General features: G+C 69.4%; 42 protein-coding genes and 2 pseudogenes. 21 read left to right on the top strand and 23 right to left on the bottom strand.

Annotation, left to right across the window (positions count from 1 at the left end; all coding sequences use genetic code 11):
- Nucleotides 1-358 precede the first annotated feature (358 nt).
- The 3 genes from tyrS to NS2_RS19115 all read right to left on the bottom strand — a co-directional run bounded on the left by tyrS (nucleotide 359) and on the right by NS2_RS19115 (nucleotide 3,041).
- The gene (gene tyrS, locus NS2_RS19125) at nucleotides 359-1,642 is read right to left on the bottom strand and encodes a tyrosine--tRNA ligase (RefSeq protein WP_033088806.1); all 1,284 of its coding nucleotides are present in this window, start codon (nucleotides 1,640-1,642) and stop codon (nucleotides 359-361) included.
- A gap of 187 nt (nucleotides 1,643-1,829) precedes the next feature.
- Nucleotides 1,830-2,261, bottom strand: coding sequence for a DoxX family protein (locus NS2_RS19120; protein WP_033088807.1), 432 nt, complete (start codon nucleotides 2,259-2,261; stop codon nucleotides 1,830-1,832).
- A 105-nt stretch (nucleotides 2,262-2,366) separates the two neighbouring features.
- Complete coding sequence (locus NS2_RS19115; RefSeq protein ID WP_033088808.1) at nucleotides 2,367-3,041, bottom strand: FadR/GntR family transcriptional regulator; 675 nt, start codon at nucleotides 3,039-3,041, stop codon at nucleotides 2,367-2,369.
- A 216-nt stretch (nucleotides 3,042-3,257) separates the two neighbouring features.
- Here NS2_RS19115 and NS2_RS19110 point away from each other — a divergent pair, with 216 nt between their 5' ends.
- Nucleotides 3,258-4,862 carry a 2-isopropylmalate synthase gene (locus tag NS2_RS19110; protein ID WP_033088809.1) on the top strand — a complete coding sequence of 535 codons (1,605 nt, stop codon included), beginning with the start codon at nucleotides 3,258-3,260 and terminating at the stop codon, nucleotides 4,860-4,862.
- A gap of 103 nt (nucleotides 4,863-4,965) precedes the next feature.
- Here the strand turns inward: NS2_RS19110 and NS2_RS19105 are convergent, their stop codons facing one another.
- From NS2_RS19105 to NS2_RS19090, 4 genes are all read right to left on the bottom strand, one after another.
- Entirely contained in the window at nucleotides 4,966-5,538 is a 573-nt protein-coding gene (locus NS2_RS19105) for a Clp protease N-terminal domain-containing protein (protein WP_033088810.1), read from the bottom strand.
- A gap of 141 nt (nucleotides 5,539-5,679) precedes the next feature.
- A complete protein-coding gene (locus NS2_RS19100; RefSeq protein ID WP_033088811.1) occupies nucleotides 5,680-6,303 on the bottom strand; it encodes a DNA-3-methyladenine glycosylase in 624 nt (207 codons plus the stop codon).
- A gap of 115 nt (nucleotides 6,304-6,418) precedes the next feature.
- Nucleotides 6,419-7,294 (bottom strand): RNA polymerase sigma-70 factor, encoded by an 876-nt coding sequence (locus NS2_RS19095; protein ID WP_033088812.1) that lies wholly within the window; start codon nucleotides 7,292-7,294, stop codon nucleotides 6,419-6,421.
- An 84-nt stretch (nucleotides 7,295-7,378) separates the two neighbouring features.
- Nucleotides 7,379-8,563, bottom strand: a complete 1,185-nt coding sequence (locus NS2_RS19090) for an NAD(P)/FAD-dependent oxidoreductase (RefSeq protein ID WP_033088813.1) — start codon at nucleotides 8,561-8,563, stop codon at nucleotides 7,379-7,381.
- 176 nt (nucleotides 8,564-8,739) lie between these two features.
- Between NS2_RS19090 and NS2_RS19085 the strand changes: the two genes are divergently transcribed.
- Nucleotides 8,740-9,465: a DsbA family oxidoreductase gene (locus NS2_RS19085; protein WP_033088814.1), complete on the top strand. Its 726-nt coding sequence runs from the start codon at nucleotides 8,740-8,742 to the stop codon at nucleotides 9,463-9,465.
- Between the two features lie 45 nt (nucleotides 9,466-9,510).
- Here NS2_RS19085 and NS2_RS19080 read toward each other — a convergent pair whose 3' ends face one another.
- Complete coding sequence (locus NS2_RS19080; protein ID WP_228102746.1) at nucleotides 9,511-10,719, bottom strand: low temperature requirement protein A; 1,209 nt, start codon at nucleotides 10,717-10,719, stop codon at nucleotides 9,511-9,513.
- A gap of 132 nt (nucleotides 10,720-10,851) precedes the next feature.
- A complete protein-coding gene (locus NS2_RS19075; protein ID WP_228102745.1) occupies nucleotides 10,852-11,655 on the bottom strand; it encodes a methyltransferase domain-containing protein in 804 nt (267 codons plus the stop codon).
- A 123-nt stretch (nucleotides 11,656-11,778) separates the two neighbouring features.
- On the opposite strand from NS2_RS19075, the gene NS2_RS19070 reads away from it, so the two are divergent.
- The gene (locus NS2_RS19070; RefSeq protein ID WP_033088815.1) at nucleotides 11,779-12,474 is read left to right on the top strand and encodes a response regulator transcription factor; all 696 of its coding nucleotides are present in this window, start codon (nucleotides 11,779-11,781) and stop codon (nucleotides 12,472-12,474) included.
- Nucleotides 12,464-13,498, top strand: a complete 1,035-nt coding sequence (locus tag NS2_RS19065; protein ID WP_033088816.1) for a sensor histidine kinase — start codon at nucleotides 12,464-12,466, stop codon at nucleotides 13,496-13,498. The genes NS2_RS19070 and NS2_RS19065 overlap by 11 nt, the downstream gene beginning before the upstream one ends.
- Here the strand turns inward: NS2_RS19065 and NS2_RS19060 are convergent.
- From NS2_RS19060 to NS2_RS19045, 4 genes are read right to left on the bottom strand one after another with little or no spacing between them, the layout of a single operon-like run.
- On the bottom strand, nucleotides 13,422-13,880 hold the full coding sequence (locus tag NS2_RS19060; RefSeq protein WP_052086625.1) for a hypothetical protein: 459 nt from the start codon (nucleotides 13,878-13,880) through the stop codon (nucleotides 13,422-13,424). The genes NS2_RS19065 and NS2_RS19060 overlap by 77 nt on opposite strands.
- Nucleotides 13,877-15,154: a molybdopterin-dependent oxidoreductase gene (locus NS2_RS19055; protein WP_306455140.1), complete on the bottom strand. Its 1,278-nt coding sequence runs from the start codon at nucleotides 15,152-15,154 to the stop codon at nucleotides 13,877-13,879. The genes NS2_RS19060 and NS2_RS19055 overlap by 4 nt, the downstream gene beginning before the upstream one ends.
- Nucleotides 15,155-15,179: 25 nt before the next feature.
- Nucleotides 15,180-15,929: a TIGR04282 family arsenosugar biosynthesis glycosyltransferase gene (locus NS2_RS19050; protein ID WP_081986028.1), complete on the bottom strand. Its 750-nt coding sequence runs from the start codon at nucleotides 15,927-15,929 to the stop codon at nucleotides 15,180-15,182.
- Nucleotides 15,926-16,588: a glycosyltransferase family 2 protein gene (locus NS2_RS19045; RefSeq protein WP_033088817.1), complete on the bottom strand. Its 663-nt coding sequence runs from the start codon at nucleotides 16,586-16,588 to the stop codon at nucleotides 15,926-15,928. The genes NS2_RS19050 and NS2_RS19045 overlap by 4 nt, the downstream gene beginning before the upstream one ends.
- Nucleotides 16,589-16,713: 125 nt before the next feature.
- On the opposite strand from NS2_RS19045, the gene NS2_RS19040 reads away from it, so the two are divergent.
- Nucleotides 16,714-18,099, top strand: a complete 1,386-nt coding sequence (locus tag NS2_RS19040) for a hypothetical protein (RefSeq protein WP_228102744.1) — start codon at nucleotides 16,714-16,716, stop codon at nucleotides 18,097-18,099.
- Nucleotides 18,100-18,114: 15 nt separating this feature from the next.
- Here NS2_RS19040 and NS2_RS19035 read toward each other — a convergent pair whose 3' ends face one another.
- Nucleotides 18,115-19,173, bottom strand: coding sequence for an NAD-dependent epimerase/dehydratase family protein (locus NS2_RS19035; RefSeq protein ID WP_033088818.1), 1,059 nt, complete (start codon nucleotides 19,171-19,173; stop codon nucleotides 18,115-18,117).
- Between the two features lie 231 nt (nucleotides 19,174-19,404).
- Here NS2_RS19035 and NS2_RS19030 point away from each other — a divergent pair, with 231 nt between their 5' ends.
- The 3 genes from NS2_RS19030 to NS2_RS19020 are packed head-to-tail and all read left to right on the top strand — an operon-like array spanning nucleotide 19,405 to nucleotide 21,541.
- Nucleotides 19,405-20,139, top strand: coding sequence for an ABC transporter ATP-binding protein (locus NS2_RS19030; protein ID WP_033088837.1), 735 nt, complete (start codon nucleotides 19,405-19,407; stop codon nucleotides 20,137-20,139).
- Nucleotides 20,136-20,933, top strand: coding sequence for an ABC transporter permease (locus NS2_RS19025; protein WP_370737302.1), 798 nt, complete (start codon nucleotides 20,136-20,138; stop codon nucleotides 20,931-20,933). Before NS2_RS19030 ends, NS2_RS19025 begins: the two co-directional genes overlap by 4 nt.
- Complete coding sequence (locus NS2_RS19020) at nucleotides 20,930-21,541, top strand: TetR/AcrR family transcriptional regulator (protein ID WP_033088819.1); 612 nt, start codon at nucleotides 20,930-20,932, stop codon at nucleotides 21,539-21,541. Before NS2_RS19025 ends, NS2_RS19020 begins: the two co-directional genes overlap by 4 nt.
- Here the strand turns inward: NS2_RS19020 and NS2_RS19015 are convergent.
- The 5 genes from NS2_RS19015 to NS2_RS18995 form a co-directional block, all read right to left on the bottom strand.
- Complete coding sequence (locus NS2_RS19015; protein ID WP_033088820.1) at nucleotides 21,513-21,866, bottom strand: hypothetical protein; 354 nt, start codon at nucleotides 21,864-21,866, stop codon at nucleotides 21,513-21,515. The genes NS2_RS19020 and NS2_RS19015 overlap by 29 nt on opposite strands.
- A 66-nt stretch (nucleotides 21,867-21,932) precedes the next feature.
- Nucleotides 21,933-22,271 (bottom strand): hypothetical protein, encoded by a 339-nt coding sequence (locus NS2_RS19010; protein ID WP_143161364.1) that lies wholly within the window; start codon nucleotides 22,269-22,271, stop codon nucleotides 21,933-21,935.
- 168 nt (nucleotides 22,272-22,439) lie between these two features.
- On the bottom strand, nucleotides 22,440-22,661 hold the full coding sequence (locus NS2_RS19005; RefSeq protein WP_033088822.1) for a Trm112 family protein: 222 nt from the start codon (nucleotides 22,659-22,661) through the stop codon (nucleotides 22,440-22,442).
- A 10-nt stretch (nucleotides 22,662-22,671) separates the two neighbouring features.
- Nucleotides 22,672-23,175: a GtrA family protein gene (locus NS2_RS19000; protein ID WP_045438200.1), complete on the bottom strand. Its 504-nt coding sequence runs from the start codon at nucleotides 23,173-23,175 to the stop codon at nucleotides 22,672-22,674.
- Nucleotides 23,172-25,403 (bottom strand): hypothetical protein, encoded by a 2,232-nt coding sequence (locus NS2_RS18995; RefSeq protein ID WP_173850118.1) that lies wholly within the window; start codon nucleotides 25,401-25,403, stop codon nucleotides 23,172-23,174. The genes NS2_RS19000 and NS2_RS18995 overlap by 4 nt, the downstream gene beginning before the upstream one ends.
- Nucleotides 25,404-25,826: 423 nt before the next feature.
- Here NS2_RS18995 and NS2_RS18990 point away from each other — a divergent pair, with 423 nt between their 5' ends.
- Entirely contained in the window at nucleotides 25,827-26,858 is a 1,032-nt protein-coding gene (locus NS2_RS18990; RefSeq protein WP_045438205.1) for a glycosyltransferase, read from the top strand.
- Entirely contained in the window at nucleotides 26,848-27,987 is a 1,140-nt protein-coding gene (gene rffA, locus NS2_RS18985; RefSeq protein WP_033088823.1) for a dTDP-4-amino-4,6-dideoxygalactose transaminase, read from the top strand. Before NS2_RS18990 ends, rffA begins: the two co-directional genes overlap by 11 nt.
- Before the next feature lie 50 nt (nucleotides 27,988-28,037).
- Here rffA and NS2_RS18980 read toward each other — a convergent pair.
- Nucleotides 28,038-28,802 (bottom strand): annotated as a pseudogene (locus tag NS2_RS18980) (aquaporin).
- Between the two features lie 314 nt (nucleotides 28,803-29,116).
- On the opposite strand from NS2_RS18980, the gene NS2_RS18975 reads away from it, so the two are divergent.
- Nucleotides 29,117-29,719 carry a DUF4126 domain-containing protein gene (locus tag NS2_RS18975; protein WP_033088824.1) on the top strand — a complete coding sequence of 201 codons (603 nt, stop codon included), beginning with the start codon at nucleotides 29,117-29,119 and terminating at the stop codon, nucleotides 29,717-29,719.
- Between the two features lie 110 nt (nucleotides 29,720-29,829).
- Nucleotides 29,830-30,078 carry a hypothetical protein gene (locus tag NS2_RS18970; protein ID WP_143837503.1) on the top strand — a complete coding sequence of 83 codons (249 nt, stop codon included), beginning with the start codon at nucleotides 29,830-29,832 and terminating at the stop codon, nucleotides 30,076-30,078.
- Nucleotides 30,079-30,129: 51 nt separating this feature from the next.
- On the opposite strand, the gene NS2_RS36135 is transcribed toward NS2_RS18970, so the two are convergent.
- On the bottom strand, nucleotides 30,130-30,297 hold the full coding sequence (locus tag NS2_RS36135; RefSeq protein WP_162836615.1) for a hypothetical protein: 168 nt from the start codon (nucleotides 30,295-30,297) through the stop codon (nucleotides 30,130-30,132).
- An 18-nt stretch (nucleotides 30,298-30,315) separates the two neighbouring features.
- On the opposite strand from NS2_RS36135, the gene NS2_RS18965 reads away from it, so the two are divergent.
- Entirely contained in the window at nucleotides 30,316-30,969 is a 654-nt protein-coding gene (locus NS2_RS18965) for a hypothetical protein (RefSeq protein WP_197707915.1), read from the top strand.
- A 189-nt stretch (nucleotides 30,970-31,158) separates the two neighbouring features.
- On the opposite strand, the gene NS2_RS18960 is transcribed toward NS2_RS18965, so the two are convergent.
- Complete coding sequence (locus NS2_RS18960) at nucleotides 31,159-32,331, bottom strand: alanine--tRNA ligase-related protein (protein WP_147207234.1); 1,173 nt, start codon at nucleotides 32,329-32,331, stop codon at nucleotides 31,159-31,161.
- Nucleotides 32,332-32,603: 272 nt separating this feature from the next.
- On the opposite strand from NS2_RS18960, the gene NS2_RS18955 reads away from it, so the two are divergent.
- Complete coding sequence (locus NS2_RS18955; RefSeq protein ID WP_033088843.1) at nucleotides 32,604-33,218, top strand: class I SAM-dependent methyltransferase; 615 nt, start codon at nucleotides 32,604-32,606, stop codon at nucleotides 33,216-33,218.
- 17 nt (nucleotides 33,219-33,235) lie between these two features.
- On the opposite strand, the gene NS2_RS18950 is transcribed toward NS2_RS18955, so the two are convergent.
- Entirely contained in the window at nucleotides 33,236-36,181 is a 2,946-nt protein-coding gene (locus NS2_RS18950) for an AMP-binding protein (protein ID WP_033088827.1), read from the bottom strand.
- A gap of 360 nt (nucleotides 36,182-36,541) precedes the next feature.
- Between NS2_RS18950 and NS2_RS18945 the strand changes: the two genes are divergently transcribed.
- The 7 genes and pseudogenes from NS2_RS18945 to NS2_RS18920 all read left to right on the top strand — a co-directional run bounded on the left by NS2_RS18945 (nucleotide 36,542) and on the right by NS2_RS18920 (nucleotide 41,684).
- Nucleotides 36,542-37,948, top strand: coding sequence for a family 2B encapsulin nanocompartment shell protein (locus NS2_RS18945; RefSeq protein ID WP_033088828.1), 1,407 nt, complete (start codon nucleotides 36,542-36,544; stop codon nucleotides 37,946-37,948).
- Nucleotides 37,949-37,963: 15 nt separating this feature from the next.
- Nucleotides 37,964-38,236: a hypothetical protein gene (locus NS2_RS18940; protein ID WP_062614345.1), complete on the top strand. Its 273-nt coding sequence runs from the start codon at nucleotides 37,964-37,966 to the stop codon at nucleotides 38,234-38,236.
- A 53-nt stretch (nucleotides 38,237-38,289) separates the two neighbouring features.
- Nucleotides 38,290-39,144, top strand: a pseudogene (locus NS2_RS38245) (hypothetical protein); the annotation flags it as partial.
- A gap of 79 nt (nucleotides 39,145-39,223) precedes the next feature.
- Nucleotides 39,224-39,610 carry a terpene synthase family protein gene (locus NS2_RS37630; protein ID WP_230464849.1) on the top strand — a complete coding sequence of 129 codons (387 nt, stop codon included), beginning with the start codon at nucleotides 39,224-39,226 and terminating at the stop codon, nucleotides 39,608-39,610.
- A gap of 83 nt (nucleotides 39,611-39,693) precedes the next feature.
- Complete coding sequence (locus NS2_RS18930) at nucleotides 39,694-40,566, top strand: geranyl diphosphate 2-C-methyltransferase (RefSeq protein WP_147207233.1); 873 nt, start codon at nucleotides 39,694-39,696, stop codon at nucleotides 40,564-40,566.
- A complete protein-coding gene (idi, locus tag NS2_RS18925; RefSeq protein ID WP_228102743.1) occupies nucleotides 40,563-41,153 on the top strand; it encodes an isopentenyl-diphosphate Delta-isomerase in 591 nt (196 codons plus the stop codon). The genes NS2_RS18930 and idi overlap by 4 nt, the downstream gene beginning before the upstream one ends.
- Before the next feature lie 63 nt (nucleotides 41,154-41,216).
- Nucleotides 41,217-41,684 (top strand): DUF8821 family protein, encoded by a 468-nt coding sequence (locus NS2_RS18920; RefSeq protein ID WP_033088830.1) that lies wholly within the window; start codon nucleotides 41,217-41,219, stop codon nucleotides 41,682-41,684.
- The last annotated feature ends 29 nt before the right edge of the window (nucleotides 41,685-41,713 follow it).

Here is a 41,713-nt window from a genome sequence, read left to right as displayed (position 1 = left end):
ACACCATCGATCCGAGTTGATCGAATGTCCAGTGAGGCAACTTTTCCAGCCTAGCCGCAGGACTCCGCAGAGTCAAGGACCAATTTTTTTGACTGGGTGTTCATGTCCGGCGCCTTCGTCCAACCTCGTTTCCGCTTCCGATTTCCAGCCTCTGAGCTGGGCGTTTCGGTCCCGGTCGGTGTCCGTGTCGCTCTGACCTGGACTAAGTTACGCGGCGGATAACGCAAGGTCAAATCCGCTGGTCGCCAATATGTTTGCGCTGGTCAGCGCGTTGCAAACTGGGCGGTTCGGCGACCTGGGACCCCCCATTGTGACCCAGGTCATTTCGATCTTGTTTCCGAATCAGTTGCGCGGCAGGTCAGTTGGCCGCGCGGCGGATACCGGCGAAGTTCTTCTTGCCGCGGCGCAGCACCAGCCAACTGCCGTGCAGGAAGTCCGCCTCCGAGGGAGTCCACTCGAGGTCGGACACCTTCTCGTTGTTCACCGACGCGCCGCCCTCATTGACCGCACGCCGTGCCGCACCGCGGCTTTCGCACAGTCCGGACTCCACCAGCATGTCCACGATGGTCGAGGCGGTGGTCGCCTCGGCGACCTTGCCGTCGACCGCGGCCTCGGTCAGCGCCGCGGCCAGCGTCGACTCGTTCAGCTCGCGGAGTTCGCCGCGACCGAAGAGAGCCTGGCTGGCCAGCTGGACCGAGCGGGTGTGCTCTTCACCGTGCACAAGGGTCGTCATCTCCGCTGCCAGGCGGCGCTGGGCCTCGCGGGCGTGCGGGCGCTCGGCGGTGGCCTTCTCCAGTTCGTCGAGTTCCTCGCGGGAGAGGAAGGTGAACCAGCGCAGGTAGCGGACCACGTCGGCGTCGGCGGTGTTCACGAAGTACTGGTACCAGGCGTAGGGGCTGGTCATCTCGGGGTCCAGCCAGAGGCTGCCGCCGCCGGTGGACTTGCCGAACTTCTTGCCGTCGGCCGAGGTCACCAGGGGGACGGTAAGGGCGTGCACGTGCTCGCCGTCCACCCGGCGATTGAGCTCGACGCCGGCGATGATGTTGCCCCACTGGTCCGAGCCGCCGACCTGCAGCGTGCAGCCGTATTCGCGGCGCAACTGCAGGAAGTCGTTGGCCTGCAACAGCATGTAGCTGAACTCGGTGTAGGACATGCCGTCGGACTCCAGGCGGCGCTTGACCGTGTCGCGGGCCAGCATGACGTTGACCGAGAAGTGCTTGCCGATGTCGCGCAGGAAGGAGACCGTGCTCAGCGGGCCGGTCCAGTCCATGTTGTTGGCGATGATCGCCGCGTTGGGGGCATCGCCGAGATCGACGAAACGCTCCAGCTGCGAGCGAATGCGCCCGGCCCATTCGGCCACGGTGTCGGTGGAGTTCATGGTGCGCTCGCCGACATCGCGGGGGTCACCGACGAGCCCGGTCGCGCCACCCGCGAGCACGACGGGACGGTGGCCCGCGCGCTGGAAGCGCTTCAGCGCCAGCAGTGGAACGAGGTGCCCGGCGTGCAGGGAGGCCGCGGTCGGGTCGAACCCGGCATACAGGGTGATCGGTCCCTTGGCCGCGGACGCGCGCAACGCGTCCAGGTCGGTGGACTGCGCGATCAGTCCGCGCCAGGTCAGTTCATCGATGATGTCGCCGCTCACGCCTACCTATCTTTCCGCACGTGAATGAGGAGGTTGCACAGGCCCGGGTAGTGGCGAAACGGTTCCGGCCCGCCGATCGAGGATCGGCGGGCCGGTAAGCGAATTCGAGTGGATGACCACCGGACGCCCCGAAGCCCGCCGCCGAGTGTGATCGGCGACGGGCCCGGGGTCTAGCGGATTTTCACGCTCACTTCACCAGGTTGATGAAGGTGGAGAACGAGGCGCGGCGCTCGTAGGCGATCCAGGCGAAGACACCGACCAGGACCAGCGGGAAGGGGGCCAGGGCCGGGGCGTGCAGCAGGAAGGCCTGGGTGGCGGCGGCGAGGACCATGGTGATGGACAACCCTGCGGCGGCCGGGCCGGTCAGGCGGCGGACCATGAGCCCGATCCCGCCGGACACCTCGACCAGGCCGGTGAAGTACATGAACCAGTCACCCCAGCCGATCTGGTGGAAGACGCGAACCGCGTCGGCCTGACCGACGAACTTGGGCAGGCCCGAGGCGAAGATGAAGAACAGGCCGAGCACGTTCTGCAGGGTCCACAGCACGCGGTTGCGAATCTTGCCGGGGGTGGCGGAGGTGGTGGTGGCGATGGTCGGGGTGGCGGCCATGGTGGTCATGTCGGATGTCCTTCTCGGGCTTGTCGGTTCGGTATCGAACTCGCTTGCCCATAAGGACGGGGAGCGTCGCGCGAACTCATCGGCGCCCGGGAGATTCTTTTCCGGCTAGCTGTCGAAGGCCGTTTTGAGGGCGGTGAGGTGGATGCGGCTGGCGGTGGCGGCGGCCTCGGGGTTGCGGGCTCGGATGGCGTCGTAGATGTTCTCGTGGGCGTCGTGGTCGGTGGTGGGGCTGCGCATGGGGCGGATGCGGAGCATGTCGATCATGGCGTGGCGGGAGCGGGGGACGAAGGCGTTGAACAGTTCGAGGAGGATGTCGTTGTGGGCGGCGGCCACGATGGTGCGGTGCAGGGCGGTGTCGGCGTCGACCAATTGCTCTATGGTGTCGCCGCTTTCGGCGCGGGCGGCCAGGGCGCGGAGGATGGCGCGCAGGTCGGCGGGGGTGCGGCGGAGCGCGGCCAGGGCGGCGCCCTCGGCCTCGATGGCGATGCGGGCCTCGATGACGGTGACGATGTCGCTGCGGCGCAGCACGGTGTCCCAGTCCTCGGTGGCGTCCAGGGAGGTGACGAAAACGCCTGCGCCCTGGCGGCTTTCGAGGACGTCCTTGCCCGCGAGTTCGCGGATGGCCTCGCGCAGGGTGGAGCGGCCGATGCCGAGCTGGGCGGCGAGGGTGGTTTCGCCGGGGAGGCGGTGGCCCAGTTCCCACTCCCCCGCGCGAATCCGGGTCAGCAGGACCTCGGCGGCCTGGGCGGCGAGAGGATACCTCTGTACCTGCGCCACGATTGCTCTACCTCTCTACTTGTCTGAGGAGTGAAGGTCCTCTAGTCTAGTCCACATGCTTACGGGGGCGCTGCTTCTCCTTCGCCGCCGCGGCGGGGTCTGACCGGACCGGCACCCCGCTAGCGGGCTCACTGTGCTGCGCCGGTCACCTTTCTCCGACGCGAAAGCGAAACTGCCGTGAGCACTTCCCCGATCTGGAATCGTCAGCAGCCGTCCGTCATGCCGTCACATCGGTATCGCGATGTGTACCAAAAGGTTTCGGTGCCGCTGACCGAACGTGAATGGCCCGCCAACCGGATCACCACCGCACCGCTGTGGGTGCCCGTCGATCTGCGCGACGGCAATCAGGCGCTGGCCGAGCCGATGGACCCCGAACGCAAGCGCCGGTTCTTCGAAATGCTGGTGGCCATGGGCTACAAGGAGATCGAGGTCGGCTATCCCAGCGCCTCGCAGACCGACTTCGACTTCGTGCGGCTGATCGGGTCGGCGGGGTTGGCTCCCGCCGATGTCACCATCGTCGTATTCACCCCCGCGCGGCGGGATCTGATCGAGCGGACTGTGGAATCGATTCGCGGCATTCCCAATGACGTCGTCATCCACATGTACACCGCGACCGCGCCAATCTGGCGGGACGTGGTGCTGGGCAGGTCCCGCGACGAGCTGGCGGAACTGATCACCGCCGGCGGGCGCGACGTGCTGGAACTGGCCGGGGACATGCCGAATGTGCGATTCCAGTTCTCGCCCGAGGTTTTCATGCTGACCGAGCCGGACTACGTGCTGGACATCTGCGATCGGATGACCACGCTGTGGGACGCCACCCCGGAACGGCCGGTGATCCTGAACCTGCCCGCGACCGTCGAGGTGGCGACGCCGAACGTGTACGCGGATCAGATCGAGTACATGCACCGGAACCTGGCGCGGCGCGACAGCGTCATCCTGTCGGTGCATCCGCACAATGACCGCGGCACCGGAGTCGCCTGCGCGGAGTTGGCCGTGCTGGCGGGTGCGCAGCGGGTGGAGGGCTGTGTCTTCGGCAATGGCGAGCGCACCGGCAATGTGGATCTGGCGACGCTGGCCTTGAATCTGCATGCGCAGGGCGTGGATCCGATGATCGACTTCTCCGATATCGACGAGGTGCGGCGCACGGTGGAGTACTGCACGCGGCTGCCGATCCACGACCGTCCCCCGTACGCGGGCGATCTGGTCTACACCGCCTATTCGGGCACCCATCAGGACGCGATCAAGAAGGGCTTCGCCGAGCATCGCGATCGCGCCGCCCGCCTGAGCCTGCCCGAACGTGAAATCCCTTGGGAGGTACCGTATCTGCCGATCGACCCCGCCGATGTCGGCCGCTCCTACGATGCCGTCATCCGGGTGAATTCCCAGTCCGGCAAGGGCGGCATCGCCTACCTGCTGCAGTCGGAGTACGGCCTGGACCTGCCGCGCCGCTTGCAGATCGACTTCGCCCGCCACGTGCAGCGCCACACCGATGACACGGGTACGGAGGTGTCGGCCGAGACCCTGCGGGAGCTGTGCATCGCCGCCTACGCCGGAACGATCCCGCTGCCCGAAGCCGGTATTCCCGCCGACGCGGCGGTCGAGGAGGCGATCGATGCGCTGGCCGCGCACGGCTATCCGATCGAAGTGCTGTCGATGACTTCGCACGGCGTGGACCGATCCGGTCCGGGCGCGGCGGCCTACCTGGAATACCGCACCGGCGACGGGGTGGCCTGGGCGTTCGGCGAGGGTGAGACCGCCTCTCGCGCAACGATTGCCGCGGTACTGGCCGCGGCGGCCCGAGCGGGACGGGCGGTGCCCGCCTAGCTCGGCGCGGGTTGCGGGGCCCGGCCGGGCTCGACCACGCGAGGCGAGATCCCGGCCGTCGGCCTGCCGCGGTGCCGGTCGAAACCCGTACCCGGCCGCGGTTTCAGGCGCCGACGTCACCGGCCTCGGTCCCGGATTCGGGGCCGAGGCGGCGTTCCAGTTCGGCGACCCGGGCTTCCAGCGCCGAGAGGCGTTGGTACAGGTCTGATTCGGATGGTGAGGACGCGCCCGTGGCCGGGTTGGCTCCGATGGCGGCGATGACGCGGGTGCGCACGTCCTCCGGGGTGGCACCGAGGCTCAGCAGGACCTGGGGTGCCACGCCCGAGCCCTCCTCGACCAGGGCGAGCAGGATGTGTTCTGGTCCGATGTGGTTGTGCTGCAGGCGCATTGCCTCGCGCAGGGACATCTCGAGGATCTTCTTCGAGCGCGGGGTGAACGGGATGTGCCCGGCCGGGGGGCGATGCTCGCCGATGCCGACGGCCTGTTCGACGCGGTCGCGGGTGCCCGACAGGTCGAGTCCGAGGCCCGCCAGGGTCCGGCCCGCGATCGGGTCGCCGACGCGCAGGATGCCGAGCAGCAGGTGTTCGGTGCCGATCCAGTCGTGGCCGAGCCCGCGGGCTTCTTCCTGGGACGCCACGATGACGTGGCGGGCGGTGTCGGTGAACCGTTCGAACATGGGCTTCCACCTCGGGGCGAGCTGTCGATCCACCCACCGTAGACCGCTGGGCCGCGCGGGGATACGGGGACCGGGCCCGGTATCGCGGTGGTGGGGATTCCCCCGGGGACCGCGCGGTTCGGGTGCGGGGCGCCGCCCGGGTCAGGCGGGGCGTTCCAGCCGGGGTGCGCGCGGGCTGCGGCGGTAGGCAGAGACCGCGGGCGAGTCCGGCAGCCACAATCGCCACGGCCGGTCGGCGGCCAGGCTCACCCCGACCCGCGGTCCACTGGAAACGATTGCGGTTTCGGCGATTTCGGGGCCGAGTTCGAGGCGGACGGGCGCGGACGGTTCGAACAGCCGAGTTCCGTAGTCGGCCAGGGTGATTCCCAGCGCGCTGCCGACATTGCCGGGTCCGCGCGCGAGGTCGGCGTCGGTTTTGGCGGCGGGACGGCGGGTGCGGGCGAGGTCGAGGCCCGCGGTGATCTCCCCGGCCCGGATGAGCACGGCGCTCGCCAGGCCGTCGGGACCGCTGGTGACGTTCACGCAGGTGTGCATGCCGTAGCTGAAGTACACGTACAGCACGCCGGGCGGCCCGAACATGACGCCGTTGCGCGGGGTGCGGCCGCGATGGGAGTGGGCGGCCGGGTCGGGCCAGGGTCCGGCCGGATCGCCGCCGTAGGCCTCGACCTCCACGATGCGCAGGCCGACCGGGCCGGATCGGAGGGTGCCGCCGAGCAGTCGCCGGGCGGCGCGCAGCGGTTCCACGGCAAGTTCTTCGGCGCCCACGGCGGTCCATTGTTCCCGAACACCCTCCCGGCGGCATCGGCGGGAGGGCGCCTCGGCTCACGAACACAGCCGGGGTCGGGTCCGGGGCGGAGCTATCGGGGCCCGATTCAGCGGCCTATTCGGCAACCGCCTGAATTCCGGCGACCTTGTCGGGATTGACCTGGAAGCGCACGTTCTCGATGTACCCGTCGCGAATGTCGTAGGTGAACGCCCCCACCCGGTAATCACCGATGATGGCGACCACGCTGAGTTCACCGTTGACATAAGCGGATTCGAGGCGGATACCCGCGCTGATCGGCTTCGCCATGACGCCCAGCAGCCAGCGCGCCACGTGATCGGGCCCGTGCAGCGGGCGGCGCGCGGCGGTGACCTTGCCGCCACCGTCGTTCCACAGCGTCACCTCGGGCGCGAGCAATTCCATGAGCGCGTTGACATCTCCGCCCTGGGCGGCGGCCATGAACTTCTCGGTGATCTCCGAGCGGGTGGCCGGATCGGTGTCGAAACGCGGCCGCCGCGCCTGCACGTGCGAGCGGGCGCGATGCGAGATCTGGCGGACGGTCGCCTCGGGGCGGTCCAGGAATCCGGCGATCTCGGCGTGCGAGTAGCCGAAGACCTCGCGCAGCACGAAGACCGCGCGTTCGATCGGGGTCAGGGTTTCCAGGACGACCAGCATGGCGGTCGACACGGTGTCGGCCATCTCGGTCTCCTCGGCGGCGCCGGTCGCGGTGGTGAGCAGGGGTTCGGGCAGCCACGGCCCGACGTAGGTCTCGCGGGTGGCGCGCGCGGAGGCGAGGCGGTTGAGCGCCAGGTTGGTCACGGTGCGGACCAGGTACGCCTTGGGGTGGGTGACCGAATCCCGGTCCACCTCATGCCATTTGATCCAGGCGTCCTGCAGGATGTCCTCGGCGTCGGTGACGGTGCCGAGCATCTGGTACGCGGTGCCGAAGAGCAAGCGGCGGTGCGCGACGAAGGGGTCGATCGAATCCTGCACGGACTCATACCTACCGGTTGTTTCGGTTCGGTTCCAATGGAACACCGGGATACCCGTTCGGTGTCCCGGTATCCGATGCGCACATCATGCGGTCTCGCGGGTGGCGCGGCCGCCGTTCGACAGCTGCGCCTGCACGGTCATGTGTTTGCTCATCTTGAAGCTCGGGACCGGGCTGCCGCTCACCATGGCCTTGTAGGCGACCGCGGCCTTGCCCTTCAGGTACCAGCGGTTCGGGGTGTCGTCGGCCTTGGTGAACTGGATGACGGCATCCTGGCGGCCCAGGCTGACCGGCTGGTGGAAGTAGCCGAAGCGGAAGGGCCGCAGGGTCTTTCCGCGCAGCACCCGGGCCAGGGTGTCGGCGGTGTAGGTGCCGGTGGGGATGCCGCTCTGGCAGGTGCCGTGGATCTGGCCCCAGGCCATGCGGACCGCGGCGGCGTCGCCGATGGCGTGGATCTCCGGGTGCGAGACCGAGCGCAGGGTGGGGTCGGTGACGATGAGCCCGCGCGCGTCCACCGCGATTCCGGCCTCGGCGGCCAGCGGCGAGACCTTCACGCCGGTGGTCCACAGGGTCAGGTCCGAGGCGACGAATTCGCCGGTGTCCAGGCGCACCGCGTCGGGCAGCACCTTGGTGACCTTCACGCCGATCTTGCGGACGATGCCCAGCCGGTCGAGGGCGCGCTCCAGGTGAGCGCGGGCCCGCTCGCCCATCATGTCGCCGGGCTGCCGCGCGCTGACCAGGGTGACGGTCAGCTCCGGGTGCGCTTCGGCGATCTCGGTGGCCGCCTCGATGCCGGTCAAGCCGCCGCCGACCACCGTCACAGTGCCCGCGGCCGCGGCGATCTCGGTGAGCCGCCGCGAGAATCGGCGGGCCAGGCGGGGGTCGTTGAGGGTCCAGGCGTGCTGGTCGGCGCCGGGGACGAGCGAGGTGTCGGTGCTGCTGCCCAGCGCGTAGATCAGGTTGTCGTAGTGCAGTTCGGTGGCGTCGTCGAGGGTGACGATGCGGCCCGCGGTGTCGATGGCGAGAGCGGCGGCGCGGTGGAAGACCACGCCCGAGCCGTCGAGGATGGCGGGGATGCGGTGGTCGGCCAGTTCCTGTCCGGCGGCGATCTGGTGCACGCGCAGCCGCTCGGTGAAGCGGTCCGAGGGGTTCACCAGGGTGATGCGGACGTTCATCTTGCGGGTGCGGCGGGCCAGCCGGACGGCGGCGATCATGCCCGTGTAGCCCGCGCCGAGGACGACGATCTCGTGGACGGTGGCGTTGGCGTTCATCTTTGGCTCCGAAGGTGTGTTCCTTGGTGGGTCGGGCATGGGACAGGACAGCCCGCCGGAACGTGACAATCGGCGATTGTGACCTGCACCACAGCGGAACATTCGGGCCCGGTTACCGGTTGGCATCAGGGTGGCCGGGCCCCCGGCCTGCGGAAACAGCGTCGGAGTGAGGTGTGATGGCCGTACAGGTCGAGATCTGGACCGATATCAATTGCCCGTTCTGCTATTTGGGCAAGCGGCGTTTCGAGGAGGCGCTCACGGACTTCGCGCATCGCGACGCCGTGACGGTGGTGCACCGGTCCTTCGAGCTGGCCCCGACGCTGCCGCACGATCACAGTGACGCGGTGGTGCCGCACATCGCCGAGAAGTACGGGATCAGCGAGGCGCAGGCCGCCGCCAATGAGCGCGGCATCGGTGCACAGGCCGAGGCGATGGGGCTGCCGTATCTGACCCAGGGTCGCGACTTCGGCAACAGTTTCGACATGCACCGGCTGCTGCATTTCGCGCTGGCGCAGGGCAAGCAGGAGCAGCTGCTGGACGCCTTGTACGCGGCCAACTTCGCGCAGGAGCAGCCGCTGTTCGGTGATGTCGACCGGTTGGTTCAGGTGGCGGTGGCGGCCGGATTCGACGCGGCCGCCGTGCGCGAGGTGCTCGACGATCCGGACGCCTACGCCGACGCGGTGCGCGCCGACGAGGCCGAGGCCGCGCGGCTGGGCGCGCGGGGCGTGCCGTTCTTCGTGCTGGATCGCAAGTACGGGGTGTCGGGCGCGCAGCCGCCGGAGGTGTTCGCGCAGGCGCTGGAACGGACCTGGAGCGATCACGCGCCGGAGCTGGAGTTCGTCGCGGACGCGGACGCCGAGGCGTGCGGTCCCGACGGATGCGCGCTGCCGCAACGGAATTGACAAACGAACCCGCCGCCCGCCGTTCGTGGCGGCGGGAATTCGGTTCTATTGCTGCTGATTCCGGGTCATCAACCGTCCGACCGCCGAGATTTCCGGGCGCACGTAAGCGCTGTCCTCACCGGCGCGGATGGACATCAGGTCGTCGGCGATGACGAAACCGTAGGCGACCAGGATCAGCACGCCGAGCTGTCCCCATGCCACCCAGGCGAATCCGATGGGTGTCGTAGCCAGCACGCAGACCGCGGCCAGCAGCCGCCACCACGGCCGCGGCAGGCGCAGCGTCAGCCGGAATGCGCACTGCCCGAGGAAGAACAGGGCCACGCCGCCCGAAAGGGCCAGTGCCGCCGCCTTGCTCGCGGGCTGGTTGCCGTGCGCGATGGTCATGGCGATGCCCGCGGCGGTCAGGATGATGCCGATCAGCACGATGTACAGCGAATACCCGTACGCCAGCACGGCGGGCCGGGTCCGCACCGCGGCGGGCAGCGCGTGCAGGGCGTGTTCGCCACGCTCGTCGTCGAAGCCGAAGTAGGCCCACCACAGCACATATCCGAGGGTGAGGCCGAGCGCGACGCTGGCGATCAAGCCGACCGTCAGATCCTGATCGCCCAGGTTCGCGCCGATGGCCACCACGGATTCGCCCAGCGCGACAATGACGACCAGGCCATGGCGTTCGCAGAAATGGCTGGGGCGGATCACGAACCCCTCGACGCGGACCACGTACGGGGTGACGATCTGCAACACGATCGCCAGCGTCCACAGCACGCCGCGCAGCCGGCCGTCGGCAATGCCACCCGCCAGCACCAAGCCCGCCGACACGGCGTTCAGCGGCGCGAGGCGCAGCATGGCAGAGCTGGCCCCCGCGCCGCCCGCGGTCGCGAACATGAGGGTGTGCACCGTGTTCACCACGATGTATCCGAGGCCGAACACCAGCCCGGTGCCGCCGAACGCGTGCGGGATCGAGATGGCGATGACGAAGAAGCCGAACATGCCCAGCAGCAGGAACGTTCGCCGGGACGAGGTGCTGGGCGCGACCTCGTTGGTGAGGAACACGTAGCCGCTGTACATCCACCAGATGATGGCGAACATGAGCGCCACCTGTCCCAGCTCCTGCCAGCCCGGGTGGTGGGTGAACACGTGGGTCAACTGCGTGATGGTGAAGACGAACACGAGGTCGAAGAACAGTTCCAGGGTCGAGGCCCGGACCTGCCCGCCCTGCGCCTCTAGCTCCGCCGCACCGGACATATCGCTGGTCACGTGCAGAGCGTAGAGGCGGCAGGCGGCGATCGCCGCACCCGCCGCGCGAAATCCCGCCACCACACCCGCACTCGGCCGCGAATTCGGGCTGCGGTGCGCTGCGCCGTGGGCCGTGCCGGATCACCGCCGACGTCAATGCCCGCGCACCAGCCAGGCGATGTCATGTCCTGCGACCGAGACGGCGGCGAGCACCCGCAGGCCCGCGGCGTCGGCCAGGGCGGGGGCGCGGTCGATTCCGATCCGGGCCCACGGCAGCGGGCCGATGTTCGGTGCACCGGCGCGCCGGACTCTCGAAGTGGTTCCGGCCGCCGCGAATTCGACGATGGCCACACCGTCCGGGGCCAGGAGTTCGCGGGCGCGGCGCAGCACCCGCACCGGGTCGCCGCCGATTCCCACGACACCGTCGGCGAGGATGGCGTAGGCCCAGCGGCCGGTGCCGGGGAGACGGTCGAACAGGTCGCGGTGGAGCGCGGGGACGCCGCGAGATCTGGTCACCGCCACCGCCACCGGGGACAGATCGACGCTCAACGCGACGACGCCCCGCCGCATCAGCCGGTCCGCGAGTCTGCCGGAGCCGCAGGCGAGATCGATGGTCGGACCGTCACAGCAGCAGGTCAGCACCCGATCGGCACGCTCGCGCGCGATGGCCCGCGACCGCGCCCGCGTGCGACCTGGGAATCGGGCGCGCAGCCGCCCCCAGCGGTGCGGCCGGGCCTGCGACCACGGTCCGGGGCCGGCCTCGCAATCGACCGGACCGCCACCACGCTCCGCCTGGACCACCGGGTGATCGGGGAGTCCGTCGGCGCGCGGCGATGTGGAACACCCGGCGGCGCACCGGTACGGATGACGCGGGTATTCGGGCGAATTCGGGCCGGGTTCGGATCCGCGGACACGGTGGCGGCCCATCGGTTCGGGCGTGCCGGGCGCAGGGTCCATGATTCGACGGTATGGCCGCCGGTGCCGTCGCAGGCGCGTGGCGGCGGTGACGAAACTGTGACGGCGGACAGGGAAATCGCCTGGACCTGGTGGTTCGGGTGGGCGGGCGGCCTAGGGTGGGGTATGCGGATTCTGGTGGCGGATGACGATCCGGTGGTGCGGGATGTGGTGCGACGGTATCTGGAGCGGGATGGGCTCGAGGTGGTCGAGACCGCGGACGGGCCCGCGACCGCCTCGGTGCTGGAGCGCAATGAGATCGACCTGGCCGTACTGGATGTGATGATGCCGCCGCCGGATGGGATCGATCTGACGCGGGCGGTGCGGGCGGGGGCGCATCCGGAGACGCCGATCATCCTGCTGACCGCGCTCGGGGAGGAGGACGACCGGGTGATCGGGTTGCAGGCGGGGGCCGATGATTACGTGACCAAGCCGTTCAGTCCGCGGGAGCTGGCGCTGCGGGTGGCGTCGGTGCTGCGGCGCACGCATCCGCACCCGGTGGTCGAGGAAGTGCTGCGGGTGGACGGGGTGGAGTTGAATCGGGCCGCGCGGACGGTGGTGGCGGCCGGGATCCCGGTGGAGCTGACCGCGCGCGAATTCGATCTGCTGGCATTCCTGCTGGCGCATCCGCGGCGGGTGTTCAGCCGCCAGGAACTGCTGGCCGAGGTGTGGGGCTGGAATTTCGGTGACCTGTCGACGGTCACCGTGCACGTCAAGCGGTTGCGCGCCAAGCTGGGTGCCGGGCATCGGATCGAGACGGTGTGGGGCCGCGGATACGCCTGGGGCCGCGTGGATTCGGAGGAGGCGCCCGGTGCCGACTGATACGCCCGGACTGATCGGGTACGCGCTGGCGGGCACGCTGCCGGTGGTGGCGATCGGGGCGCTGGGGCTGCGCTACACCCGCAATCGCGCCATGACCACCAGCATGGCCGTGCTGGTGCTGATTCCGACGGTGGCCACCCTGTGCGGTGTGGTGGCGGTGAGCGGGATGATGTTCGGGGACGCGTTCGAGCGCACGGCGGTGGTGCTGGCGGTGGTCACCGCGGTGACCGTGCCCGCGGCGATTCTGCTGGGCCGCGAGCAGGCGCGGGCCACGGTGTGGGAGCGCGAGATGCTCGAGCAGGAGCGCGCGGCCGAGCGGTCGCGGCGCGAGCTGGTGGCCTGGGTGAGTCATGATCTGCGCACGCCGCTGGCGGGCATCCGGGCCATGGGCGAGGCGCTGCTTGACGGGGTGGTGGCCGAGCCGGGCGATGTGCAGCGGTACGCGGAACAGATTGTGCGCGAGACGAATCGGCTCTCGGCCATGGTGGACGACCTGTTCGAGATGTCGAAGATCAATTCGGGGGCGCTGCGGCTGGAGCTGGAGCCGGTGGATCTGCGCGAGCTCATCGACGAGGTGCTGGCCGCCAACCGGCCCACCGCCGAGCGGGCCCGGATCACCCTGGCCGCAACGCAACCCGAGGACAAGATCGTGGTGGCGGGCAGCGATCGGGCGCTGGGGCGGGTGCTGACCAATCTGGTCGCCAACGCCATCGCCCATACTCCGCCGGGTGGCCGCATCGATATCTCGGCGGGCGCGGACGACGGCCAGGCCTGGACCCGGGTCGACGACACCGGGCCCGGCATCTCCGACACCGATCTGCCGCGCATCTTCGAAGTCGCCTATCGCGGCAGTTCCGCCCGCTCCCCCGGCGCGGGCGAACTCGGCAGTTCCAGCGGCATGGGGCTGGCCATCGCGGCGGGCCTGGTGGCCGCGCACCACGGCGATATCAGTGCCCGGCATCGGCCCGAGGGTGCGCGTTTCGAGATTCGGCTGCCGCTGCTGGAGACCGCCGGGCGGGGTTGAGCAGCAGGTAGGCGGCGACACCGGCCCACACCACGGCCAGCGAGATCAGCAGGCCCACGGTGTAATCGCGGTCCAGGATGGAGTGGTTGCCGGGCACCGCGCCCTCGCGCCCGAGCACCGGGACGGCGATGAGAATCAGGGCGAGGCTGGTGAACGCGCCGACGGCGTAGGCGGGCCACCAGCGGGCCGGGAGCACGTAGTGGCCCAGGACCCCGACCAGCGCGGCGGCGGGACCGAAGATCAGATTCTCGGCGAGGATCGCGCCGATGAACCACACGGCCACCGATCCCAGGTCGGTGGTGCTCATCTTCAGCAGCAGTTCGACGCCGTAGTAGGCGAGGCCGATGCCCAACGCGCCCAACAGGATCCGGAAGATCGTCATGACAGTTCCTCGATCGACTTCAGCCATTTGGTCTGTAGCACGCCCGGGCGGTTCGGCGCGATCAGGCGGCAGGGGTAGCCGTGATCGAGGGCCAGCTCCTCGCCGTTGAGGCGCAGGGCGATGAGGGTGGAGTCGTCCACGACGTGGGTGTGCGGGAGCACCGACGAGCCGTAGATGCCGGTCGTCTCCAGGGAGACGAAACGCACGTCGCCGCCGTGATATTCGCCCACCTGGGCCAGCAGGTCGCGCAGGCGGACACCGGACCAGTGGCCGGTCGCGCTCCAGCCCTCGACACACGCGACGGGCAGGACGCGGTCGGTCTGCGGCAGCGCCTCGAGGTCGGCCCGCGAGAAACCGCGTTCCCGGCCATCGACTTTCACGGCGAGGGCGTACCGCGGCGAACGGGCCGTCTCGGTGACCGCCGCGGCGGCGGCCGTCCGGTTGATCGGAACACCCTGCGGGCCATGGCCGCTGCGCGGGGCCAGCAGGGAAACCCAGCGCAGGAAGGGAATCGACTGCCCGGCGACGGCCAGGCCCGCGACCACGGTCCCGAGCCCGGCAGCGGTCAGCACGGCCCGCCGCGAAACGCCGGTCCTCGACGGTCCGGGCTCCCCCGCCTCGGCGCCCGGCTCGGTGACCGGTCGCGAAAGCGCCTGTCGCACAACCGGAAGCTTCACCGCGAGGTGAACGACCACCGCACCGAACGCCACATACGCCATGGCGTGATGGGTGGTGGTGAAGAAGAACTTCCACGGATAGAACTGCGCCGTATTGAACAGCCCGGTCACGATCTGGAACAGCACCGCGCCGATGAGCACCGCCACCGACGCCCGCTCCAGCGCCTCCGGAAGCGCCCGCCGCACCGAGGGTTTCAGGAAGAACCGCGGATACACCGACCACAGCTTCACCAGCAGCAGCGGAATCATCATGACCCCGACCGTCACGTGCGTCCCCTGGGTCACCCGATACAGCCACACCGGATTCGCGGGCCACCAGAACCAGTCCGGCGGATGCTGAATCAGATGACTGATCTCCCCGGTCACGAACAGGATGGCGATTCCCACCCCCAGCGCGATCCCGACCCGCGCGGCCACCGCGGTGGACCGGGCCGGGGACAGCCGCCCGGCCAGCACCGGCGGCAGCAGGGTCGCCCCCGTCGTTCCGGTATGCGACGCCGACCCGGCCGGACCGCCCGCCGCCGGGTTGGGTGCGGCGGCGGGTCCGGGAGTGGCGGTGGGGCGGTTGGACGCGGGGTCGGAGTCGTCGGTGTGCACCGCGGGCTCCTTTCGGTAGCGAATGTCAGAGTGGAACAGGCGTTTTCGCGGTCACCAGGTCGGTGACGGTGCGGGCGAAGCGGCCTCGGGAGATGGCAGCCACCGAGATGGCGTCGGAGTAGGTGTCGACGTCGGTGAGGGTGGGCAGGGCGTGGACGCGGAAACCGCTGTGGCGCAGGGCGGTTTCGGTGAGTTCGCCGGTGCGGGCGGTGGACATGGGGATGTCTGCCAGCAGGCGGGCGGGGCGGGGTTCGGGGACGCCGAGGGCCCACCAGCCGCCGTCGGTGGCGGGGCCGAGGACGGCGTCGCCGGTGGCGACCAGGCGGGCGGCGGAGCGGGTGAGCAGGTCGGCGTCGGCCTGCGGGGTGTCCATGCCGATCTGCAGGACGGGGACGCCGAACTCGGCGGCGTCGAGGTGGGCATGGGCGAGGCGTTCGCCGAAGGTGTCGCCGCGCTGCGGGATCACCGTGACATCGCGCAGGGCGGCGGCCAGTTCGATGGAGCGTTCGGCCCGGTCGAGGTCGCCGGTCCAGGCGACCACGCGGTGGCGGATCCCGCTCTCGCGCACCGCGTCCAGGGTGTCGAGCAGTGCGCAGGCCGCCAGGTACGCGGCGTCGACCGGTGAGAAGGGCGGGGTGAGACGGGTTTTCGCGAAACCCGCGATGGGTGATTTGGCCACCACCAGCAGGGTGGCGGGTACCGCGTCGGAGGCGCCGAGCGGACCGTCGGCGCCCGGACGCGGGAACAGGATCTCGGTGGGTTCGCCGATGTTCATCGCACGCTCCAGAAGTCGCGGGCGGCACGCAGGGTGCCGAGCCAGGAACCGGAGACCTTGGACTCGCCGTGAGTCCGCGGCCGATAGGTGATGTCGCGTTCGAGCACCAGCCAGCCCGCGCGGGCCGCGCCGGTGAGCAGGGCGAGCGGATATCCGGAACGGGCGTGCAGGTGACCGAGCGCCTGCAACCGGTCGCGGCGAGCCACCCGCATGGCGGCGATATCGTGCACCGGCAGCCCGTAGCGGCGACGCAGCCGGAATGCGAAGGCCCAGTTGCCGATTCGGGCATGTAGCGGTTGCGCGCCGGGGACGGCCCGGCGGCGGCCGACCACCATGTCGACGCCGGGCCCGAATTCGGCCACCAGCCGGGGTAGCTCGGCGGGGTCCAGGGAGCCGTCGCCGTCGAGCACGGCGACCAGTTCGGTGCGGGCGGCATCGACGCCGGCGTGCACGGCGCTGCCGTAGCCGGGGGTCGTCTCGGTCACCACGGTCGCCCCGGCAGCGCGCGCCACCGCGGCGGTACCGTCGGTGGAACCGTTGTCCACCACGATCACCCGGTAGCCCACGGGGATTGCTGACAGTACGCCCGGCAAGGCTTCGGCCTCGTCCCGGCAGGGGATCACCACCGTGACCCCGGGTGCGGAGTCCAACTCGGTCATGGCCTCGACCGTACGGCCTACCGGGGCCTTCCGACCCCGGGACACGCATGACGAAAGTATGACAAGAGCAGGCACAATCGCGATCCGGACAGTTCCGGCGCGGTTCGGGGCCTAGGGTTTCCACCATGGCGAACGCTTCGGCGACCCGGGTCGCGCGCTACGTCTCCACCCGCGTCGACGGCTACTGCGCGCTGGCGGCTTTTCTCCTCGTCCTCGCCGCCTTCCTGATTCCGCGAATCGAGGGCAAACCTTGGCGGGACCGGCTCTATGCCGGGGCGGCACCGATATTCGGGGGCTGGCTGCCGCACATCGGCTGGGGCACGATTCCCGCCGTCGCGATCGCGGCGGCGGTGGTGCGGTTCGGGCCGGATCTGGCGCGGCGGCTGTCGTGGGGCCGGTTGCTGTTCGCCACCTGGGCGGCCGCGGCCGCCTGGGCCCTCGCCCTGGCCATGGTGGACGGGTGGCGGCGCGGCTTCGCGAATCGGCTCACCACCCGCGACGAGTACCTCCACGAGGTCGGCGGCGTGCACGACATCGGGGCCGTGCTGCGCGGATTCTCCGGGCGCATCCTGGATTTCCAGCCGGATTCGTGGACCACGCACGTGTCCGGGCATCCGCCGGGGGCGCTGCTGGTGTTCGTGCTGCTGGATCGGATCGGGCTGGGCGGGGGCGCGTGGGCGGGGGTGCTGTGCCTGCTGGTGGGCACCAGTGCCGCGGCGGCGGTGCCGTTCGCCATCCGGGCGCTGGGGTCCGAGCATCGGGCCCGGGCCGCAACGCCTTTCCTCGCGTTGATGCCCGCGGCCATCTGGATCGCGGTGTCGGCGGACGGGCTGTTCGCGGGTGTGGGCGCGTGGGCCGTCGCGCTGCTGGCCGTGGCCACGCGTCTGGGGCGGGGCTGGATCGTCGCCGCGTTCGCGTCCGGCCTGCTGTTCGGATTCGCCCTCGTCCTCAGTTACGGCCTTGTGCTGCTGGCCGTTGCGGCCGCCGCGGTGCTCCTCGCCCGCTCCTTCCGGCCCGCGCTGCCCGCGCTGGCGGGCGCGCTCGCCGTGGTGGCCGCCTTCGCGGCGGCCGGATTCTGGTGGCTCACCGGCTATCACCTGGTGGTGGAGCGGTACTACCAGGGCATCGCGAGTGAGCGCCCGTACTCGTACTGGGTGTGGGGCAATCTCGCGGCGACGGTGTGCGCGGTCGGGCTGGCCACCGCCGCCGCGAGCTGCCGGATGCTGGTCGAACTGGAGATACAGCCGCTGCGCCCGCTCCGAGACTGGTTGCCCCGCTGGCGATCCCACGTCGATCCGGCCGCGCTGGTCGCGGCGGCGGGCGTCGCCGCCATCCTGATCGCGGATATCAGCGGGTTGAGCAAGGCCGAGACCGAGCGCATCTGGCTGCCGTTCGATGTCTGGGCACTCGCCGCCACCGCCCTGCTCCCCCGCCACAGCACGCGCTTCTGGCTCGGCGTGCAGGCGGCGGGGGCACTGCTGATCAATCACTTGATTCTGACGAACTGGTAACCGCCACCGGCGAATTCACCGCCAGGTGGGAGCTCCGGCACCGGCGGCGGCACGCAGCGGGGCGGTGGCGAATTCGGTGAGTCCGTTGCCGGGTGTGGTCTCGGCGATGAAACCCAGTGTGCGGCGGGCGCGTTCGGGGCTGGCCACGATGTGGCGGACATCGCCGGAGCGATAGTCGCCGGTGACCACCGGTTGCTTCCCGCCGCACGCCTTGGCCAGGATCGAGGCCACCTCGCCGATGGCGATGGGGTTGCCCGAGGCGATATTGAGGGGCGTGAACGCGCCGAGGGGATGTTCGAGCGCGGCCACATTGGCGGCGGCGATATCGCGGACATGGATGAAATCGCGGGCCTGGGTGCCGTCCTCGAACACGCGCGGGGCCTCGCCCGCCTCGAGGGTCGAACGGAAGATGGCCGCCACTCCGGAATACGGTGTGTCCCTGGGCATATCGGGTCCGTAGACATTGTGGTAGCGCAGCGCGGTGACGGTGCCGCCGGTGGCCGCGGCCCAGGCCAGCGCGTAATGCTCCTGCGCCGCTTTGGATGCCGCGTACAGGCTGCGCGGCCGCAGCGGCGCGTCCTCGTCGATGGGGGCCCACGTCAAGGGGCGGCCGTCGGGACCGCGGTGGTCGAAGCGGCCGTTGTCGAGATCGGTGCGGGTGCGCGGGGCCGGATCCACGGGCACCCCGGCGGAATCCACGTACCGCCCTTCGCCGTAGACCACCATCGACGAGGCCAGTACCAGGTGCCGGCAGTGCGCCCGCTCCATGGCCGCGAGCAGGACCGCGGTGCCCAGGTCATTGTGGCTGGCGTAGGCGGGCGCGTCCTGGGCGCTGACGCCCGCGCCGACCACGGCCGCCTGATGGCACACCACGTCGATGCCGCGCAGCAGTTCGTCGAGCCGCTCCGGGTCGCGCACGTCGGCGCGGGCGATGCCGGGCGGCGGGACAGCGGCCGAGCCGTGGGCGGCGGCGAGCATGAAGTCGACCGCGACGACCTCGTGCCCGGCGGCGCGGGCGGCGCGGTGGATGTGCGAGCCGATGAATCCGGCCGCGCCGGTCAGGAGTACACGCATGAGGCCGATTCTGGGCGGCCGGACCGCGGAATGCGCCCGGACCGGCCGAGCTCGCGTGTTTCGTCACGATTTGGTCAGATCGCGTGAGTCGCCCGGGACACGCGGCCGCCCCGGAACCGGGGTCGGCCCGGACACGCGGCCGCCGACACGCGCCGGGTCTTGCGCCGAGCGTCCCGCAGGCTCACAATTCATCACGTAGTGAATTCAACACTCGATGAATTGAGGGTGACCGTGACGGCGCCAGCGACAACAACCGATGCCATCGCCATCGAGCACCTCGAGGTACGCCGCGGCGGACACCAGGTTCTGCAGGACATCACGCTGACCGTGCCCCGCGGCAGCATCACCGGGCTACTGGGCCCCTCGGGCTGCGGGAAGACGACGCTCATGCGCAGCATCGTCGGCACCCAGATCATCGAATCCGGGACGGTCAGCGTGCTCGGCGAGGCGGCCGGGTCGCGCGGGCTGCGGCGGCGGGTCGGGTACGTGACCCAGGATCCGAGCATCTACAACGATCTGACCGTGGCCGACAATGTCGCGTATTTCGGTGCGCTGTACGGGGCTTCGCACGATGCCGTCGAAACCGCGCTGGCCGCGGTGGGTCTCACCAGTCATATGGAGCATCGCGGCAGCGAGCTGTCCGGCGGGCAGCGCACCCGGGTCTCGCTGGCCTGCGCGCTGGTGGCCGATCCGGAGCTGCTGGTGCTGGACGAGCCGACGGTCGGCCTCGACCCGGTCCTGCGGGCCGATCTCTGGGAGCAGTTCCAGGCGCTCGCGAAACAGGGCCGCACCCTGCTGGTTTCGAGCCACGTCATGGACGAGGCCGAACACTGCGAACAGCTGCTGCTCATGCGCGAGGGCCGGTTGCTCGCCCAGCTCTCCCCCGCCGAACTACGTTCCGACACCGGCGAATCCAGTCTGGAGAACGCCTTCCTCAAGCTCATCCGGATGGGAGAAGAGCTGTGACCGCGACCTTTTCGACACGGCAGCGCCCGGCGGGCCCGCGTCCGCTGGGCTGCTACACCGCCACCACCGTGCGCATTCTCAAGCAGTTGCGCGCCGACCGGCGCACCGTCGCCATGATCGTCCTGGTGCCCGCGCTGCTCATGACGCTGCTGTACTTCGTGTACAAGAACTATCCGACCATGCCGCACGCGCCGCGGCTGTTCGACCGGATCGGCATCACCATGCTCGGCATCCTGCCGTTCGTGGTCATGTTCCTCATCACCGCCATCGCCATGCAGCGCGAACGGGTTTCGGGCACCCTCGAACGGCTCATGACCACCCCGCTGTCCAAGCTGGACCTGCTGGCCGGGTACGGCACCGCCTTCTCGGTCGCCGCCGCGGTGCAGGCGGGGGTCGCGTGCCTGGTGGCGTTCTGGCTGCTGGGCCTGAATTCGGCGGGCAGCCCGGGGCTGGTCGTACTGATAGCGGTGGTCGACGCGATACTGGGTGTCGCCCTGGGCCTGCTGGCGAGTGCGTTCGCCCGCACCGAGTTCCAGGCCGTGCAGTTCATGCCGGTGCTCGTGCTGCCGCAATTCTTCCTGTGCGGCCTGCTGGTTCCGCGCGGGCAGCTGCCCGGCTGGCTGGAGGCGATCAGCAATGTGATGCCGCTGAGCTACGCCGTCGACGCCCTGCAGCAGGTCTCCACCCACACCGGTGTCACCGGCCAGATGTGGCGCGACATCCTGATCGTGGCCGTATTCGCCGCCGTCGCACTGGGTCTGGGCGCGGCCACGCTACGCCGGCGCACCGCGTGAGAGGTGGCAACGGCACCCGCAGCGGACGACGTCCGGGCAATTCCGGCACCCGGGAGGCGATCCTCGACGCCGCCCGGGTGCGGTTCGCCGAAGTCGGCTTCGACAAGGCCTCCATCCGCTCCATCGCCACCGCCGCGGGCGTGGATCCGGCCCTGGTGCACCACTATTTCGGCACCAAACACGAATTGTTCGGCGCCGCACTGCGATTGCCGCTCGACCCGCGGGAGATCCTGGACCGCTTCATCGACGTGCCGGTGACGGAACTGGGCGAGCACATCATCCGCACGGTGCTGCCCATCTGGGACTCCCCCATCGGCATGCCCGCGGTGGCATCCTTCCGCAGCCTGCTGGCCAGCGAGGACCCGGCCCTGGCCCGCACCTTCCTGCTCGACGTCGTCCTCAAAGAGATTCGCCCCCTGGTCGATTCGCCCCCGGGCACCGGCGCCAAACGCGCCGCCCTGGCGGCCTCCCAACTCACGGGCCTGCTGGTGACCCGCAAAATCCTGCGCCTGGAACCGATCGCCACCATGTCCGTCGAGGAACTGGCCGCCACCGTCGGCCCCACCATCCAGCGCTACTTCACCGGCGATCTGCCACTGGAGGATTGACCACCGCCACAACCGGATCCGTCACGGTCGCGGCTACTGCCCCGGCGTCGGCGGCGGCGTCCACTCCTGTCGCACGGTCTCGCCCTGCGCCTGGTGCGGCGACGAATCCGGCGCGGGCTGCGGCGAACCCGGCCAGGACCGTCACCAGCAGGGCGAGGACGGTGGCCGCGAACAGCAGCCAAGCGCCGAGGCCGAAGGTGCCGAATCCGACATCGCCGGGCAAGGTCTGATCCAGGGTGTCCGTCGAGAGGAGCAGACCGGCCGCGAAGAGCGCGGTGGCGCTGACCGCCCCCGCGATCCGGCCGCGTCCGGTGAACGACAGCACCGCGGTGATCAGTGCCGCGACCGCTCCGAGGACGAGGGGTACGCCCAGGAGCTGGGTCTTGTCGTTTCACGCGCGCCACAGCGTCATGTACCCGACCTGATGAAAGAACGTGGCGGCCACCATCAAACCCGCCAGCGAGATCAGCAGCAGGCCCACTCCGATGTCAAGCCCGGCCGCGCGGCGCGACAGCGGGCGTCCGTAGCCGTCCACCGGCGGGGCCGTGCGGGTTGCGTTGCCGCCGAACAGGACACCGGCCAGCGCCGCCGCGGCCGTGATCGCCGCCAGGACGAAGACCCAGAATCCCGCGCCCAGGGTCGTGGTGACCGTGTCGTCGTCGGTCAGCAGCGTCGAGCCGACGTCGATCACCACGGCCACCATCCCGAACCCGCCGCCCCTGCCCGGCACCAGCGGGAACCGGTGTCGGTCCGGCGGGAAACGCGAAGGGGTTGTGCGAGAAGTCGTCTGGGCCGTGCGGATGCTGATTTGGGCCGGGTCCCCCGAAATTGCTCACCCGGGGAGCCTAGTGCAGTTCCGGGTGGGCGGCCGGGTGCTCGGATCCCGGGGCGAGGTGCGTCAGCCCTGGGTGAGGAAGAAGGTGTGTTCGTCGTCGGAGACGTCGCGGGCCTCGTCGACGAGCAGCACCGGGATGCCGTTGTCGACGGGGTAGGCGCGGTGCAGGCGGGGGTTGTAGAGGACGGTGTCGCCGGTGGCGGTGTGCGCGAGTTGCAGCGGGCCCTTGTCCTGGGGGCAGGCGAGCAGGCTCAGCAGGGTGGCGTCCAGGGTTTCCTCCGACATGTCCGACAACCTACCGGGCCGCGTCCGCGGGCGGGGAATCGGTGGTGCGGCGGAAGCTGATGTGGCGGTGGCCGAAGAAGGTGGTCACCGCGACCAGGCCCATGACGATGACCGCGGCGGGTTTGGCGGGGGCATGCAGCAGGGACACGGCAAGTTGCAGCAGGACCATGTTCAGCACCATGCCGACCGCGTTGACGCCGACGAAGGCGATGAAGTCGCGCACCATGTGCCCGCGCACCCGGAAGACCAGGGTGCGGTGCAGCACGAAGGCGATCACCATGCCGACCGCGTAGGCCAGCGCCACCGACAGCGCGGCGGCCACGTCCTTGGACACCGCACTGCCCAGGACGGTGAGCCAGAAGATGGTCAGCGCCATCCCCATCAGCGTGTTGAAGCCGCCGACCAGCGCGAAGGCGACCTCCTGCCGCCGCACCAGCCGTAGGAGCGGCCCCGCGGGCGCGTTCTCGGGAGACACGGGCGGGACCTCGGTGAGCGGGCGGTGCGCGTCGGTCACTTCGCCGAACCCACCAGTCCGCGATCGGGATCGTCGATCCGCTCGACGGCGGGAGCCCCCTGCTCGCGTCGCCGCGAGCGCAGGTAGAGCCACTCGAGCACCCCGATGCCCACGAGTCCGGCTCCGGCGCTGCCGATTCCGATCTTCCAGCCCGGCGGACGCCAGCTCAGCTCCAGCTCGGCGTTCTCGGTCCCGGCCGGAATGTCCACCGCCACGAACACTTTCGACACGGTGCGGAAGGGGATGGTCTTGCCGTCGAGGGTGACGCGGTAGCCGGGCCAGGCCAGGCGCGCGAAGGTGAGGCGGCCGCCGGTCTCGGAGGAGACGCGCACGCGGCTGGTGCTGTCGGTCTCCCCGAGGGAGGTGGCGGTGACATCGTGGGCGTCGCTGATGCGCCCGTTGACGGTCGAGATCGGCCCGCCGTCACGCTCGAGGACCGAGATGTACTTCTCGTGCCCGGGCACGTCCACGCTGGGTACATTCACGAAGTGCCAACCCTCCGGGGCGGGTTGGTTCTCCGCGTCGGGGAACATGGCCTTCTGCAACACGACCCGGTCGATGAGCATCAGGTCGGCCAGTGTGCGCCCGGTGGTCGGTTCGGGGGCGAACAGTCGCCGGTAGGAGTCGGGACAGACGCTGGAATCCCATGCCATGCACAGCATTTGCATGAAGTAGAAGTAGCCGTTGGGCGTGTACCCGTTGACGTAGCCGTCCTGCTCCAGGTGCTTGGCGTAATTGCCCCACACCAGCGACCCGTACGCGCCCTGCAGGCTCTTGTCGGCAGGTTGCAGCAGTCCGCGATCGGCGAGCTGAAGGGTGGTGCCGCCCTGGAACTTCGGGAACACGGCCATGGCCTCGTCGCGGTCGGCGGGCAGGTTCCACGACATCGGGGTGGGCTGCACCCACCACACCTGGAACCAGGCGATGGGCACCATGGCCGCGATCACCAGCGCCGTGGCGGCGGAGACGCCGCGGGTGCGGCCCAGCCATACCACGCCCAGCCCGAGCGCGATCACCACCGCCGCGGAACCCAGATGCCAGGCGACGTCGTGCGGGTCGGCGGAGAAGGTCCGCACCCACAGTGCGAGCACCAGCACCAGGGCGGCGATGATCCGCTTGTTGCGATCGCGCAGGGTGGCGAAGCGGCCCAGCAGCACGCACACCAGCACCAGCAGTCCCAGCGCCAGCATCGGCAGCACCCGGGCGGGCCAGCGCAGCGGGCCGACGGTGCCGGGACCGGCCGTCCACATCAGCGCCATCAGCGCGAACAGCGCGATGGCGACGAGCTGCTTCCAGTGTTTCTGCGCCGCTTTCCAATCCACGAACGCCAGCGCCGGAATCAGGAACCAGGCGATGTAGGTCATGGGCAGGGGCTGGACGTAGCCCCACCACGAGGTGAAGGCGGGCAGGGTGGTGGGAAGACTGGGGTTCAGCGATTCCGACCACGGCACCGTCAGGAACTGATCGTTGTTGATCTGCGAGTTGCCGCGCGCGGTCACCTGCGCCGACAGCATCGAGGGCAGGAACGTGAGCAGACCGGCGAGGCCCGCGCACACCGCCGCGGCCATCAGGCGCAGCAGCGGCGCGAGAGCCGCGCGCGGCCGCGTCCGCAGGGCGCCGCCCTGGCACACCAGATACCCGACGGCGACCGCGAGCAGCATGAGCACGGCCTCGACCGACGGGAACACGTACTGCACCGAGATCGCCAGATACAGGTAGACGAAGACCGGGATCGGCCCGCCCTGCCCGCGCAGGTAGCGCTCCGAGGACGCCCACGCGTGGATCATCCAGGCGGTGCCGGCCATGGCGGTGAACCAGCTGGCCTCGTCGAAGAACAGGAAGAATCCGGTGAACGGCATGGCCACCCCGGCCACCGCGGCCCACTGCGGGCGTGCGCCGTAGACCAGGCAGACCCGGTACACGCCGAGCCCGGTGATGATCGCGTAGATCAGCTTGACGATGGTGGCGTACACCGCGATGTTCGGCACCGACGGCGCGATCAGATCGATCAGCAGCTGCGGCGGATTGAACAGTCCCGCTTCCTCATTGGTGTAGTTGCCGGTCATCCACTGCTCGGGAATCAGCAGCGGGAAATGGCCGTCGCGGAAGGCGCGGCCGAAGAACACCCACAGTCCGGTGTACTGGGATTCGGTGTCGTCGGTGAAGAAGTGGCGGGGATTGGCGAGGATGACCGCCAGGTAGCCCAGCGTGACCCCGAGCGCGGTAATGCCGCCCCAGCGGTATACCTCGCGCCGGGTGGTGTTTTCCGGACGATCCACCTCGCGTCGGGTCGCGCGCGACGGCGTTTGCGCCGCGTTCGCGTCCGGCCCGGATTCGGCGGCCCCGACCACCTTGGAAACTGAGCTCTCCACCACGAGTTCCAGACCCTACAGGGCGCGGCTGTCGATGGCACTTACGCCGGTCCGTCGCATCGGGTGGCGATAGGGAATGATGGTTCGGGTGTCAACACTTCACACCGAATGCCGCACCGAGCAGCGTGTTAGAGTTCAGCGCGGCTCCGGCTCAGTTTCATGGCGTGGAGTTCCGGCGCACACCGTCATCGAAAGTACATTCAGCTGATGCCGATTCCGTCCGCACGCACCCACGCGAGCGACCCGAACGTGACCTCCGGCAGCGAGCGCCCGGCGCGGGTGCACGCCGTCTCCGTCGTGGTGCCCGTGTATCGGGGCGAGGAGACGATCGCCGCGCTGGTCAGCGAGCTGGACAAGCTCGGTGAGCCGGTCACCACCCCACGCGGGGCGACCTTCCGGGTCGAGGAGATCGTGCTGGTGCACGACCACGGACCCGACCGTTCGGACGTGGTGTTGCAGGAACTCGCCGCGACCTACCCGCAGGTGCGGGTGGTGTGGCTGAGCCGTAACTACGGTCAGGACGCCGCGACCATCGCGGGCATGGCCGCCGCCCAGGGCGACTGGACGGTCACCATGGACGAGGACGGCCAGCACGATCCGGCCTTCATCGCCGACTTCCTGGACGCCGCCCTGAGCACGCGCGCCGATCTGGTCTACTCCAAGCCGGTCAACACCCGCCCGCACGGCTTCCTGCGCAACATCACCTCGCGGGGCGCGAAGCTGGTGCTGGCGACCCTGTTCGCCTTCCCCGACTCCACCCGGTTCGAGAGCTACCGGCTCATCCGCGGCGATATCGCGCGGCAGCTGGCGCGGGTCGCTTCCAACGGCGTGTACCTGGATGTGGCGCTCACCTGGGTGGTGGGCGAGGTGGCGCAGGTGCCGGTGCAATTGCGCGCCGAGGGCCGCGAGGAGTCCGGCTACAACTATCGCCGGTTGTTCTCGCTGTTCTGGAAGATGGTGCTGTGCAGCGGAACTCGCGGCCTGCGGCTGGTGAGCATGCTCGGGCTGACGCTGGCGCTGGGCGGGCTGGGCATGGCCGGATGGGTCGTGTACCACGCGCTCACCGACAACGACGGCGATCCCGCGGGCTGGGCCTCGCTCATGACGGTGCTGCTGTTGTGCTCGGGCGCGGTGCTGTTCTCGCTGGGGCTGATCGCCGAATACCTCGGTGTCGCGCTGCATGTGCTGGTCGGCAAGCCGCTGTATCTGACGGTGGAGACGCCGACGCCGCGGCCCGGGCAGCCGCTCAGCATTGATGACGATTCTCGATTCGAACCGGCAGGCAAGGGGTTTCACGCGCGTGAGCAGTGACCGCATCATCTTCAGCCGCCCCTTCCGCGCCTCGCGTGAGCTGCCGAATGTGGAGGCGGTGCTGTCCTCGGACCACAGCCACGGTGACGGTCCCTTCACCGCCAGTGCCACCGCGAAGCTGCGCGACATCACCGCCGCGCCGTACGCGCTGCTGACCACCTCGTGCACGCACGCGCTCGAAATGGCCGGGCTGCTGCTGGAACTCGGGCCCGACGACGAGGTCATCGTGCCGAGCTTCGCGTTCACCTCCAGCGCCACGGCCATGGCGCTGCGCGGCGCGACGGTCGTGTTCGCCGATATCGACACCGAGACCGGCAATCTGGATCCCGAATCGGTGGCGCGGGTGATCACCCCGCGCACCAAGGCCGTCATGGTCATCCACTACGGCGGCGTGGCCGCCGATATGGAAGGGCTGCAGCGGCTGGCGGATTCGCACGGGTTCGCCATCATCGAGGACAACGCGCACGGGCTGGGCGGGTTCTACCGGGGTCGCCCGCTGGGCACCATCGGCACCGTGGGCGCGCTGTCGTTCCACGACACCAAGAACGTGCACTGCGGTGAGGGCGGCGCGGTGCTGCTCACCGACGAAATCCTCATGGCGCGTGCGGAGATCATCCGCGAGAAGGGCACCGACCGGGCGCGGTTCCTGCGCGGCGCGGTGGACAAGTACTCCTGGCAGGACATCGGATCTTCCTACCTGCCCAGCGAATTGAACGCGGCGGTGCTGGACGCGCAGCTCGCCGAGTTCGACCACATCCAGGCCAACCGGCACCGGGTGTGGAACACCTACGCCGCGGAACTGCCGGAGTGGGCCGCGCGCAACGATGTCCGGCTCATGTCGGTGCCCGCCGATCGCGAGCACACCGCGCACCTGTACTACCTGCGCGTGCCCACCGAGCACCGGCGCGACGATCTGATCGCGCACCTGTCCGGGCTCGGGATCGTGGCCCCGTTCCACTATGTGCCGCTGGACTCCTCGCCCGCCGGTTTGAAGCTGGGCCGCACGCCGTACCCGTGCGTGCGCAGCGCCGAGTTCTCCTCGACGCTGGTGCGGCTGCCGCTGTGGCCGGGGCTGACCGAGTCGCAGCTGGCCCGTGTCGTCGACGGGGTCACCAGCTTCACCGTTTAGCTTTCCGGGGGCGAAAGTCCGGTCGGCGGCCGGACCTTCGCCATGTGTGATCAGGCTCGGGCGCGCCGCTTCCAGCCGAACAGGCCCGCGTAGGCGAGTGCGCCGATAGCGCCGCCGAGCAGCGGGAACACTATGAAGGCCTACAGCTGGCCCCAGGCGTCCTCCTGGAAGGGGGCCGAGGCGAGACTGCGCGCGGGGTTGATGGAGGCATTGTCGACCGGGATGGCGACCAGGTTCGTCAGGGCCAGGGTGATGCCGATGGCGACGCCCGCCAGCGCGGTGTCGGCCACCTTGTCGGTGACGGCCAGCACCACCAGGACCAGCAGCGCGGTCAGCACGACCTCGACCACGATGGCCGAGCCGAGTCCGTAGCCCTCCTTGCCCGGCTCGTGCGGCCCGTACTCGCCCCAGCCGTTGGCGGCCAGGCCGTCGAGATCGCGGTGGTAGTCCGGCAGTCCGTTGGCTACCGCGAAGACCAGCAGGCCGCCGAGCAGCGCGCCGACCGCCTGGGCGGCCACATACATCGCGGCCGTCACCGCCTGGATCCGGCCCAGGAGCAGATGTCCCAGTGTCACAGCGGGATTGATGTGACATCCCGAGATCCGGCCCAGCGTGTAGGCCAGGCACAACAGGATGAATCCGAAGGCCAGGGAGACGCCCAGCGCCCCCACCCGGCTCCCGGCCAGGACCGCGGTACCGACCCCGCCGAACACCAGCAGGAAGGTACCCACCCCCTCGGCCGCCACCTTCCGAATCAGCGAAACTTCGCCCCGATCAACATCTTCCGCAACCACTCCGCCAGCAGCACGAGCCATGACCACCCACCCCTTCGAGGTAAGCAGCATCGAAATACGATGTTGTATAAGGTTTTCCGACCACCGACGCCATCGTCACCCCGGACGCTACGCCGATCCCATACCCATCACAACGCCCCGACACCGCATCCGGTTCAACGGATCCCGGCCCCAATTCGCCGCCGTCCACCCGTGACCGGGACACCGTGGCGCGACCGTTCGAAACGCATGCGCGCCCGGCCGGGTCCGCCGGACCGGCCCTCATTCGTGGCACCCCGGCCACCTCGCCGCGGCGGCTGCGCCCTTTTGTCGGACCGAGCAGTCACACTCTCTCCATGGAGATCACATCGGCGGTCGCTGCGGTGCTGGGCGCGTTCGGCCTGTCGGGCGCGGCCGGGCTCAATGCCTGGCTGCCGCTGCTGGTGGTGGGCGTCGCGGATCGCGCCGGGTGGATCGACCTGGGCAGCTCCTACGGGTGGCTCTCCTCGACCCCCGCGCTCCTCGTCATCGCCGCGCTGTTCCTCGTCGACCTCGTCGGGGACAAGATTCCGGTGGTGGATTCGGTCCTGCACGGCATCGGCACTCTGGTGGCACCGGCCTCCGGCGCGATCCTCTTCGCCGCCGAGTCCAGCCTGTCCGCCCACCTGCCGCCCGCCGTCACCGCCATCCTGGGCGCCGCCACCGCGGGCAGCGTCCACATCGGCCGATCGGTGGCCAGACCGGTTATCACGGGAACGACCGCGGGCGTGGGCAATCCGGTGATCTCGACCGCCGAGGACGGCACCTCTCTCCTCCTGACCATCCTCGCCCTGGCGGTCCCGATCGTGGCCTTCCTCGCGATCCTGCTCGTCCTGGCCGGACTGGGCTGGCTCAGCTTCCGGGCGGTTCGCCGACTACGTGAACGAAAAAGGTTGCGCCGCAGCCCCGGCACAGCGTGAACCGGCCCGCCGGCGGTGAGTCGCGACCGCCGGTCACCGTTGACGCATGGACCCTCGCGGGGAGCCTTTCGGCTCTGCCGGGCATCGGGCTCGCGCAGCAGGTTGTAGCCGTGATCATGACTCTTGCGGGCGTGGAGCCGATTCGGGCGAGCGAGCCCGGCATGTTCGACCGGACGGTGGCGCGGCTGTGCGCGGAATTCGGCGGCGCCGTATCCCGGTGGCAGGTGGAATCGGTGCTGCGCGGGTGCCTGTCCGACCTGGCCGGCAGTCCCGCGGGCGCGATGGCCGAACTCGGCGAGCGGCTGACCCGGCAGCGACTGCTGGACAGCGCCGACGCGCTGTCGTTGCGCATCGCATGAGCGGCGGCCGGGATCGAAGCCGGTGCGGGCGACGCGGTTTCGCGGTCCGATTCAGCTCTGCGCGGTGGGCTCGGGCCGGTCGTCGAGGCGGGCATGCAGACGATCCCGGATCTGGTCCGGGGTGTAGGCGCGACGTTTGCGTTCGGAGCGCACGATCACCACTCCGGTCGCCGCGACTCCCGCGGCCCCTGCCAAGCCGAGCACCTTCCACCAACGCATGCGCCTAGGCTAGTCGCCGTGCAACGGGAAGCGATCTCGAGTATCGGTTTGGACGACGCGGTGGAGCTCACGAGGACCGGGGACCTGTGGCTGTTCCGCGGCCACACCGGAGCCGATCGGGCGATCCGGGGGCTGACCAACAGCCCGGTCAACCATGTCGGCATGGCGGTGGTCATCGACGATCTACCGGCACTGATCTGGCATGCCGAGCTCGGCCGCGCACTGCCGGATGTCTGGTCCGGCAGCCACCATCGCGGCGCCCAGCTCCACGACCTGCGGGCAGCGGTCCTGCGCTGGTCCAACGAATACGATCAGCAGGCGTGGATCCGCCAGCTGGACCGGCCCGTCACCCGCGAGATGGAGGACGCCGCCCTGCGCACGATCGCACGCCTGGACGGCATGCCCTTCCCATCGACCAGCGCCCTGGCGGGCCGCTGGATGCGCGGCCGCATCCCACTGCCGAAACGCTCGAAAACCCCGGAACCCGAAGCGGGCCTGGAAAACGCCTACTGCGCCGAAATCGTCGCCATGACCTACCAGGCCATGGGCCTGCTCCCCGCCAAACGCCCGAACTGGTACGACCCGGGCCGATTCTGGAGCGGCGACAACCTCCGCCTCGCCGACGGCTACCACCTCGGCGGCGAAATCACGGTAAAGGTCCCCACACCCTGACACCCACACGCCGGAGGCCACACCGAACAGACCCCGCCGGAGCGGCGCCGAAGCGCGCCACAGCCAGCTCGCCCGCGTTGGTTCACCGCCTGTCAAACCCCGCCCTCGACATCGAATGGAACTGTCGCTGAGCGGGTTTCCGCGCCGGAGGCACCGCGCATATATGCGGGCGGCGTGGTGAGGGCGTCGTCATCGCCCTGGTTCCGAGCAGAGGTACACCACGAGGTCGCGGGGTAGACCGTGGGTGGCGTGGAGGAACCGGTAGTCGTCCTCGGTCAGAGAGTGGGTGAAACGGTGGTGGGACAGGATCTTTCGGCCGCGTTGGAGCAGTTGGTCGAATTTGTGTTGCTCGTCGAGTAAGACGGTGCGGATGTCGTGCGGGTCACTCGTTTGGTGGAAGTGGTCGAGGGTGTGGTCGATGAGTTCGGTGGGGAGGTCGGACAGGGTGCGGGTGGGGTCGTCGCGCCACAGGGTGGTGAGGGTGCGGCGGAGGAGTCGGCGCAGGACGTAGCCGCGGCCGTTCGGGGAGGGGGTGATGCCGTCGCCGACAACCACGATGCTGGAACGGAGGTGGTCGGTCAGCAGGCGCAGGGACGGTTCGTCGAGGGGGTTCCAGAGCCCGGGCAGGGTGGTGCGCCAGGGTTGGAGGATGTCGATCTCGTGGACGGAGGGGCGGCTCTGGAGGACCCGCAGCAGGCGTTCAAGTCCCAGGCCGGTGTCGATATTGGGGCGGGGCAGTGGGTCGAGGCTGCCGTCGGGGTGGCGGAAGTAGCGCATCATGACGTGGTTCCAGACTTCCACCCAGCGGTTGTCGGTTGTGGGTGTGCCGCTGGGGGTTTCGGATCCGGTCCAGACGAAGATCTCCGAGTCGGGGCCGCAGAGGCCGGTGGACCACCAGTTCTCGTCGGTGGTCGGTTCGACCGGTAATCCCAACTCGCCCCAGGTTTCCCACGACTCGCGGTCGGGGCCGACCTGCTCGTCGCCGCCGAACACGGTGACGTACATGTGTCCCGGGTCGCTGCCGAAGCCGTCGCGCAGGAGCTCGAAACCCCAACGCAGACTGCGCGATCCGCCGTAGTCGCCGAGGGACCAGGAGCCGAGCATCTCGAACACGGTCAGGTGGGTGTCGTCGCCGACCTCGTCGAGATCGGTGGTGCGCAGGCAGCGTTGCAGGCCGGTCAGCCTGCCGCCCAGCGGATGTGGACGCCCCAGCAGGTACGGGGTCAGCGGATGCATTCCGGAGGTGGTGAACAACACCGGATCCCCGGGCGGGGATACGAGTGACTCCCCCGGCGTGAGTTCGTGCCCGCGCTTGCGGAAGAAGTCGAGAAATATTCGGACGGTCTGATCCGTGGTGAACATGGCGGTTGCTCCATCGAGGTGATTTCGACCGGAAGCGACCGCGCCTGGCCGGCCCCGCGGGAGGGCGGGCACCCGTCGACGGACCGTTTCCGGTCGCCGACAAGGGAATCGAGGTCAGGCGACAGCGACCGGCGAGCTGTGAGCTCGCGCGGCAGCGGTGCGTGAATTGACCTGCATGGCTCCGACGGTAGCAACCGGACCCCCGGAGCACGACCGATTATGTGCGGTGGCAGGGTGGGGTGGAGCAGGGGGCGAGCGAGGAGGAGCAGCGTATGAGCGAGCGTGTCCCCAGCCAGTGGGAGGAAATCACCGCCGGCAACCCCGCCCATTCGACGTGGTACGTGGAGCGATTCCGGACGATGGCGGCAGAGGGGCGCGACATCGTCGGCGAGGCGCGGATGATCGACGCCATGCTCGAGCGGGGCGCGCGGGTGCTGGACGCGGGATGCGGGCCGGGGCGCGTGGGCGGGTATCTGCACGCGGCCGGGCACGTCGTGGTGGGGGTCGACGTGGATCCGGTGTTGATCGCGGCGGCAGAGGAGGACTACCCGGGGCCGACCTGGCTGGTGGGCGATCTCGCCGAGCTGGACCTGCCGAGCCGTGGCGTCGCCGCCGACTTCGACGTCATCGTGTGCGCGGGCAACGTGGTGACGTTCCTCGCGCCGTCCACCCGGGAGACCGTGCTGGCGGGGTTCGCGCGCCACCTCGCACCGACCGGTCGGCTGGTGGTGGGGTTCGGAGCCGATCGTGGTTACGAGTTCCCGGAGTTTCTCGCACATGCCGAAAAAGCCGGACTCTCAGTGGATTTGCGTCTTTCGACCTGGGACCTGCGTCCCTTCACCGATGAGTCCGACTTTCTGGTGGCGGTGTTCTCCCGAGCGGAATAACCGCCCGGGAGCAGTCGTCAGGCGAAGAGGCGGGCGGCCAGTTCCGTCGTGAGCACCTCGTAGGCCTCGGTGGTGCGGTTGTACCACCAGGTGCGGTCGTCGGGTTCGGAGCGGCCCGCCGCCTGGACCGCCCGGGTTGAGGGGCGGAAGGTCGAGCTGCGGGGGATGTCCTCGACGACGTAGACGATGTCGGGGCGCTGGTCGGGGGTGAGGGCACGGACCGCCTCGGTGACGTCCTTCGGGGCCAGGGTGAAGCCCGCGCGGACGCTGACGGCGGCCACCGCGAGGATGCGGTCACCGGCCGGGAGACCGAAGGCGACCTCCATGTCCACGGCCTGGATGTCGTTGAGCACATCCACGATCGGCTGGGTGTAGACCGGGCCGCGGGGTGTCGGGATCACCGTGTCGCGGCGGTCCATGAGCCAGTAGTCGCCGTCGCTGTCGCGGCGGAAGAGGTTCTCCGTCGGCATCCAGGCGTCGCCGGGGGTGAAGACGCCGCGCAAACCACCGGCCGAGAGATCGACGGTGTCGGAGACGGTGCCGATGAGCAGCCCCACCTCGTTGTCGGCGCAGCGGCGCGCGAAACCGGTGTCCTCGACCTGGATTTCATCGGTCAGCGGGTCGTATCCGATGAGCTCGACCTTGGCCGTGCCCGGCACCGGACGCCCCTTGGACCCGACCTTCACGCCGGAGACGTTGGCCAGCACCACGTCTCCCTCGATGGAGGCGTAGAACTCCAGCACCTTGGCGGGCTCGAAACGCTCCTGCGTGCGCCGCCACAGCCCGCGCGGCATACCGGAACCGATGAACAGGCGGATCGGATGCGGGTGCCCGTTGGGGAAGGTGTCGGCGTCGAGGATGTCGCGAAGCATGGTCCAGGTGTAGGTGACCACGGTGACGCCGTAGCGGTGCACCTCCTCGGCGAAGCGCGCCGGATCCAGCGAGCGTGCCAGCGCGATCCGGCTGCCACCGGCCACCGCACCGCCCAGGCTGACCAGCAGCCCGGACGAATGATGCAGCGGCGCAAGGCAGTACACGGTGTCGTGGCGGCCCAGGTCGGCGGCCGAGGCGGTGCCGAAGGCCGACAGCGCCCACCGGTGGTTGGTGACGTACTTGACGTCGAACTTGTCGCCGGTGCCCGTCACCAGGATGAACGCCAGCTCCCGCGCCAGCCCCGGATTCGGCCGGTACCAGGCGGGCAGCGTCACCGCCGCCGGATCGATCTTCTCCATGTCGACCACGTCGGTGCCCTCGGGAACGGCGAGGCCGCGCGCCTCACCACCGCCGAGCACCAGCACCCGATGCCCGGTGGCCGCCGCGCTGGCGAGGTTCTCCGGATCGGTGATCAGCAGCCGGGTCCCGGTCAGCTCCACCACCTTCGACAGTTCACTGTTCGGCGCGAGCAGCACCGCCACCGCGCCCAGACGCGAGAGCGCCGCGATGGCGACCAGCGCCGAGGGCCGGGTCTCCATCACCACGCCGACCCGGGTGGCCGGCCGCACCCCGACCGAGATCAGCCCGCGCACCACATTGTCGATGCGCTGATTGACCGCCTGCGCGGTGTGCACCCGATCGTCGAACAGGAACAGCTCCCGCTGCGGCCCGCGCCGCGCCTGCTCTTCCAGCAAGCGCCCCAGCGAGATCCGGGTGTGCGGCTGGATCATGCCCAGCCGGGTCAGGCGCGGCAGCGCCCGCGCCGCCTCGCCGGTGAGCTCGACGGTGCCGCGCAGCGTCTGCCCGGCCACGCCCTCGATGGTCTTGCCCAGGCTGGTCCCGGCCTCGGCCAGGCTGCCGATGGCGTGCACCGCGCGGGTGAGCCCGGTGCGCGGGCCGTTGCGAACCACCTCGGTGCTCATGCGCTCGACCTGCTCGGGCAGTTCACCGCGACCGCTGAGATGGTTGACCCAGTCGCGCACCACGGGCCAGGTGTGCTTGGTGGCGCTGGAACCCGACACCAGCCCGAAATGCCCGGCCACAATGCTGGTCTCGTACACCTCGGCATTCGGCGCGGCACGCACGATGCCGCGCACCGCGGCCGGCTGGCCGATGTCGTCGACCTCGCCGACGAAGGCCAGGATCGGGCACTTGATCTCCGCCAGCGAGATGAGCTGATCACGGATCACGAACCCGCCCAGCATCATTCGATTGTGCTTGACGAACTGCTGGAGCAGATCGGTGAGCGCGGGCCCCGGGTAGCCGATGAAACCGTCGACCTCCAGGAACCGGCGCTGCCGCTCCTTGGGCAGCAGCGCCTCACGATTGTGCAGCTGACGCAGGAAGTCGATGCGGGCCCGCACGGTCTTGACCGGGTCCAGGGCCTGGAAGCCCAGTCGCACCATGGAATCGGTGATCGGCAACCGGTTCAGCACGTGATCGGTGAGAAAGTCCGCGGCGTCGGAGACCAGCCCGTGCGGCAGGCCGAAGGGCATGCCCGCGACGGCGTCGACCGGGCTGCCGAAGGTGACGATGGACTCCACGCCCTTGCCGTAGCGGTAGGCCGCGGTCTGGTAGGCGAACATGCCGCCCTGGGAGTACCCCATGAGATGCACGGCGCGGCCGGTGATTTCGGTGACGGCGTCGATGGCGCTCGAGACCGCCAGCACGTGGTCGGCCAGATCCCGGTCCCAGCCGCCCTCTTCGGTGGCGGGTGAGCCGAAATCGACCACCCAGCAATCGATTCCGCCCTGGTGCAGAATGCCGACCGCCCCGTCGGCGGCATTCACGTCCCAGATCTCGGCGGTCACCATGATGGGCGGCACCAGCACCACCACCGGACGGTCCGCCCCGGTGTCGTCGGGGAAGTAGTGCCGCAGGCGGTACATCCGCTTGCGCTCGACCACCTCGTACGGCGACGACTCGATCTCGTGAACCAGTCCCCCGAACCGGATCACCTCGAGCCCGTTCTGCGCGGTCGCGACGAGTCGCTCGATCGGACCGACAACGGACCTGCTATTGAATTTCACGGCTTCTCTCCCAGACTTTTCCTGGCCCTGACCAGCGTCACCCGCCCCGACGCGTCCCGATGAGCTTGCCATAGCACCACCCTACTGCGCTGGCGCTGTGACCAGCACCATGCGGGCTAACGGCGGCTAACCAAACCGGCCGTTTCTGTTCTACGCGATACAGCAACATTCCAGGCATCATGTTTTGGCATTTCGATCCGCCACCGGGGCTCGAGACCTACCATCGGTAGCGCTGGAACGCACTGTCGCGCTTGTCAATTCACCCACTTGACTAATTCCCGCAGACCCATTCGGGCCGCCTTTTCGCCGTGGACTCCACCGCCTGTCTCCGCGGTATCCCTTCGAGGTGAGGACCACAGCATGACCATTGAAATGCCACTTCAGACCGAGAACGGCCAGCGCAAGTCCCTCAGTACCGCGGCCGCCCACCAACTGGCCCACACCACCAAATCCGAACCGCAGATGCAGGGCATCAGCTCCCGCTGGCTGACCCGCTCGCTGCCGTGGACCCAGGTGAAGGGCGGTATCTACCGCGTCAACCGCCGTCTGACCCACACCGTCGGCTATGGCGAGGTGGAGTACATCATCAACGGCCCGTCCGCCCGGGTCATCCCGCTCGAACTGCAGGAACTGCCGGAGCTGCGCGGCTTCGAGGACGAGGAGATCCTGGCCACCGTGGCCGGGCGTTTCGAACAGCGGGACCTGCCACCCGGCACCGTGGTCGCCGAATTCGGCAACCCCATGGACCAGGTGCTGCTGATCGTGCACGGCAAGCTCTCCAAGATCGGCACCGGCGAGTACGGCGAGACCACCAAGGTCGGCATGCTCGGCGGCGGCGACTTCTTCGGCGACGAGACCCTCACCGATCCCGACGCCATCTGGCCGGTCACCGTCAAGACGGTCACCCCCACCACCATGCTGGTGCTCTCGCGCGCCACCGTGAACCAGCTCACCGAGAACATTCCGGCGCTGGCCGAACATCTTTCCGCCGTCGCGCACGCCCCGGCGCTGCCGCAGAACAAGTACGGCGAGGCCGAGATCGTCATCTCCTCCGGCCATTCCGGGGAACCGATGCTCGACGGCACCTATGTCGACTACGACTCCCAGCCCCGCGAATACGAACTCAGCCTGGCCCAGTCGGTGCTGCGCGTGCACACCCGCGTCGCCGACCTGTTCAACGACCCGATGGATCAGATCGAGCAGCAGCTGCGCCTGACCATCGAGTCCCTCTACGAGCGCCGCGAATACGACCTGGTCAACAACCCGGACTTCGGCCTGCTCCACAACTGTGATCTCAAGCAGCGCATCTACACCGAGGCCGGCGCGCCCACGCCCGACGATATGGACGAGCTGCTGTCCATGCGCCGCTCCACCAAGCTGTTCCTGGCCCACCCCAAGGCGATCGCCGCGTTCGGCCGCGAATGTTCCAAGCGCGGAATCTATCCCGACCCGGTGGAGGTGGACGGCCACCGCGTGTTCGCCTGGCGCGGGGTGCCGATCTTCCCGTGCGGCAAGATCCCGGTCAGCGACACCCAGACCACCTCGATCCTGGCCATGCGCACCGGCGAGAAGGATCAGGGCGTGATCGGCTTGCACCAGACCGGGATTCCGGACGAGTACGAGCCCAGCCTGAACGTCCGTTTCAAGGGGATCGACGACCAGTCGATCATCTCCTACCTGGTCAGCTGCTACTACTCGGCCGCCGTCCTGGTCCCCGACGCGCTCGGCATTCTCGACAATGTGCTGGTCGCCCGTCAGTCCGACTGAGCGAGGTGTGCCGTCATGTCGGTGCTCTCCCGCGCCGCGGCCCCGCCTGCCACCTCCGAGGTGGCAGCGGCCGTCGCCGCCCTGCTGACCAACCTCGGCACCACCGCCCCGCAAACCCTGCTCGCGGCAACCGAAGCCGTTGCCGCCCCGGAGTCTTCGCTCGGCACGGATGATCCCCGCCTCGGCGTGTCCGACGCCGCCGAGACCCACTCCCCCCGACGGCTGCTCGGCCCCTCCGGCCTCGGGGCCCCGAGCCTCGTGATCAACCTACCCACCCCCCCCAGGTGATCACGGAGCTCGCGGGACAGGCATCGCGCCCGCCATCGCCTGCTGGCGGCGCGATGCCGACGCCCCACCCGCCCACCTCCCCTGTCCCCCAGCCGCTTCGGCAGATCCCCCGCTCACTGGGCGCTGTCCGGCTCCCCGCCCCACCCGCCGAAACCGATGCCGCCGAGCGCGGCGCGGCGACCATCGCCACGGACGTGACCGCCGCACCAGCGGGCATCAGCCCCGCCGACGCGGTGACAATCCTGCCCGACCCGAAGGGCGCCGCCGGTGCCGTCAGTGGTGCGGCACAACCGGTTCCGGCCTCGTCGGCGGGTTCGGTCGGGCCGCGACGGATATCCCACGGTCCCAGCGGGATCGGGACCGCGTCTGTGCGGCGCACCCGGGGCTCCGCGATTCCGGCGCTCTACTGTCCGCCGCCGGTGCGCGACGATCCGCTGCTGGCGGAGGCGGTCAATGCCGGGATCATCGCCTGGGCCGAGGAGATCGGCCTGTACGAAGGACGGCTGGACGATCTGCGCAAGGCCGACTTCGGGCGATTGATCATGCTGGCGCATCCGGACTGCGACGATGCGGATCGGCTGTTGGCGGCGGCCAAGTGCGCGGTGTCGGAGTGGTCGGTGGACGACTACTACTGCGAGGAGGACGCCAGCGACATCGCGCCGGACGGCTCCAAGTCCAGCGCGGAGGCGGAATTGGGGCCGCGACTGGAATTGGCCGCCGCCGCAATGGATCCGGTGCATCTGCCGCTGCGCTACCAGGTCAAGGTGGAGGCGGCCATGCGGGACGATCCGATCCTGCGGGCCTTCCGGACCTCGTTCGAGCACCTGTCGCGTTTCGCCACCCCGACCCAGGTGGCGCGGCTGCGCACCGAGATCGCGGGCTGGTTCATCGCACTCGGCGCGGAGGCGGGCTGGCGGGCGGCGGGGCGGATGCCACCGGTGTGGGAGTACCTGCTCAACCGGCAACCGCACAGTTTCCATGCCGTGCATGGCCCCGCTCGACGCGGTGGGCGGCTACGAACTGCCGGCCGCGGAGTACGCCGATCCGCGGGTGCGGCGGGTGGTCACCACCGCCGCGCTGGCCAGCCAGATGGTCAACGACCTCTACTCGATGGCGCGCGAAGACCTCTCCGGCGGAAGGGAATTCAACCTCCCCACGGTGCTCGCCGCCGAGGAGAACTGCTCGCGTCGCGAGGCCGTGCAGCGCACCGCCGAGGTCCACGACGAACTCGTGCACCGCTTCGAGGCCGAGGCGGGACTGCTCGCGGCCACCGCATCCCCGGAGCTGCGCCGCTTCCTCACCGGCCTGTGGGCCTGGATGGGCGGCAATCGGGCCTGGCACGCGGACAGCCGCCGCTACAAGGAAAGTCCCTGAAACACAGCACTTCCCCGGAAATCCGCAGATTCCGCGCGCAGTACTTCCAGCGTCATATCACCCATTCGAGAGGATGACCTGTCATGACCGCGCTCCACCCCCAGCCGGACGCCGTGCTGAAGACCGAATACCAGAAGTCGGTCGCGTCCTACTGGAACAACAACCCCAATGACGACCGGGTCAACACCAAGCTCGGTGAGGTGGACGGGCTCTACCACCACCACTACGGCGTCGGCGAGCCCGACCTGACGGTGCTGGAGGGCCCCGAGGAGACCCGACAGGAACGCATCGTCAAGGAACTGCACCGGCTCGAGACCGCCCAGGCCGACGGCCTGCTCGATCAGCTCGGCGACGTCCGCCCCGGCGGCTACCTGATGGACGGCGGATCCGGCCGCGGCGGCACCGGTTTCATGGCCAATCAGCGCTTCGGCTGCCAGGTCGACGGTGTCACCATCTCCGAATACCAGGTGGGCTTCGCCAATGAGCAGGCCCGCGAGCGCGGCGTCGCCGACAAGGTGCGCTTCCACTTCAAGAACATGCTCGACACCGGTTTCGAGGCGGGCTCCAAGCGCGGCATCTGGACCAACGAAACCACCATGTACGTCGACCTTTTCGAGCTGTTCGCCGAGTTCTCCCGGCTGCTCGAGCCAGGCGGGCGCTACGTCTGCATCACCGGCTGCTCCAATGACGTCTTCGGCGCCCGCTCGGCCTCGGTGAGCTGGATCGACGCCCACTACGGCTGCAATATCCACCCGCGCAGCCAGTACTTCCAGGCGCTGGCGGCCAACAACCTGGTGCCCATCGCCGTCACCGATCTCACCCCGGCGACCATCCCGTACTGGGAACTGCGCACCCACTCCGAGCTCGCGACCGGTGTCGAGCAGCCGTTCCTGGCCTCCTACCAGGAGGGCAGCTTCCAGTACCTGATGATCACCGCCGATAAGGTGGGAGGGTGACCGGCTCCCTCGAAACCTCCGACCCGACCCCGGCGGACCCCGCCGACGGGACGGCCGTCGACCGTGAGACCCTGCTCGTCGAGCTCGTGGACGAGCGGGGCCACGCGCGGGGATCGCTGTCGGTCGCGGCGGCCCACACCGCCCCCGGCCGCCTGCACCGGGCGTTCTCGGTGCTGCTGTTCGACGCCGACGGACGGGTGCTGCTCCAGCAGCGGGCCGGGGTCAAGACGCGGTTCCCGCTGCTGTGGACCAACACCTGCTGCGGGCATCCCGAGCCGGGCCAAGCCGTCGTGGAGGCGGCCGCCAAGCGGCTGCACGAGGAGCTCGGCATCAGCGCCGAACTCAGCGAGGTCGGCGTCTTCACCTACCAGGCCACCGACCCGAACACCGGGCGCGTCGAATTCGAATACGACCACGTCCTGATCGGCCTGCTGGAAGACACCGCGCCGCAACCGAATCCGGACGAGGTCGCCGATATCGCCTGGATCCGCCCCGACACCCTCGCCGACCACGTGGCCACCACCCCCCAGCGCTACACCCCCTGGCTGGCCGGCGTCCTGACCACCATCGCCGCCGCCCGCCCCTAGCCACCCGAGATCGGGGGCGTTGCGTTGCGCCCGGCGACGTCGCCGGGCGCTTAGGGTCGGGTGATGACCGCCTATGTCGTGGACTTCGTGAATGTGTCGACCGCGGGGCTGGAGTCGTCACCGGTCGCGGACGCGCTCGCGGGTTTGCGGGCGAACGAGGCTCGCTACTTCAAGAACAAATACGACCACGTCTTCACGGTGATCCCTGCGGGCCAGGGCAAGGCGACGCTGGCCTGGATCAACCGCATCCTCGAAGAAGAACGCCGGATCGTCATCGCCTCGCCTGCGCTGGAAACCAGCGAATTCGAGGTCGAGGGGATTCGCATGGCCTACGTCTTCTACGAGAGCGGCCTGTCCATCAATGTCATGTACACCCTCGATGACGCCGGGAAGCGGGCGGTCGGGTTCAAGCTCTCCGACGGGATGGAGATCCCGGAGGAACTCGCGTCGAAGTTCGAGTTCGCGCGGCAGAAGTCGAAACTGGCCGGGACCATTCGCGGTTCCTACTTCACGATCAAGAACGAATACTGAACCCGCTCGCCCGCCCCGCGGCTAGTACT

It is taken from the genome of Nocardia seriolae NBRC 15557, assembly GCF_007990715.1.
Lineage (GTDB): Bacteria > Actinomycetota > Actinomycetes > Mycobacteriales > Mycobacteriaceae > Nocardia > Nocardia seriolae.
The sequence above is the reverse complement of the archived record's forward strand: the minus strand, read 5'-3'. Positions and strand labels throughout refer to the sequence as shown.

Bases quoted from the DNA above. Each gene is read 5' to 3' on its own strand.
- NS2_RS19120 (WP_033088807.1), bottom strand. From the start codon at position 2,261: ATGACCACCATGGCCGCCACCCCGACCATCGCCACCACCACCTCCGCC.
- NS2_RS19110 (WP_033088809.1), top strand. From the start codon at position 3,258: ATGCCGTCACATCGGTATCGCGATGTGTACCAAAAGGTTTCGGTGCCG.
- NS2_RS19105 (WP_033088810.1), bottom strand. From the start codon at position 5,538: ATGTTCGAACGGTTCACCGACACCGCCCGCCACGTCATCGTGGCGTCC.
- NS2_RS19090 (WP_033088813.1), bottom strand. From the start codon at position 8,563: ATGAACGCCAACGCCACCGTCCACGAGATCGTCGTCCTCGGCGCGGGC.
- NS2_RS19085 (WP_033088814.1), top strand. From the start codon at position 8,740: ATGGCCGTACAGGTCGAGATCTGGACCGATATCAATTGCCCGTTCTGC.
- NS2_RS19075 (WP_228102745.1), bottom strand. From the start codon at position 11,655: ATGGACCCTGCGCCCGGCACGCCCGAACCGATGGGCCGCCACCGTGTC.
- NS2_RS19070 (WP_033088815.1), top strand. From the start codon at position 11,779: ATGCGGATTCTGGTGGCGGATGACGATCCGGTGGTGCGGGATGTGGTG.
- NS2_RS19060 (WP_052086625.1), bottom strand. From the start codon at position 13,880: ATGACGATCTTCCGGATCCTGTTGGGCGCGTTGGGCATCGGCCTCGCC.
- NS2_RS19050 (WP_081986028.1), bottom strand. From the start codon at position 15,929: ATGAACATCGGCGAACCCACCGAGATCCTGTTCCCGCGTCCGGGCGCC.
- NS2_RS19045 (WP_033088817.1), bottom strand. From the start codon at position 16,588: ATGACCGAGTTGGACTCCGCACCCGGGGTCACGGTGGTGATCCCCTGC.
- NS2_RS19040 (WP_228102744.1), top strand. From the start codon at position 16,714: ATGGCGAACGCTTCGGCGACCCGGGTCGCGCGCTACGTCTCCACCCGC.
- NS2_RS19035 (WP_033088818.1), bottom strand. From the start codon at position 19,173: ATGCGTGTACTCCTGACCGGCGCGGCCGGATTCATCGGCTCGCACATC.
- NS2_RS19005 (WP_033088822.1), bottom strand. From the start codon at position 22,661: ATGTCGGAGGAAACCCTGGACGCCACCCTGCTGAGCCTGCTCGCCTGC.
- NS2_RS18975 (WP_033088824.1), top strand. From the start codon at position 29,117: ATGGAGATCACATCGGCGGTCGCTGCGGTGCTGGGCGCGTTCGGCCTG.
- NS2_RS36135 (WP_162836615.1), bottom strand. From the start codon at position 30,297: ATGCGTTGGTGGAAGGTGCTCGGCTTGGCAGGGGCCGCGGGAGTCGCG.
- NS2_RS18960 (WP_147207234.1), bottom strand. From the start codon at position 32,331: ATGTTCACCACGGATCAGACCGTCCGAATATTTCTCGACTTCTTCCGC.
- NS2_RS18955 (WP_033088843.1), top strand. From the start codon at position 32,604: ATGAGCGAGCGTGTCCCCAGCCAGTGGGAGGAAATCACCGCCGGCAAC.
- NS2_RS18945 (WP_033088828.1), top strand. From the start codon at position 36,542: ATGACCATTGAAATGCCACTTCAGACCGAGAACGGCCAGCGCAAGTCC.
- NS2_RS18940 (WP_062614345.1), top strand. From the start codon at position 37,964: ATGTCGGTGCTCTCCCGCGCCGCGGCCCCGCCTGCCACCTCCGAGGTG.
- NS2_RS37630 (WP_230464849.1), top strand. From the start codon at position 39,224: ATGGCCCCGCTCGACGCGGTGGGCGGCTACGAACTGCCGGCCGCGGAG.
- NS2_RS18930 (WP_147207233.1), top strand. From the start codon at position 39,694: ATGACCGCGCTCCACCCCCAGCCGGACGCCGTGCTGAAGACCGAATAC.
- NS2_RS18920 (WP_033088830.1), top strand. From the start codon at position 41,217: ATGACCGCCTATGTCGTGGACTTCGTGAATGTGTCGACCGCGGGGCTG.